The following is a 56,195-nucleotide window of genomic DNA, read 5'->3' on the forward strand; positions in this document are numbered from 1 at the left end:
TGCAGCGCGACCAGCCACCGGTGCCGCCGAAGGCGTCGGAGTCGCTCTCGGCGCGCGCCAGGCATCGCCGCGACGGCGCCTTCTCGGTGCGGATGGGCCTGTCGAGCGTGACCGGGATGGGGGAGGCGGCCGCTGCTCGCATCGTCGCCGCCCGCGAGGCCTCCCCGCTGCGCGACATCCACGACCTCGCGCGCCGCGCCGACCTCGACCGCGGCGAGCTCGAGGCGCTCGCGACCGCAGGCGCGCTCGACGGGCTCGGCGTCGGCCGCCGCGAGGGGCTGTGGCTCGCCGGCCCCGCATCGACCGAGCGCGAGGACCAGCTCGAGGGCTCGCAGGTGAGCCTGCAGCCACCGCTGCTGCCCATGCTGTCGGCCGAGGAGCAGGTGGCGCTCGACATCTGGTCGACCGGCGTCGCGCCCGACGACCACCCGGTGCGGTATGCGCGAGCGATGCTCGCGGAGCGCGGCGTGCTGCCGATCACGGCGCTCGCAACGGCCGAGCCGGGCCGCCGCGTGCAGGCGGCCGGCATCGTCACGCACCGGCAGCGGCCGAGCACGGCGCAGGGCGTGACGTTCATGAACCTCGAGGACGAGACGGGGATGCTCAACGTCATCTGCTCGAAGGGCCTGTGGGCGCACTCGCGGCAGGTCGCGCGGCACGCGCCGGCGCTCATCGTGCGCGGGATGCTGCAGCGCACCCCGGAGGGCGTGATCGCGCTGCTCGCCGACAAGCTCGACCGCTTCGAGGTGCCGACGAGCGGCTCGCGCGACTTCCGCTGAGACGAGTCGAGGGTCTGCGTCCGAGTGCAGGGCGACTCGGACGCAGACCCTCAACAGGCGCGGGGCTGGGTCAGCAGCCGGTGCGCCACGCGTTCGACGCGAGCGTCGGCAGGCCGCCGACGTTGTACACCGTCGTCGGCGCGAGCGCCGCGATCAGCTCCTCGACGTCGAGCGTCACGCACGTGCTCGCCGCCAGCAGCACCGGAGCGCTGTGCGCGCCCGCCACCATCGACGCGGAGAGCGCGTCGGGGTAGTTGGTGCCGGATGCGATCGCGATCGCCTGCTCGTCGGTCGGCGTGACGAGGCGCTCGACGAGCAGCGCGTTCGTCGCGTACCGGTCGGCGCCCGCGACGCGCGGCACGGTGAAGCCCTCGGCGCGGTAGGCGCGCACGGTGGCGTCCGTCACGGTCGCGCTCGAGCCGAGCACCACCGCCGTGCCGGCGCCGAGTGACTCGATCGCGTCGACCGTGTGCTCGCTCGCCGTGGCGCGCGGCGTCAGCAGCACCGGCAGGTCGCCGACGGCCGAGGCCACGCCGCTCGCCGACACCGCGTCGGCGAACTGCTCGCCGCTCGCGAGCAGCACCTCGGTCGCGTCGCCGAAGTACCGCTCGGCGATCAGCGCCGCCGTCTGGTACCGGTCGGACCCCGCGATGCGGGAGACCGCGGCGTTCGGGACGACCTCGGTGATCTGCGCGGCGGTCGCGCTCGAGACCGACGGCGTGCCGCCGACGATCGTGACCGTGCCCGGCTGCAGGCGCTCGAGCTCCGCGACCGTGACCGGCAGCAGGCCGTCGGTCGGCGTCAGCAGCAGGCTCGCGTCGGCGCGCGCCGCCGCGGGACCGGCGGCGAGCGCGTCGGCGAAGACCTGCCCGGAGGCGATGATCACGTCGGTGCCCGGCTCGAACAGCGCCTCGGACGTCTCGACGTTCGTGGCGTAGCGGTCGTCGCCCGCGTAGGTCTCGACGACGGTCTCGACCGGCGGGGCCGCCTCGAAGGCGAGGCCGATCACGACGGCGTCGTGGTCGCTCGCGCGGTAGGGGTCCGGAGCGAAGAGCGCGTCCTGCGCCGGTGCCTTGAACGCCATCGTGTAGTCGAAGATGCTCGGCTCGTCGGCGTTCGCGTGCCACTCGTCGGCGCCGACCACGGAGGGCAGGAGCGCGGCGTCGGCGAGGCCGTAGTCGAGGTAGCCGATCTGGCCGTCGAAGACGTAGGTGTACGCATCCTCGCCCTGGAACTCCTCGAGCAGGTCGGTGTAGCCGGCCGCCTCGAGCGTCGTGATCGGGTCCTCGTTGTCGTACGAGTTCAGGTCGCCGATGATGAGCGAGCCGTCGGTCTCGACGCCGGTCGGGTCCATCGCGAGCCAGTCGGAGAGCGCGTCAGCGGCGAGCGTGCGCACCGCGTTGCAGTTGCCCTGCTCCGGGGTGCCGGTGTCGCCCTCGCAGGCCGAGCCCTTCGACTTCAGGTGGTTCACCGCGACGGTGACGACGCGGTCGGTCGCGAGGTCGCGGAACGACTGCGCGAGCGCGGGCCGGTTGGCCGAGGTGTCGAAGCGCGGGTCGACCGAGGAATCCAGCACGGCGTGGTCGCCCTCGGGTGCGACGAGCGCCGGCTGGTAGATGAGGGCCGTGGTGATCTCGTCGGTGCCGAGCGTGCCGGTGTCGATGCCGGCCCAGTGCGCGCTGCCGTCGGCGTTGGGACCGGCGACCTCGTTGAGCGCGGCGACGAGGGTCTCGAGCGCGAGCCCGTCGTTGTTCTCGATCTCGAGCAGGCCGACGATCGCGGAGTCGAGCTCGTCGATCGCGGCGACGATCTTCGCCTCCTGCCGGTTGAACTCCTCCGGCGTCACAGCACCGCGGCTGTCGAGCGTCGTGAAGTAGTTGAGCACGTTGAACGACGCGACCTCGAGCGTCGCGCCCTCGATCTGCGGCGCGGCCTCGCGGGGGTTCTCCGACGCGAAGGTGCCCGCCTCGGTCGGCTGCAGGCGCCACAGGCCGAAGGCGTAGTCGAGCACGCCCGTGATGCCGGTGATCGTGTCGCCGCCGCGGAAGCGGTTCTCGAGGCTCAGCGGCTGCAGGTTGCCGGGGTGGATCGCGGGGTCGGCGTTCTGGGCGGAGCGGCCGTCGTCGATCGTGATGCGGTTCGCGGCGTTCGCAGCGCGCACGGCTGCGGCCTCGGCGGAGCCCGGGGCGGCGATCGCGGTGGGCTGGACCTGGCGCTCCGTGCCCACGACGACCTCGCCGAAGCGGCCGAAGTTGAAGTACTCGAGGATCGTGAGCTCCTGCGTGAGCGTGACGAGCATCGACTCGGTCGACTCGGCGGCGTCGAGCGGCAGCGTCACGGCGACGGGTGCCGGCAGCGTGCCCTCGCCGCAGTCGAGCAGCGTCGCGTCGGTCAGGCGGGTGAGGCCGGAGCTCTCCTCTGCGGTGCCGGAGACCTGCACGACGTCGCCCTCGGCGACGGCGGCGCCGGATGCGGCGACGTAGATGGCGTCGCTCGTCGCGGCGTCGCGGTCGCCGGCGTCCTGGAGCGTGAAGCCCGCGACGGCGGACGAGCCCTGGAAGGTGCGGGTGACGACGCCCTCGACGGTGACCGCCTGGCCGCCCATCGTGGTCGCGTCGCCCGAGCCCTGCACGGCGCCGATCGCGATCACGGCGTCCGAGCCGCAGGTCGCGTCGACCGGGGGCTCCTCGACCTCGGCCACGCGGTTCGGGGCTCCGGGGGTGTTCCATGCCTCACCGGGTGCCGGCGTGCCGGTGCGGCCGGTGATGCCCGCGCCGCTGAACGCGTTGCGCACCCAGTCGGTCGCGGCCTCCGTGTCGGTGCCGTCAGGGATGCGGCTCGCGCCGCCCGGATCGAACGCGGCGCCGTCGAACGCGACGCCGAGGCGCGTGCCCCACGTGAGGTCGTCGGCGCCGCCGTCGTGCACGCCCACGCCGTCGACGACCGTGAAGCCGACGCCCGCGTCGATCGTGCCGTCGAGGTCGGCGTCGACCACCTGGCCGACGGTCGCGGTGCCCTCGACGAGGAGGATCGACACCGAGCCGTTCTGGATGCCGTTCTCGGGGTAGCTGACGAGCCCGAAGCCCGCGCCGTCGAGCACCGGCGCCGGGTTCGCCTGCAGCACCTCGCCCGCCTGATCGTGCGGGTTGTCGCCCTTGACGATGAGCACGGAGTGCGTCGCGCTCAGGTCGGCGCCGGGTGTGCCCAGCACCTCCACGTACTCCGCACCACCGTCGGTGCTGCTGACATCGGCCGAGAACTCGTTGATGACCGGGTGCTCGGCCGCGTGCGCCGGGACGGCGACGAGGCCCGTGAGGGCGAGCGCGGCGACCGTCGAGGTGCCGAGCATGGTGCGTGCGCGCATGGATCCACTCCGTTGAGGTGCAGGGACACCGTCAACATAGCCAGCGCCGGTGACGCCGCGCCCGACTTTCGCGTGAACAACGGGTGACGCCCGCGCGCGCGGTCAGCGGAAGATGATCGTCCGCTGCCCGTCGAGCAGAACCCGGTCCTCGGCGAACCACTGCACGGCGCGCGAGAGCGTGCGCGACTCCTCGTCCTGGCCGATCGCGACGAGCTGCGCGGGGGTGTGGGCGTGGTCGACGCGCACGACCTCCTGCTCGATGATCGGGCCCTCGTCGAGGTCGGCGGTGACGAAGTGGGCGGTCGCACCGATGAGCTTCACGCCGCGGGCGTGCGCCTGCCGATAGGGGTTCGCGCCCTTGAAGCCGGGCAGGAAGGAGTGGTGGATGTTGATGAGCCTGCCCTCGAGCGCCGCGCACAGCTCGGGGGAGAGGATCTGCATGTAGCGGGCGAGCACGACGAGCTCGATGCCCTCCCGCTCGACGACCTCGAGGATGCGGCGCTCGAACGCCGCCTTCGACGCCGCGTCGACGACCGGAGCGTGCTCGAACGGCACGTCGTAGAACGCGGCGAGCGCGCCGAGGTCGGGGTGGTTCGCCATCACGAGCGGGATGTCGACCGACAGCTGCCCGGCCCGCTGGCGGAAGAGCATGTCGTTGAGGCAGTGGGCGGCCTTCGAGACCAGCACGAGCGTGCGCAGCGGGCGGCCGACGTCGTCGAGCTGCCACTGCATCCCGTAGCGCTCGACCACCGGCGCGAGCGACGCCTCGAAGTCGGCGCGCTCGGCCTCCGCCTCGACCTGCAGGCGCATGAAGAAGCGGTCCGTGTCGGCCGACGAGAACTGCTGCGACTCGGTGATGTTGCCGCCGCACGCCACGATCGCGCCGGAGATCGCGTGGACGATGCCGGGGCGGTCGTCGCAGACGAACGACAGGATCCAGTGGTTCGAGGTCACCTCGAGATCCTACGAGGTGCGGCGCCCTCGCCCGGGTCGTCAGCGCCGGGCGGCGGCCTCGTGCATCGCGAGGGTCGCGGCGATGATGTCGATCGCGTCGTCGACCGGCGTCGGCTCGTAGGAGGCCGCGCCGCGCCGCTCGGGGAACCGCACCGCGCGTGCGTCGGCGGCGCGCATCAAGGGCTCGCCGTCGGGCTGTCCCTCGTAGGCGCGGAGCGTCGCCGCCACTCGGCTGAGCCAGCGGTCGACCGCGTCGACGGCATAGCCCGACACGAAGGAGTTCCCGGTCGGGAACGTGAGCGCGAGCACGTCATCGGCGGTGAACACCCTGCCACCGTACCGGGCCGGGGTACAACGGCTGCTCGTCAGGCGCCCGTGGCAGCGCTCGAGGCGCCGCCGCCGCCGGGTGCCCGTAGGCTTGCCGGTCGTGAGCGAGCGGGCGACGGCGCAGGGGAGCACCCAGGACGCCTTCCCGACGGCGGCGCTGCTCGTGCTGGCGCTCGCGGTGTTCACGAACATCACCGTCGAGATGCTCCCGATGGGCCTGCTGCTGCCGATGAGCCGCGAGCTCGGCGTGGGGGAGGGCGCGATCGGCCTGCTCGTGACGATCTTCGCGTTCACGGTCGTCGCATCCTCGACCACGCTCATCCGCCTCACGCGTCGCGTGCCGCGGCACCTGCTCGTGATCACGGTCCTCGTCGTCTTCGCGGCGAGCTGCTTCGGCTCGGCGCTCGCGCCCGACTACGCCTGGTCGGTCGCCTTCCGCGTCATCGGCGGCATCGTGCACGGCATCTTCTGGACCGTCGTCGGCGCCTACGCCGCCTACCTCGTGCAGCCGCAGCAGCTCGCGCGCGCCGTCGCCATCACCTCGACGGGCGGCTCGTTCGCCTACGTGCTCGGCCTGCCGCTCGCGACGCTGCTCGGGCAGCTCATCGGATGGCGCTGGTCGTTCGCGCTCTTCGGCGTCGTGTGCCTCGTGGTCGCGGTCGCCGTCTGGCGGCTGCTGCCGGCGGTCGACCACCTGCGCGACACCGCCACCACCTCGACCGGCTCGGTCGCGGTGCCGATCCCGGAGCCGGGCAAGAGCGTGCGCGGCGTGGCCCTGTCGATCCTGTCGACGATGGTCGTGATGCTCGGCCACTACGCGCTCTACACCTACGTCTCGCCGTTCCTCGTCGATCACGCCGGCATCCCGGAGTCGTGGCTCTCGGGCGCGCTGCTCGCCTACGGCATCGTCGGGATCGTCGCCGTCGTCGCGATCGCGCTCTGGCTCGGACGGCGGCCCACCGCGTCGACGCTCGCGATGATGGCGACCGGCCTGCTGGCGATGCTCGTGCTCGGCCTCTCGCAGCAGGTGGTGCTGACCGTCGTGGCGGTAATGGTGTGGGCGTTCGCGCTCGGCGCGCTGCCGGCGCTGCTGCAGACGCGGCAGCTGCAGGCGGCCTCCGAGCGCATCCTGCAGCAGGCGTCGGCCTGGTACACGACCGGCTTCAACGTGGGCATCGGCGCGGGGGCGCTGCTCGGCGGCCTCGTGCTCGAGTCGCTCGGGGTCGCCGCGCTGCCGTGGCTGCTCTTCGCCGGGCTCGCGATCGCGCTCGTGCTCGTCGGCACCGACGCGCTGCTGCACCGGCGCGACCTCGCGCGCCGCTGATCGCGACCCGCCGACCGAGGCTCAGCGCAGCGCGAGCCGTGAGAGCCGGGTGCCCGGCGCCAGGAAGCGGTCGGCGGCCATGAAGCCGACGTCGGTCGCGGTCGAACCGTCGACCGCGAGCTCCGTCGCGACGGCGCCGATCGCCGACGCCATCTTGAAGCCGTGCCCCGAGAAGCCGACCGCCACGGCGACGCCCTCCATGCCGGGCACCGCGCCCAGCAGGCCGGTGTCGTCGGGCGTGTAGCCGTCCGCGCAGAGCGCCACCCTGACGGGCTCAGGGATGAGCCCGGGGAGGAACTCGCGCACCCAGGCCATGACCGGATTGAGGTACGAGGGGTCCCACGACGGCGGCTGCTCCATCGACTCGACCTCGTCCATGTAGACGCTGCCGGCGACCTTCACGGTCCAGCCGTCGGCGCTCGGGAACCCGTAGAAGCGCGCGCTGTCCGCGCGTCCGTCCTCCTCCGCCCGGCGGAGGAAGACGGGGAGGTCCTCGCGGCCGAACGACTGCGGCTCGACCGTGGGGAACCAGGTGAGCACCTGGGGCCGGACGGCGACGTGCACGCCGAGCTCCCTCCCGACCGCCCCGGCACCCGTGCCCTGCGCGATGATCACCCGACCGGCGACGATCTCCTCCTGATCGGTCCTGACGACGTACCGATCGCCGTGCGCCTCGACGGCGTGCGCCCTGCGCCCGCCCAGGAACCGCGCGCCGAGGCGCGTCGCCTCGGCGAGCGCGGCGACCACGGCCCGCTCCGACTTCAGGTAGCCGCCCTCCGGGTCGAACACCGCGACGTCCCCGTCGCGGACGACGTGCTCGGGGAAGCGCGCCCGCGCCTCGTCGCCGCGCAGCAGCTCGTGGGCGAGGCCCTGGTCGCGCGCGGCCGTCAGGTACCGCGCGAGCACGGGGTTCTGCTCGTCGTAGAACGTGACCGCACCGCCGGTGGTGCGCAGCAGCGACGTGCCGCTGCGCCGCTCGAGCTCGCGCCAGAGGTCCTGCGAGCGCTGCAGCAGCGGCGTGTAGTGGCCGCCCTCGGCGTAGACCTTGCGGAAGAGCCGCGACTCGCCCGCATAGGCCGAGAAGGGTCCGGGGATCGAGAAGCGGTCGACGCCGATGACGCGTAGCCCGCGCGACGCGGCCTGCCACGCGGCCATGCTCCCGACGGAGCCGACCCCCACGATCACGACGTCCGTCTCGAGTGCCGCCATGCTCCACCGCTTCCCGTTCGAGGTCGCGCTCCGAGCCGATCGTCGGATTGTCGACGATGCCATGCTACGTCGTCGGTCGCCTGGCTCGCCGAGCGCGTGCCGACCAGTTGGCGCGGAGTGGACGGGCTTGCGCCCGTCGCGCCGTGCGAGCCTGTCGTCGAAGAGGAGGTCCACGATGACCCAGGTGCACGACTTCGCACAGATCGACGTGTTCTCGACCACGCCGTACCTCGGCAATCCCGTCGCCGTCGTGCTCGACGCGGAGGGGATCGACGACGAGCGCATGCAGCGCATCGCGCGCTGGACGAACCTGTCCGAGACCACGTTCGTCTCCCCGGCCACGACGCCGGAGGCCGACTACCGCGTGCGGATCTTCACGCCCGGCGGCGAGCTGCCGTTCGCCGGCCATCCGACGCTCGGCTCCGCGCACGCGTGGCTCGAGCACGGGGGCACGCCGCGCTCGAGCGACGTCATCGTGCAGGAGTGCGAGGCCGGGCTCATCCCCATCCGGCGCGGTGCGGTGCTCTCGTTCGCCGCCCCGCCGCTGCGCCGCACCGGCGACATCGACGACGCGTACCTCGCGCAGATCGTGGCCGCGCTCGGCATCGAGCGCTCGCAGGTGCTCGCCCACCAGTGGGTCGACAACGGCCCCGGCTGGTGCGTGCTCCAGCTCGCGACCGCGCAGGAGGTGCTCGACCTCGAGCCGGACCTCTCGCAGATCCCGACGGCGATGGTCGGCGCGATCGGCGCCTACCCGGAGGGCTCGCCGCACGCGTACGAGATGCGCTCGTTCGCGCCCCGCATCGGCGTCCCCGAGGATCCGGTCTGCGGCAGCATGAACGCCTCGGTCGCCCAGTGGCTCGCCGCGACGGGCGCCGCGTCGGGCTCCTACGTCGTCTCGCAGGGGCAGCGCCTCGGCCGCGCGGGCGAGATCGTCATCGACGTCGATGCGGACGGCGTGGTGTGGGTCGGCGGGGCCACGACCACGTGCTTCCGCGGCACCGCCATCGGCTGAGCGGACCGCTGCGCCGACCCCATGCGGCGTCGGCCCGGGTCAGAGACCGGCCGGGACCGCTGCGGCGAGCGCCTCGCGGACGGCGGCGATCGCGGGACTGCTCTCGGAGGCGGTGCGCGCTGCCGTGAAGACCTCGCGGCGCGGTGCGCCGGGCAGATCGAGCGCGCGGAAGCCGACGTCAGCGCCGGCCCACGTCAGGTCGTTCATGATCCCGACCGCGTGGCCCGTCTCGATCAGCCGCATCTGCGCCTGCAGGTCGGCGGTCGCGAACCGCACGTCGGGCTCGAAGCCCGCGACCCGGCACTGCTGCTCGCCGAAGTGGCGGGAGGCCGCGCCCACCGGCTCCATCACCCACGCGAGGTGGGCGGCATCGGCGAGGCGCTCGACCGGGCTGCCGGGCGGCACCGCGAGCCGCAGCGCATCCGTCATGAGCAGCTGCCGGTCGAGACCCGGATGCTGCGGCGCCGCGTGGCCGGGGTACTGCTCGGCGACCACGAGGTCGAAGTCGCCGACGAAGGTGTCGTAGAGCGCGGTCTCGGGCTCGCGCTGCACCATCTCGACCCGCACCTCGGGCGCCGACTCGGCGAGGATCCGCAGCATCTGCGGCACGAGCCCGAGCGCGGCCGACTGGAAGACGGCGACGCGCACGGTGCCGACGGGGCGGCCGAGCGACGCGGCCACGGCGCGCTCCGCCGACTCGAGGGCGGCGAGGATGCCCTCAGCGTGCTGGGCGAGCAGCTCGCCCTGGGGCGTGAGCGCGAGCCGGCGGCCGTGCTTGCGGGTGAGCGGCACGCCGACCTCGCGCTCGAGCGCGGAGAGCTGCTGCGAGACGGCGCTCGGCGCGTAGGCGAGCGCGGCGGCCACCGCGGCGATCGTGCCTCGGAGCCGCAGCTCGCGCAGCAGTCGCAGGCGTCGGACGTCGAGCAACAGGGCCTCCAGACGCATCGTCGACGGTGACGGGAATCCGTCGCGAACCGTCACTGTACCTGAATGGTCGGCGGGTGCAGACTTGGCGCGGCGCGCGCCGGCGCGTCCGCAGTCCGATCGAGAGAGGGCAGCCGCATGGGCGCAGCCGCCACCGAGCACAGCATCGAGCAGAAGACCGAGCAGGGCACCGAGCCGCAGGACACCGCGCCGCAGGACGCCGCGCAGCAGGACACCGCAGCGCACGCCGAGCTCGAGAGCCTCCGGGCCCTCGCTCCGGCGATCGTCGCGCAGGTGCGCACGTGGCTCGAGCAGGCCGAGCAGATCCCCGCCGACGCGAGCGCCGAGCAGCTCGCCGGCGTGCTCCGCGACCCCGCGGGCCTCGAGTTCGCGGTGCGCTTCGTCGACGGCGTCGTGCGTCCGGAGGACGTGCACGTCGCCGCGCAGACCCTCCGCGAGATCGCCGGCAAGGCCCCCGCGTTCCTGCCCTGGCCGATGCGCCAGGCGCTCAAGCTGGGCGGCGGCGTCGCCCCGCTCGCGCCGCACATCGTCGTGCCGATCGCGCGGCGCGTGCTCCGCGAGATGGTCGGCCACCTCATCATCGACGCGACCGACGCCCGCCTCGGCGCGGCGATCGCGCGCATCCGCGGCACCGGCGCCCGACTCAACGTGAACCTGCTCGGCGAGGCCGTGCTCGGCGACCGCGAGGCGGAGCGCCGCATCGAGGGCACCCGCGCGCTCATCGAGCGCCCGGACGTCGACTACGTCTCGATCAAGGTGTCGGCGACGACCGCGCCGCACCAGCCGTGGGCGTTCGACGCCGCGGTCGAGCACGTCATCGAGCGCCTGCTGCCGCTCTACCGTCGCGCGGCCGCGACCGGCACCTTCATCAACCTCGACATGGAGGAGTACAAGGACCTCGAGACGACCATGGCGGTCTTCACGCGGATCCTCGAGGAGCCGGGGCTCGAGGGCTACGAGGGCGGCATCGTGCTGCAGGCCTACCTGCCCGACGCGCTGCCCGCGATGGAGCGGCTGCAGACCTGGGCGGCCGAGCGCGTCGCGAACGGCGGCGCGCCCGTGAAGGTGCGCCTCGTCAAGGGCGCGAACCTGCCGATGGAGCGGGTCGAGTCGTCGCTGCACGACTGGCCGCTCGCGACCTGGCACACGAAGCAGGACAGCGACACCCACTACAAGCGCGTGCTCGCCTGGGCGCTCACGCCCGAGCGCGTGCGCGCCGTGCGGCTCGGCGTCGCCGGCCACAACCTCTTCGACGTCGCCTTCGCGTGGCTGCTCGCGAAGCAGCGCGGCGTCGAGGCCGGCCTCGAGTTCGAGATGCTGCTCGGCATGGCGCAGGGCCAGGCCGAGGTCGTCCGCCGCGACGTCGGCGGCCTGCTGCTCTACACGCCCGTCGTGCACCCGGCCGAGTTCGACGTCGCGATCGCCTACCTGATCCGCCGCCTCGAGGAGGGCGCGAGCCGCGAGAACTTCATGTCGGCCGTGTTCGAGCTCGCCAAGGACGAGCACCTCTTCGAGCGCGAGCGCGACCGCTTCCTCGCCTCGCTCGAGGGGCTCGCCGCTGACGCGCCCGCCACCCACCGCATCCAGGACCGCACGGACGCCCCCACGCGGGTCGCCGAGCACGGCTTCCGCAACGCGCCCGACACCGACCCGTCGCTGCCCGCCAACCAGGCCTGGGCCGCGGGCATCCGCGAGCGGGCCCGCGACTCGCGCATCGGCATCGAACTCGTCGAGGCCGCCACGCTGCGCGACGCGGCAGCGCTCGAGTCGACCATCGAGACCGCCATCGCCGCGAACGCCGGCTGGCGCGCGCTCTCGGGCGACGAGCGCGCCGCGATCCTGCACCGGGCGGGCGCCGAGCTCGAGGCCCGCAGGGCCGAGCTCATGGAGGTCGCCGCGGCCGAGGCGGGCAAGACGCTCGACCAGTCCGACCCCGAGGTCTCCGAGGCGATCGACTTCGCGCACTACTACGCGGAGCGCGCCCGCGACCTCGACCGCGTCGACGGCGCCGTCGCGGTGCCGGCACGGCTCATCGCGGTGACCCCGCCGTGGAACTTCCCGATCGCGATCCCCGCGGGCTCGACGCTCGCGGCCCTCGCCTCCGGCGCATCCGTCATCGTCAAGCCGGCTCGCGCCACCGCGCGCACCGGTGCCGCGATGGTCGAGGCGCTCTGGGCGGCCGGCGTGCCGAAGGACGTGCTGCAGCTCGTGCAGCTCGGCGCTCGCGAGCTGGGCGACGCGCTCATCGGCGACCCGCGCGTCGAGCGCGTCATCCTCACGGGCGGGTTCGAGACCGCGCAGGGCTTCCGGCGCATCCGCCCCGACCTGCAGCTGCTCGCCGAGACGAGCGGCAAGAACGCCATCATCGTCACGCCCTCGGCCGACTACGACCTCGCGGCGAAGGACATCGTCGCGAGCGCGTTCGGCCACGCCGGCCAGAAGTGCTCGGCCGCGTCGCTCGCCATCCTCGTCGGGCAGGCGGGCCGCTCGAAGCGCCTGCACAACCAGCTCGTCGACGGCGTGCGCTCGCTCACGATCGGCATGCCGTGGGAGCCCACCGCGCAGATGGGCCCGATCATCGCGCCGGCCGAGGGCAAGCTGCTCGAGGGGCTGACCACCCTCGGCGAGGGCGAGTCGTGGGTCATCGAGCCGAAGCGGCTCGACGACGACGGCAAGCTCTGGAGCCCCGGCGTGCGCGCCGGCGTGCGCCGCGGCAGCGAGTACCATCGCACCGAGTACTTCGGCCCGATCCTCGGCATCATGCGCGTCGAGACGCTCGAGGAGGCGATCGCGGTCGTGAACGAGGTCGACTACGGCCTCACCTCGGGCATCCACTCGCTCGACGTCGACGAGATCGGCACCTGGCTCGACACGATCGAGGCGGGCAACCTCTACGTCAACCGCGGCATCACCGGCGCGATCGTGCAGCGGCAGCCGTTCGGCGGCTGGAAGCGCTCGGTCGTCGGCCCGACCACGAAGGCGGGCGGTCCGAGCTACCTCATGCCGCTCGTCGACTGGCGCACGGCCGAGGCGCGGCAGGTCGAGGCGATCGAGCTGCCCGCGGTGCAGGCGATCGTCGACGCGGTCGACACGCTCGCGCGGTCGGCGGATGCGTCCGTCACCGCGGACGAGGCTGCGGCGCTCCGGCGCGCGGCCGGCAGCGACCAGCACGTCTGGGCGACCGAGCTCGGCGTCGCGATCGACGTGCAGCTGCTCTCCGCCGAGCGCGACATCCTGCGCCACCTGCCGATGCCGGGCGTCGTCATCCGCCTCGCGGAGGGCGGCCGCGTCGCGCAGCTCGCGCGCACCGTCGCCGCGGCGCTGCGTGCCGGCGCCGAGGTGCGGGTGTCGACCGCGATCGAGCCCGCGCCGGCCGTGCGGGCGGCGCTCGCCTCCGCGAGCATCCCGGTGACGGTCGAGGACGACGCCGCCTTCGGGCGCTCGGCCGCGCGGCTCGAGCAGGGACGCATCCGCTACCTCGCCGCGGACGACGCGGTCGCGGGCGGCGTGCGCGCGCTCGCCGAGGCCGTCGACGGCCGCCCCGACCTCGCGATCATCGCCCACGCGGTGACGGAGGCCGGGCGGCTCGAGCTGCTGCCGTTCCTGCGGGAGCAGGCGGTCGCCATCACGGCGCACCGCTTCGGCACGCCGAACCACCTCACGGACGGCCTCATCTAGCGCCGAGGGGCCCCAGTCGCCGACGGGACCCCTTCCACCCTCCGGGACCCGGTCGACCGGGTCCCTCGAGGTGGGAGGGGTCCCCTTCTGCGCGTGCGGGTCAGAGCACGAGGTGCCGGCGGCCGTCGATCAGCTCGCGCGCCGCGTCGAGGTGCCCCGCGTGCGTGGCAGTCTCGAGGATCACGTGCAGGAGCACCGCCTGGAGGTCGGCGAACCGTCCCTCCGGCCAGTCGGGCTCGGGCCGAGCGGGCGGGGCGTCGAGCGGCAGCCGCGCGATGACCTCGCCGGAGCGCGCGATCGCGTCGCGGTACTGCTGCAGCACCGCCTCCGTCGCTTCGCCCGGCTCGACGCGCCAGTCTGCGGGCCTGCTCTCGTCGACGTCGGGCCGATCCTCCGGCCAGTAGTCCAGCGGCTCGCCCGCCATCACCTTGCGGAACCAGTAGCGCTCGCCGCCGAGCGTCAGGTGCCGCACGAGGCCGATCGGCGACCAGCCGGACGGCAGTGCCGGTGTGCGCAGCTGCGCACCCGACAGTCCCTCGACCGCGTCGAGGATGTGGCGCCGCTGCGCGTCGAGCGCCCCGAGCAGGAGCGAGCGGGTGCGGTCGTCGGCCATGCGCCGATCCAAGCACGCGCGCCGGGACCCGCTCCACCAGCGGGGACCCGGTCCACCGGGTCCCGAGGGGTGGACGGGGTCCCGCTGGTGCGGGTGATGCGCGCTCGAGCCAGGCCTCGGCTCAGCCGGCCGACCAGCCGCCGTCGTTGGGGATGATCGCTCCGCTGACGTTGCTCGCGGCGTCGGAGGCGAGGAACGCCGCGAGGTTCGCCTGCTCGATCGGCTGCGCGACGCGCATCGCCGACTGGTGCACGGGCGTGAGCGCGCCGATGCCCTCCTGGTCGATGTGCTGCTGGATGTCGGCGGTCATCACGTTCGTCTCGACGCCGCCCGGGCAGATCGCGTTCGCCCGGATGCCGCGCTTCGCGTACGTGTAGGCGGTGTTGCGGGTGAGGCCGATGAGACCGTGCTTCGAGGCGGTGTAGGCCGCGCCCGCCGCTGCGCCGCGGATGCCCGCCTCGCTCGCGATGTTCACGATCGAGCCGGACCCCTGCGGCAGCATGACCCGCAGCGCCGCGCGCGTGAGGTAGAAGGGCGCCGAGAGGTTGACCCGCAGCACCCGGTCCCACAGTGCGTCGTCGACGGTGGCGGCGCCGGCGAAGTGGTCCATGATGCCGGCGTTGTTCACGAGCACGTCGAGCCGCCCGTAGCGCTCGACCGCCGCCGCGACGATCGCGTCGGCGACCGCGGCGTCGCCGATGTCCCCGAGGTGCGCGGATGCGGTGCCGCCGTCGCCCTCGATCGCTGCGACGGTCTCGTGCGCGGTCTCGGCGATGTCGCTCACCACGACCTGCGCTCCGAGGCTCGCGAAGAGGGTCGCGGTGGCGCGGCCGATGCCGCTGCCGCCGCCGGTGATGACGGCCACCTTGCCGGTGAGGTCGATCAGGCTCATGGTGCTCCTTCGCACGGGGGATGGTGGCCTCAGCGTCCCGCGCCGCGTTCCGCTCCACAAGCCGCCGCGCATGAGCATTCCCCGAGGATCGGCGGGCCGCTCGACCGCGCCCACCGGCACGTGCCCGTTGGCTACGATGGAGGCGCCGCGACTGGCGCACAGGTGGAGCACCACCGGGAAGCGGCGAACATTCGGCCGCGCGCCTGGGCCACGCAGCATGCGTGCAAGAAGCCGGGCGTCCCGTGCGCCGCAGAGCCCGAAGGAGCCATCGTGTCCGACCGCCTCCCCTCGTCCTTCAACAGCCCGCTGCTCGAGGTCGATCCCGAGATCGCCGCCGTGCTGCAGCAGGAGCTCGACCGCCAGCGCGACTACCTCGAGATGATCGCGAGCGAGAACTTCGTGCCCGTGGCCGTGCTCGAGGCCGCCGGCAGCGTGCTGACGAACAAGTACGCCGAGGGCTACCCTGGCCGCCGCTACTACGGCGGCTGCGAGGCCGTCGACATCGCCGAGTCGCTCGCGATCGAGCGCGCGAAGTCGCTCTTCGGCGCCGCGTTCGCCAACGTGCAGCCCCACTCGGGCGCGACGGCGAACGCCGCCGTGCTGCACGCGATCGCCCGTCCCGGCGACACGATCCTCGGCCTCTCGCTCGACCACGGCGGCCACCTCACGCACGGCATGAAGATCAACTTCTCCGGCCGGCTCTACGACATCGTCGCCTACGGCGTCGACCCCGAGACGAGCCGCGTCGACATGGAGGAGGTGCGCCGCCTCGCCGTCGAGCACAAGCCGAAGGTCATCATCGCCGGCTGGTCGGCCTACCCGCGCCAGCTCGACTTCGCCGCGTTCCGCGCGATCGCCGACGAGGTCGGCGCGCTGCTCTGGGTCGACATGGCGCACTTCGCCGGACTCGTCGCGGCCGGGCTGCACCCGAACCCCGTCGAGCACGCGCACGTGGTCTCGTCGACCGTGCACAAGACCATCGGCGGCCCCCGCTCGGGCTTCATCCTCACGAACGACGCCGACATCGCGAAGAAGATCAACTCGGCCGTCTTCCCGGGGCAGCAGGGCGGCCCGCTCATGCACGTCATCGCCGCGAAGGCCACGGCGTTCAAGCTCGCCGCGAGCGAGGAGTTCAAGGAGCGCCAGGAGCGCACGATCCGCGGCGCGCAGATCCTCGCCGAGCGGCTCATGCAGCAGGACGTGGCGGATGCCGGCATCTCGGTGCGCTCGAACGGCACCGACGTGCACCTCGTGCTCGTCGACCTCCGCGACGCCGCGATCGACGGCAAGCAGGCCGAGGACCTCCTGCACGAGATCCAGATCACGGTCAACCGCAACGCGGTGCCGAACGACCCGCGCCCGCCGATGGTGACGAGCGGCCTCCGCATCGGCACGCCGGCGCTCGCGACCCGCGGCTTCGGCGACGATGAGTTCACCGAGGTGGCCGACGTCATCGCGCTCGCGCTGCAGCCGGGTGCCGACCTGCCCGCGCTCCGCACGCGCGTGCAGGCGCTCGCGCAGGCGCTGCCGCTCTACCCCGGCGTGGGCCCGAGCGGCCAGCCCGAGGTGGTGCACGAGCTCGGATCGAGCGTCGAGCGATGACCGCGCAGATCCTCGACGGCAACCGCACGGCAGCCGCGATCAAGGAGGAGCTCCGCGACCGCGTCACGGGGCTGCAGGCGAAGGGCCTCACGCCCGGGCTCGGCACCCTCCTGGTGGGCGACGACCCGGCGAGCCAGTCCTACGTCAAGGGCAAGCACCGCGACTGCGCCGACGTCGGCATCACGTCGATCCGCGTCGACCTGCCGCACGGGGCGTCGACCGCCGACGTGCGCGCCGCCATCCGCGACCTCAACGAGGCGCGCGAGGTGACGGGCTACATCGTGCAGCTGCCGCTGCCGCCCGGGCACGACGAGCACGCGATGCTCGAGCTCATGGACCCGGCGAAGGACGCCGACGGCCTGCACCCCGTCAACCTCGGCAGGCTCGTGCTCGGCGTCGACGGCCCGATCGACTCGCCGCTGCCCTGCACGCCTGCGGGCATCGTGCGGATGCTGCGGCACCACGACATCGAGATCGCCGGCGCGACCGTCGCGGTCGTCGGCCGCGGGCTCACCGTGGGTCGGCCGCTCGGGCTGCTGCTGACCCGCAAGGGCATCGACGCGACCGTCACGCTCTGCCACTCGCGCACGCCCGACCTCGCCGCGCAGGTGCGCGAGGCCGACATCGTCGTCGCGGCGGTCGGTGTGCCGGGGCTCATCAAGGCGGACTGGGTGAAGCCGGGCGCCGCGGTGCTCGACGTGGGCATCACGCGCGGGCTCTCGGCCGAGACAGGCCGCGTGAAGCTGCTCGGCGACGTCGACCCCGGTGTGCGCGAGGTCGCCGGATGGGTGTCGCCGGTCCCCGGCGGCGTCGGCCCGATGACGCGCGTCATGCTGCTCGACAACGTCGTGCAGATGGCGGAGAAGGCCGTGCGCTCCCGCTGACCGCGCGTCAGGCGGCGTAGGCGTCGCGCAGCGCGGGGTAGTAGTCGTCCCAGTCGGGCATCGGCTGCCCCGCGAGCGCGGCGACCAGCCGGTCGAGGTACCACTCCCAGCCGGCGCCGATGTCGGGCAGCGCCGAGAGCGCGACGTCGTGGTGCGTGAAGCGGATGGTGGCGCCGGAGCCGGCGTCGTGCCCGCCGTCGAGCACCTCGACCTCGAGGCTCCAGGAGCCGTGCTCGTCGGTGGTGAGCACCGCGAGGTGCTCGGGCGCGTGGCAGTCGAGGATCTCGACCGCGGTCGTCGCGTCGCCCTCCTCGGCGGTCATGCTCATGACGACCTCGCCCGAGTCGGGGTCGCCCGCGTACGTGCCGAACCACATCCCGAGCTCGCGCGACTCCGTCAGGAACGGCCAGACCGCGATCGCGTCGGCCGCGACCCTGCGCTCGAGCGTGAGCTCTGCCGACTCACCGTGCTCGGTGACCGTGCCTGTGCGTGCGATCGCCATCTCGCTCCCTCCGCTGCGGCCGAGCCTACGCATCCGTCCCGCCACAGCGCCAGGGCCGCCGAGCCCCAAGGCCGCCGATGCGCGCCGCGGAGCCGAGCCTCAGTGCGTGTGGATCGCGTCGGCGTAGAGGCGGATGCGCTTGCTGTAGACGTCGGCGTTGCGCGCGATGCCGCGGCGCTCGTCCTCGGTCGTCTCGCGGCGCACCTTGCCAGGCACGCCCGCGACGAGCGAGTGCTCCGGGATGACAGTGCCCTCGGTGACGAGCGCACCGGCGGCGATGATCGAGCCGGTGCCGATCACCGCGCCGTTCATGACGGTCGCGTGCATGCCGATGAGCACGTCGTCCTCGACGGTGCAGCCGTGCACGACCGCGTTGTGGCCTATCGAGACGCGGGCGCCGATGCGCAGCGGCGAGCCGTGGTCGACGTGGAGCGAGCAGGAGTCCTGCACGTTGCTGTCGTCGCCGATCGTGATCGGCTCCTCCTCGGCGCGCAGGCTCGCCCCCGGCCAGATGCCCACCCGCTCGCCGAGCGAGACGGCCCCTGCGATGACGGCCCCGGGCATGACGAGCGCCGACTTCGGCAGGTGCGGGGCGTGGCCCGGCAGCGGGATGATCGTGGCGCGCTCGTGGACCGTCATGGCGCCAGGGTAGCCCCGGCGTATCCTCGCGGCATGAGGATCGAGGCGCTGGAGCCGCACCAGGTGTTCGTCTTCGGATCGAACGCGTCCGGGCACCACGGCGCGGGCGCCGCGCGCATGGCGCACGAGCGCTTCGGCGCCGTCTGGGGCGAGGGGCACGGGCTGCACGGCCAGTCCTACGCGATCGACACGATGAGCGGCCTGCCGACGATCGAGCGCGAGGTGCAGGCGTTCCTCGCCTTCGCGGCCGAGCATCCAGAGCTCGAGCTGCTCGTGACGGAGATCGGCTGCGGCATCGCCGGCTACACGCCCGAGCAGATCGCGCCGCTCTTCCGCGGGGCGCCCGAGAACGTCGTGCTGCCCGAGCGGTTCCTGGCGGTGCTCGAGCGCGCCTGACCGCACCGCGGGGGCCGCTGTACCCCATCGCTTCTTCGAAGACCTGATGCGCTTCTCGGAGAAGTGGGGTACTAAATGGAGTGCGGTTCCCACCCGGCCGCCTGACCCCAGGAGGCACCGTGTCGACGACGACCGCAGCTCCAGACGCCACGCTCCCCGGCGATCCGCCGGGCGATCGCGGCAGGCGACGCAAGCGCGCACCCAGGACGCCGATGACGAAGAGCCAGCGGCGCGAGGCGCTCACGGGCTACCTCTTCATCTCGCCGTGGATCGTCGGCTTCCTCGTCTTCACGCTCGGCGCGATGGTCTACAGCCTCGTGATCTCGTTCAGCCGCTACCAGCTGGCGACCGACACGGCGCGACCCGTCGGGCTCGCGAACTACGAGGCGCTCTTCGAGGACCCCAAGATCGGCATCGCGCTCGCGAACACGCTCTACTACGCGGTGCTCGCGGTGCCGCTCGAGATCGTGCTGGCGCTCGGCCTCGCGCTGCTGCTCAACAGCGCGCGCCGCGGTGCGGGCATCTTCCGCACCATCTTCTACCTGCCCAAGATGACGCCCGCGGTGGCCACGGCATCCGTCTTCCTGCTGCTGCTGAACGGCAGCCAGGGCGCCATCAACCGCGGGCTCGCAGCCATCGGCATCCAGGGCCCGCAGTGGCTGCTCGACCCGGCCTGGGTCAAGCCGTCGATCGTGCTCATGACGCTGTGGGGCGTCGCCGGCACGATGGTGATCTTCCTCGCCGCGCTGCAGAACGTGCCGAAGGACCTCTACGAGGCCGCATCGCTCGACGGCGCGGGCGCGGGGCGGCGCTTCTGGAACGTCACCGTGCCGATGATCTCGCCGGCGATCTTCTTCAACGTGCTGGTGCTCACGATCGCGGCGTTCCAGATCTTCGACCAGGCCTTCCTGCTCTTCCATCGGCAGACGGGGGCCGGGACCTCGGATGCATCGCTGTTCTACGCGATCTACCTGTTCGACCAGGCGTTCCGGCAGTTCAACTTCGGGTTCGCCGCCGCCATGGCGTGGCTCCTGTTCGTCATCATCCTGGTCATCTCGCTCATCCAGATGCGCGTGGGCAACCGGTTCGTCTACTACGAGAGCGAGGACGCGCGATGAGCTCGCCCATCCAGCCCGGCCGGATCCAGGAGGCCTACGTCCTGACGCCCGAGCAGGCGGAGGAGGTCGAGCGCACCGACGGCGCGACGCCGCCGCCGCCAGCGGGGAAGTCGCGCCCGCGGCGACGCCGCGAGCGCGGTCCGGCGCTCAGCCCGCTGGGCCGCGTGCTCGAGGTGGTGCGCTGGGTGCTGCTGCTCATCTGCAGCGCGCTCTTCCTCTACCCGTTCGCGTGGCTGCTCGCCGCGAGCTTCAAGCCGCGCGGCGAGGTGTTCGACAACCGGCTCATCCCGCAGACGTGGGTGCCCGAGAACTACGTGCAGATCTTCCAGGAGCTGCCGCTGCTCAGCTGGCTCGGCAACAGCCTGCTGGTCGCGATCCTCGCGGCGGGGCTCGTGACGGTGTCGAGCTCGCTCGTCGCCTTCGGCTTCGCCTACTACCGCTTCCCGGGCCGCAAGGTGCTGTTCGGCGTGGTGCTCGCGACCATGATGCTGCCGGGCGCTGTGACGCTCGTGCCGTCGTTCCTCATCTGGAACCAGCTGGGGCTCGTGGGCACGAACGTGCCGCTCTGGGGCGCGAACCTGTTCGGCTCCGCGTTCTACATCTTCCTGCAGCGCCAGTTCTTCCTCGGCCTGCCGAAGGAGCTGTTCGAGGCGGCGCGGATCGACGGGCTGAACGCGTGGGGCCAGTTCTGGCGCATCGCCTTCCCGCTCTCGGTGCCGTCGTTCGTGATCGTCTTCCTCTTCGAGTTCCAGGCCAGCTGGAACAACCTGCAGGGCGCGCTCATCTACCTCAACGTCGGCTCGGCCGAGGGCTACACCGTGCCGCTCGGCATCGCGAGCGCGATGACGAAGTACGACCCGTCCACCGGCGGCCACGGCGACTACCAGTACGTCATGGTGGCCGCGCTCATCGTCACGCTGCCGATGCTCATCCTCTTCGCCTTCGGGCAGCGCTCGTTCATCGAGGGCCTCGCGACCTCTGGCCGCAAGGGCTGACGGCCGGTACGGAGCCCACGCAGTGAGGGCGGGAGCGGCATCGCCGCTCCCGCCCTCATCCGTCTGCCGGTCGGCTACTCGGTGGACACCTGGTCGTAGGCGCGCTGCGCGGCCTCCTGGGCCGCGGCGAGCGCGTCCTCCGCCGAGCTGTCGCCGAGCAGGATCGACTGCATCGCGTTCTGCAGCTCCGTCTGGATCTGCTGGCCGGCGGGGGAGCCGCCGAGCGACGTGCCCTCCGCGGCGACGTCGTAGTACGCGTCGATCGCGCCCTGGAAGCCGGGGAAGCCCTCGGCCGACGCGAAGTTCTCGCGGATCGCCGTGTCGCTCTCGGGCGAGCCGGTGAAGAGGCCGGCGTTGATGCCGAGCCGCTCAGGCTCCTCCTCGGTCGTCGTCGCACGCGCCTCGGCTGCGGCCTGCCAGGCCTCGGGCGAGGTGAGCTGGAGCGCCCATGCGCACGCCGCCGACGGGTTGGCGGCGCCGGCCGGGATGACGAACGACGAGCCGCCGGCAGCGGTGAAGTCCTCGCCCTCCTGGTCGCGCAGCGGCACCGCGCCGATCTCGACCTGCTCGGCGTAGGGCGTCAGCACGTTGACGTACCACTGGTCGAACACGGCCGCGCCGACCTGGTCGGTCACGTACGGGTTCTCGTCGCCGAAGATGTCGAACGAGTCGACGAGGCTCGAGACCTCGGCGAAGCCGCCCTGCGCGTCGTACAGCTGCTGCAGGAACTCCGCGGCCTCCACGTTCTCGGCGCGGTCGAGGGTCGGGGCACCCGACTCGTCGACGATGCCGCCGCCGAACGACAGCATCCACATCGCGGCCTTCGAGACGCCCTGCGGGTCGAAGCCGACGCGCGAGATCGAGCCGCCCTCGGTGGCCGTCATGGCCTCGGCGGCGTCGATGAGGCCCACCGGGTCGCTCGGGTCGAGGTCCTCGGCAGAGACGCCCGCCTCCTCCATGACACGGGCGTTCGTGAGGATGAGCGGCGGCTGGTAGAACTGCGGCACCGCCCAGACCTGGTCCTCCCACGTCACGTCCTGCACCACCTGCGGGTACCAGCGCTGCTGCGGGTCGACGCCGTTCGCCGCGAAGCACGCGTCGAGCGGCATGAGCAGTCCCTGCGCCGCGTAGGTCGCCACGAACTGGCGGTCGATCTGCACCACGTCGGGCATCGAGCCCGACGCCGCGAGCGTCGTGAACTTCTGCGCGTCGAAGGCGGTCTGGTCGAGCGTGATCTCGACGCCCTCGAGCTGCGCCGCGGCGTGGTCGAGGCGGGCCTGGCCCACGTCGTCGGTGTTCTCGAAGCCCCAGCCGCTCAGCGCGCCGGTCGGGTCCGCTTCGAAGTCGGCTTCGGCGTTGCCTGCAGCGCCTCCGCATCCGGTCAGCAGCAGCGCTGCTGCGATGGCGCCTGCTGCGCCAGCACGTGCTCTCACGTCGGTCTCCTCATGTCGGATGGCCGCCCGCAGCCTGCGTCGGCCTAGGGCTGACGGTACATCGAACCTGTACCCCGACCTAGAAGCGCTTCTCCAGGTTCGACGGAACCGATCGGCGGCGCTCTAGGTTTGGAGGCGGGCCGACGGGCCCGGCCCCCGTAGCCCAACCGGCAGAGGCAGCGGACTTAAACTCCGCCCAGTCTGGGTTCGAACCCCAGCGGGGGCACCGCCCGCGCGCTCGCTAGGCTCGCGGCATGCGGCCGCCAACAGGACAGCAGTTCACGATCTCGCGCACGGTCGACGGCTCAGAGCTGCGCGCCACGATCACCGAGGTCGCGGCGACGCTGCGCGAGCTCACGATCGACGGCATCGACCTCGTCGAGCCGTTCCCCGAGCACGCGCGCCCCGCGAAGGGCCAGGGCATCGTGCTCGCGCCGTGGGGCGGCCGCGTCGCGGGCGGCGACTGGCAGCTCGACGGCGCGACGCAGCGGCTGCCGATCACCGAGCGCGACAAGGGCAACGCGAGCCACGGGCTGCTGCGCTTCGCGCCCTACCGAGTGCTCGAGCACGCGGCGTCGCGCCTCGTGCTGCAGGCCACGATCCACCCGCAGGGCGGCTGGCCCTTCCTCGTCGACACGTCGGTCACCTACGAGCTCACCGACGACGGGCTGCTCGTCACGCAGGAGGCGACCAACGTCGGCACCGAGCGCGCGCCGTGGGCGTGCGGCGCGCATCCCTACCTCGCGGTCGGCGACACCGCGCCCGAGCGCCTGACCCTCACCGTGCCGGCCGCACGCGTGTTCAACGCCGTCGACCTCATCCCGACCGAGGAGACGCTCGTCGACGCGATGGATGCGTCGGCGCCCGACCTGCGCGCCGGCCGCCGCCTCACCGAGCTCGACGTCGACCACAACTACGCCGGGCTCGAGCTCGTGGGCGGCGTGGCGACCTCGTCGCTGCTCGACGACACCGGCCGCGGCGCGGAGCTGTGGCAGGACGACGCCTTCCCGTACGTCGTCGTCTTCACGCCGCGCGACTTCCCCGCCGCGAGCGGGCCGAAGCAGGCGGCGGCGGTCGAGCCGATGAGCGCCCCCGCGAACGCACTGAACTCCGGCCAGGGCCTCGTGTGGCTCGAGCCGGGGGAGTCGTGGCGCGGCCACTGGGGCATCTCGCCCATCGGCTTCTAGCGCCGGTGCGCCGCGGCCCCTCCTGGCCCGGTGCGGCCGCCCGCCGGTTTGGCTCGACGGCACCGCCGGCGCGAGACTGGGGGACGCCCGTCGCGCTGCGGCGGCGCATCGCACGACGGAGGCACAGATGGGCACGCAGCGACCCGACGAGGCGCCCGCCGGCTACGCGCCGGGCGTGCCCGGCACGATCGAGGTGCCGGACGTCGCGCTCACGACGGTGCTGCACGACGCGATCCGCACGCATCCCGACCGCCCGGCGCTCGACTTCTACGGCGCGACGACGACGTACGCGCAGCTCGGCGGCGACGTGCGCGCCGCCGCTGCGGCGCTCGCGGCGGCGGGCGTGGGCGTCGGTGACCGGGTCGCGCTCGTCATGCCCTCGTGCCCGCAAGCGGTCATCGCGTTCTACGCCGTGCTCGAGCTCGGCGGCGTCGTGGTCGAGCAGAACCCGCTGTCCACCGCCGACGAGCTGCAGCGCACGTTCGCGGACCACGGGGCTCGCGTCGCGGTCGTGTGGGACAAGTCGGCGGACACGCTCGCCGGACTCTCGCTCCCGCACGACCTGACGGTGCTCACGGTCGACCTCAGCCGCGCGCTGCCGCTCGGCAAGCGGCTCGCGCTGCGCCTGCCCATCCGCAAGGCGCGCGAGACGCGCGCGGCGATGACCGAGCGTCCGTCGATCGGACGCTCGTGGGACGACGCCGTGCGCGCGCGCCGGCGGCCGGATGCGGCGTGGACGCCGCACGTCGCCGCCCCGACCGACGTGGCGCTGCTGCAGTACACGGGCGGCACCACGGGCTCCCCGAAGGCGGCGATGCTCACGCACCGCAACCTCGTGGCGAACGTCGCGCAGAGCCGCGCGTGGGTACCGGAGCTGCACGACGGGCGAGAGGTCTTCTACGGCATCCTCCCGCTGTTCCACGCCTACGGCATGCTGCTGTGCCTGCTCATGTCGGTGCGGCTCGGCGCGTGCCTCGTGCTGTTCCCGCGCTTCGACGTCGACCAGGTGCTCGAGGCGATGGAGCGCCGCCCCGCGACCTTCCTGCCTGGCGTGCCGCCCATCTATGCGCGGCTCGCAGAGGCAGCCCAGGAGCGCGGCGTCGACCTGTCGTCGATCCGGTTCGCGATCTCGGGCGCGATGCCGCTGCCGCCCGAGCTCGTCGAGCGCTGGGAGCAGCTCACGGGCGGCGCGCTCGTCGAGGGCTACGGCATGACCGAGACATCGCCGATCGCGCTCGGCAACCCGCTCGCCGACACGCGCAGGCCGGGCTCCGTCGGCCTGCCCTTCCCCTCGACCGAGATCCGGGTCGTCGACCCCGACGACCCCACGGTCGACCGGCAGCCGGGTGAGCCGGGGGAGCTGCTCATCCGCGGACCGCAGGTCTTCCCCGGTTACTGGCGGCAGCCCGAGGAGACAGGACGCGTGCTGCTCGAGGGCGGCTGGCTCCGCACCGGTGACGTCGTCGAGCAGAGCGACGACGGCTTCATCACGATCGTGGACCGCATCAAGGACCTCATCATCACCGCTGGCTTCAACGTCTACCCGTCGGAGGTCGAGGAGGTGCTGCGATCGCACCCCCTCGTCGCCGACGCGGCCGTCGTCGGGCTGCCGGGCGCCGCGGGCAGCGAGGACGTGATGGCCGCCGTCGTGCCCGTCGAAGGCGAGTCGCCGACCGAGGATGCGCTGCGCACGTTCGTGCGCGAGCGCCTGACGGGCTACAAGGCGCCCCGCCGCATCCGCATCGTCGACGCGCTGCCGCGCTCTGCGGTCGGCAAGGTGCTGCGCCGCGAGGTGCGGGAGATGCTCAGCTCGACCTGACCGCGCCGCGGAACGGCTGCATGTCGCCGGCCCACCACAGCCCTCTGCGAGTCCGCGGCCGAGGTCCCGTGCATCCGCCGTTGACGCGGCGGCGATCGTGCCGTACGTTCGCAAGGCTGTGCATCCCGCACGGCAGGCACGTCGAGAGGTGGCGATCGTGAGCGCGCAGCGCGAACGAGCAGAGGTCCGGGTCTACCCCGCAGACCTCCACCAGCCATGCTCTCCGGCCCCGGCCGCGTAGCCCTCCAGCTCCGCGCGTCCCGAGACCGACAGGGTCCGGGACGCCCCTTCCACGGCGAGGGGGACTGCCCGCACCCTGTGGCAGCCCCACCGCGCTCTCCAGCGCACCCACAGAAGGAAAGGCACCATGGAGACCCTCTCCAAGCGGCTGCTGTCGTGGGCGAGCATCCTCGAGGACTCCACCCTCGAGCAGGCTCGCACCGCGTCCGGCATGCCGTTCATCCACCCGCACCTCGCGCTCATGCCCGACGCGCACCTCGGTCGCGGCGCGACCGTCGGCTCGGTCATCCCGACGCTCGGCGCGATCATGCCCGCCGCGGTCGGCGTCGACATCGGCTGCGGCATGATCGCCGTGCGCACCCAGCTGCACCGCGACGACCTCGTCGGTCGTGAGCTGTTCGAGCTGCGCGAGCAGATCGAGCGCAGCATCCCGCTGTCGGCGGGGCGCGACAACCGCACGGTGCGGCCGACGGCCGAGCCGCGCGTCGCCGAGCTCGAGCGGCTCGCGGAGCGCAGCGGCTTCGACCCCGAGAGCTACGCGAAGCACTGGCGGCTGCAGCTCGGGTCGCTGGGCAGCGGCAACCACTTCATCGAGGTCTCGGTCGACGAGACGGATGCGGTGTGGATGTTCCTGCACTCCGGTTCGCGCGGCGTGGGCAACAAGATCGCGCAGCGGCACATCGCGATCGCCCAGCGGCTCGCGAAGCAGTGGTGGATCGAGCTGCCCGACCCCGACCTCGCGTACCTCGTGGAGGGCACGCGCGAGTTCGACCGGTACATCGCCGAGCTGCGGTGGGCGCAGCGCTTCGCGCTGCTCAACCGCGAGGAGATGATGGACCGGGTCGCCGACCAGCTGGGCCGCTTCGTCGGCACCGGCATCGACGAGCTCGAGCGCATCAACTGCCACCACAACTTCACGGAGTCGGAGACGCACTTCGGGAAGCGGGTGTGGGTGTCGCGCAAGGGCGCGATCCAGGCGGACGAGGGTCGTCCCGGGCTCATCCCCGGGTCGATGGGCACCGCGTCGTACGTCGTCGAGGGGCTCGGCAACCCGCTCGCGCTCAACTCGGCGCCGCACGGCGCGGGGCGGAGGCTGTCGCGGAACGCCGCTCGGCGCACGTTCTCGCGCGACGAGCTGCGGGAGGCGATGGTCGGGATCGAGTACCGCGACACCGACGCGTTCATCGACGAGATCCCGCAGGCGTACAAGCCGATCGACGAGGTGATGGCCGACGCCGGCGACCTCGTGCGGATCCGGCACACGCTGCGCCAGCTCGTGAACGTGAAGGGCGACTAGCGCCGAGCTGGTGACTGCCCGGTCGCCGAGAGGTGGGCGGGCGGCCGAGAGGTGGGCCTGCGGGCCCACCTCTCGGTGTCTGCCCCACCGGTCGTTCGCAGCCCCACCCGTGAGCGGCAACCGACCCCTGCGCCGCCGATCAGGCGGGCCAGGCGAGCAGCTCGGCCGTCAGCTGGTCGAGGTACTCGGGTGGCCCGACCTCGGCGAACCACAGCCACAGCTCGGCCGCGTGGATGGCCAGCCACGGCAGCAGGGCATCCGGATCGGCGCCGTACCCGGTCGCGATCGCCTCGAACGAGCGCGGATCCTTCCGCGCGGCACCCCACGCGGCGCGGGCCACCTCGCGCAGCGGATCGCCGAGGTGCGCCTTCTCCCAGTCGAGCACCGCGGTGATGCGGCCGTCCGCGGCGAGCAGGTTGCCGTCGCCCCAGTCGCCGTGGCAGAACACCGGCGGTGCGGCCGCAGGCACGACGAGCGGCAGCGGTGGACCACCCGCGTCGCGGTAGCGGCGGATGATCGCCGTGTCGTCGGGAGCCGCGGGCAGGCCACGCGGCGGCTCGAACTCGTGCAGCCTGCGGAGCAGCGTCGCCGATGCCCGCAGCCCGTCGATCCGCACGTCCGGTGTGACGTCGTCGAGCCGCTCACCGGGCATGCGCGTCATGAGGATCGAGCCGGGCTGCACGTCGACGAGCTCTGGGACCGGGATGCCGCTGCCCGCGACCGCCCTCAGGGCGAGCGCCTCCGCGTCGTGGCGCAGCGGATCGCGCAGCCGCTTCTCGACGAGCGCCCGCCCGTCGCGCTCGACCGCACGCACGTGTCCGACCGCTCCCTGACGCATCCGCCCATTATCGCAACGTTGCGCGGTGCATTTCGCCGGATAGGCAGGCGCGGCGCGACCGACGGCGAATGCGATCACATCGCCACCCTTCGATCGCCAGCCCGCGCGCCCTCCGGTCGGAAGGATGACGCGTTGAAGTCTCCTAGGCTGAGCGCATGAGTGACTTGATGCCTAACTTGGCGGCACTTGTCGAGGCGTTGTCCTCGAACCCGCGGGCTGACGATGCGTTAGCACTCGCGAAGTGCGCCGAGCAAGCCGCAAACGAGGCAGAGCTCGACGAAAGAATCACTGCCCTAGTGGACGGCTGGCTAGGCGAGTGAGCAACGCAACTGAAGTTGCTCTCGTCTGGATCGAGGCGCGCGGCTTTCGAGCGTTCGGCACTGAGGTTCGTCGTCTAGACCTGTCGGGACCACTCGTAGTGATCCACGCTGGCAACAGTCAGGGCAAGACCAGTCTGGCGGAAGCCGTGGAATTCCTGCTTACAGGACGGTCAAGCCGGCGTGATCTATTCGGTGGAGCCAAGGCCGAGTACAACGCCAGCCTGCGCAACGCCCACCTAGGAGATGACGAGGAAGTTTGGGTGGCTGCAGGCATTCGAGACTCCATGGGCGTCGTCCATGAGGTGCGGCGCGCTCTCCAGACGGACTTCGTGGGCGCGTCTGATTGCTCTTCTCTCCTCACGATCGACGGCATAGCCCACGACGAGATCCCGGATTACGGCTTGTCGCTCGGTGATGGCGTGATGGGTGCTCCTGTACTGCTGCAGCACACGCTTCGCTACGTGCTCTCGACCGAACCTAAACAGCGCGCAGCGTACTTCAAGGCACTCTTAACGCTTAGCGACCTAGATCTTCTTCGCCAGCGAATAGCTGCCCAGCGTCCGCGATTCGACCAGGCACCCGATGGGCCGGCCGTCGCCGCTGTGCGAAGGCTTCGGCATCCCTCCATGACAGAAGCAGCAAGTGCGCTGTTAGCCGTCGACCCGGAGAGCCCCACGGCGCAGTCGAACGTCGAAGGCGCACTTCTCTCGGCAGGCAAGGGCCTGGTGCCGAACGCGCCGACCGTGGATGCCATGCGGGACTCGCTGGCTACACTGATCTCCGAGCGATCGGACCGGCTCTTTCCCCTGCCCGCGTTCGTTCCGACGCCGGCGTCCCCGGCCCGGCCTGATGGCCCGGATTTCACGCCCTACACGGAGGCGTTGAGCGAGGTGGATCAGGCCGTCGCGACTCTGCTGCCAGCCATCTCAGCACTGCTGAACGCGCCTGGTTACGGTCAACTTGAGCATGCGGTTGACTGTCCTGTCTGCGGCCAGCCGGAATCGTTGACGCCTGATCGGATCGAGATCCTTCGGGCGCATTTGCGCGCCGGAGAGCAACTCGACCGCGTCACGACGGACTTGCGGCAGGCGATTAGTGCTACACGCACGGCATGGACAAGTTGGTTGCGTGCGGTCGAGGCAAGTCTGCCCGATGCAGCGGGGTGGGACGAGAGCGCGTACGGAGAGGCAGCCGTCAAACTCGTTGCCCTTTTCGGAGAGGAGCGGTCCGAACTGCGTCTAGCGCGCGATCACATGGCCGAGCTTAAGCAGGCGCAACGTGATATTGCCGACCGTGTCGATGAAGTCGAGGCGTCGCTAGCCGAGATCAACAGTGCGGTCGAGCGTCGTATCGATCTCGACATAGATCTCTCCGACCAAGTGGCTCGAGTGACGAGTGCGGTGATCGCCTTCGACAGGGTTCGCGAGCGGGACGAATCGGTCGAGGCCCTGCGTAATCTGGTCGGACCAGAACTCGAGGATCTGAAATCGACGGACGGCACTGCAGAGCTACTTGCGGTCGTTGATCGCGCGCCGGAGCTTTTGGATGAGCTGCGGGAGGCTGCCGCGCGAAGGTCAGTGGTCAAGCGGCTGAGCGCCGTCGATCGAGCGCTCAAGACGGCGGCGAGCGAGGTGCTGGATGCGCGCTTCGGGCACATGAGCGAGGCCATCGGAAAGTGGTGGTCGACGATCCGTCCGGACGAGCTTGTCGGATTCGCAGGAGTCAAGCGTCGCGCGGCCGGAGCAATATTCGTGAACCTAGTCGCCGCTTTGCAGCCGCAGGCACAAGCTGACCCCGTAGAGCGCGACGCGTTGGGCGTCTATAGCGACTCGCAACTCAACGCGCTCGGCCTCTCTACGTTTCTAGCCCGCGCCGATTTAACCGGTTGCCGGACTGTCGTACTTGATGACCCAATACCCGGCAGCGATGGGGATCACCGGCTGACATTCGTCCAGAACACGTTAGGTGCTCTCCTCGAAAAGGGGCGTCAGGTGATCTTGACCACCTATGATCCGAAACTCGCTGACTGGGCGGCGGCGTCTCACATGGGCTTCGAGCCGCTGACATTCGAGCTGAGCCTGCTCGACGCGACCTTGGGCACCGAGCCGACTCAAACATCGGACGCGTTCAGTCGCTTCATGCTGCATGCTGAGGACAGTCTGAACGCGCCGACTGCTGCTGGCAGGCGAGCTGCGTGCAACGCATATCGCTCCGCGGCGGAACGACTCGCCAAGCAGATCATTGCCACGAACCGTTCGGCCGCCGGAACGGCAACGACGGTCGGCGATGTGGGGCGCGAAGCGTCGCAGTTGGGCGACCTTGTGCCGCTCGTCCGTGGTTTCGCGCTGAGCAACGACGAGGCTGGCAAGTGGACCGTCATGCCACGAGTGTTGAATCCCGGCAGTCACGACGACGACGTGCCATCCACCATTGACCTGAAGCAAATACGCGGAAACCTGCGGGAGATCGCCAAGAATCATCGGAGGCAGTGGCCCGACGGCCTCGAACGCTGACAAGAGCTGACTGATTGGATACCAGTCAGGCGAGCGCGATCCGGCTCCCGCCACGCGTTAACGGGGCCGATTCACGCCAGCGGTTTCCGGTTAGCGACCGGCCGGATGCGGTGGGCCCGGTGGGGCTCGAACCCACGACCAGCGGATTAAAAGTCCGACGCTCTACCGACTGAGCTACAGGCCCGCTGCTCCAGGGTAGCCGCGGCGGCGGGCGTGCCCCGGCCGGCACCGCCCGGCTGTGGTCCCGCACCCGGGGGTCAACCCTCCGGATGATTCGGGCGATCCTCCCTACCGTGCGCAGCGGTGAGCGGACAGAGTGGTCCCCGGATCCGCCGTCCCCGCATCCGCCGCCTGCCAGGAAGCCGCATGTCTGCTCAGACCCCCGCCCGCACGCCCGCGCCTGCCGACGCCCCGGGCGCGCCCGCGGCCGGTCACGTCGACCACCAGCGCATCCTGACGACCACCGCGCCCGCGACGGGGCTGTCCGCCGCCGAGGTCGCGGCGCGCGTCGCGGACGGCCGCGTGAACCGGCTCGCCAACGCGTCGAGCCGCAGCCTGCTGTCGATCCTGCGCGTCAACCTCTTCACGCTCTTCAACCTCGTGATCGCGGTCTGCACGGCCGTGCTCATCGTGCTCGGGCGCTGGCAGGACGCGCTCTTCTCGTTCGCGGCGATCTCGAACGTCGTCATCGGCGTCGTGCAGGAGCACAGCGCCAAGCGCAAGCTCGACGGGCTCGCGCTGCTGCACGTGCAGCGCTCGACGGTCGTGCGCGACGGCGAGCGACGCGACGTCGCGATGGGCGAGCTCGTGCAGGACGACATCCTGCTGCTGCGCCGAGGCGACCAGGTGCCCGCCGACGGGGTGATCGTGGCGACCGAGGGCGTCGACCTCGACGAGTCGCTGCTGACGGGGGAGTCGGAGCCGCAGCTCAAGCACGTCGGCGACGGCGTGCTCTCGGGCTCCGCGGTCTCGGCCGGCTCCGCCTCGGTGCAGCTCACGAGCGTCGGCAGCGACTCCTTCGCCGCCCGCCTCACTGCAGAGGCGCGCCGCTTCTCGCTCGTGCACTCCGAGCTGCGGGTCGCGCTCAACCGCGTCGTCACCTGGATCTCGATCGCGCTCGTGCCGCTCATCGCGATCGTGCTCAACGGCCAGATGCAGGCGCGCGGCGGATGGGCGGCGGCGATCGCGAGCGGCGAGTGGCAGGACGCGGTCGTGCTCTCGACCGCCGCGATCTCCGCCTCCGTGCCGCAGGGGCTCATCCTCATGACCTCGATCGCCTTCGCGGTCGCCGCGGTCAAGCTCGCGCGGAGCCAGGTGCTCGTGCAGGAGCTCGCCGCGGTCGAGGGGCTCGCGCGCGTCGACGTCATCTGCCTCGACAAGACGGGCACGCTCACCGAGGGCGACCTCGAGCTGCTCGACGTCACGCCGGTCGACGACGACGGAACCCCGCAGGCGGCGGTGGGGGCGGATGCGCTGCGCGCGGTCGACGTGCAGCCCGGCACGCCCGCGTGGCTGCCCGCGCTCGCCTGGTTCGGCCACGACGAGGACGCGAACCCCACCGCGCAGGCCATCCGGCCGGCGCTCGACCCGCCTGGGCTGGCGCCGAGCGCCGTCATCGGCTTCTCGTCGGCGCGGCGGATGAGCGCGGTCGCCTTCCTGGAGGGCGTCGCGCGCGGCACCTGGGTGCTGGGCGCGCCCGAGTCGGTGCTCGGCGACGGCGACGGCGGCAGCGCGGTCGCGCAGCGCGCGCTCGAGATCGCGGCCGCCGGGCGTCGCGCGCTCGTGCTCGCGCACGCCCCGCATCCGATCGATCAGGAGCAGTGCGAGCGGCTCGAGCTGCCGCCGCTGCGGCCGGTGGCGGTGGTCGCGTTCGGCGAGCACGTGCGCGACGACGCCGCCGCGACGCTCGACTACTTCCGCGCGCAGGGCGTCGAGGTGCGCGTCATGTCGGGCGACCACCCGCGCACGGTCGGCGCCGTCGCGCGCCAGGTCGGCATCCCGCTCGTCGGCGACGCCTACGACGCGCGGCACCTGCCGACGGACCGGCACGAGCTCGAGGCCGTGCTCGCCGAGCACCACGTGCTGGGCCGGGTCTCGCCCGGCCAGAAGCGGGGGATCGTCGAGGCGCTGCAGGCGATGGGCCGCACGGTCGCGATGACGGGCGACGGCGTCAACGACGCGCTCGCGCTGAAGACCGCCGACCTCGGCATCGCGATGGGGGAGGGCGCGGCCGCGACGAAGGCCGTCGCCAGGCTCGTGCTGCTCGACGGGCGCTTCTCGCACCTGCCGCAAGTGGTCGCCGAGGGGCGGCAGGTGATCGCCAACATCGAGCGCGTCTCGCGCATCTTCCTGACGAAGACGACCTACGCGTTCACGCTCGCGCTGCTCTTCGGGGCGTTCCTCGTGCAGTACCCGTTCCTGCCCCGCCAGCTCTCGGCGACCGACGGGCTCACGATCGGCATCCCCGCCTTCGTGCTCGCGCTCATCCCCGCCGCGACCCGCTACGTGCCGGGCTTCCTCGGCCGCAGCCTGCGCTTCACCATCCCGGCCGGCGTCACGGTGGCGCTCGCGGTGCTCGCGATCACCCTCATCGGGCGCGGCGCGGAGGTCGACGAGCGCCAGGTGCAGACCGCCGCGGTCATCACGCTCACCGTCTGCGGGCTCTGGGTGCTCGGCATCGCGTGCCGCCCCTTCACGCTCCTGCGCGCGGGCATCGTCGCGCTCATGGTCGTCGCGCTCGTCGTCGCGGTGCTCGTGCCGATCGTGCGCGACTTCTTCCAGTTCCAGCTGCCCGAGGCGCCGCTGCTGCTGGCGTCGATCGGCATCGGCCTGGTCGGCAGCGCGCTCATCGAGGTGTGGCACCGCCTGGCGCCCAAGCTGCCGCCGGCGCTCGTCGCCGACGCCTGAGGCGCGCGCCCGCATCGCCGGACGTCGGCGACACGCGCAGGGCGGGAGCCGAGGGATGCGTGCGTCGCCGCGGCGCGGAACCTACGCTGGTGCCAGACCGTCACGAGGAGCCTCCATGACCCCCGCATCCCGCCGTTCCGCCACCGCCCTGCTCGTCGGCGCCGCCGTCGTCACCCTCACCGCGGGCTGCGTCATCACCGCGCCCGCCCCGCCTGCGCCCGTCGAGACCACCGCGACGACCACCGCGCCGGAGCCCGCGCCCACCGAGAGCGCCGAGCCCGCCGAGCCCAGCGAGACCGCTGCCGCGTCCGAGGGTCCGTACGAGATCACCGCCGAGGGCCAGGACGGCTCGGTGTGGAGCTTCGAGGTCACCGACAGCCGCGTCGTGGAGACCGACTCGGGCGGCCAGCCGGCCGAGCCGGGCTTCCAGCTCGTCGAGGTGCTCGTCGACGCCGAGCTCCTCGAGGGCGATCCCGACTTCTACCACGCCTTCCACATCTACATCGTGGACGACGCGACCGGCGACGAGTACGGGCTCAGCACGGCGAGCTCGTTCTACGCCGAGGGCGACCTCTTCACGACCGGGCAGGAGCCGTCGATCACCGGCGGCGTCGGGATCTTCCACGTGCCGGCGAGCCTCGGCATCGACCACGTGCGCGTGACGACCGACCAGGGCGGGGTCTGGGACTTCTCCCGCTGAGGCGGCCCCGTCATCCCGGCTGCAGCGAGCATCCGGGATGATGGTGGGGATGGCTGAGCACTTCAAGCGCCCCACCCGCTTCTCGAACGACTGGTTCTCCCGCATCGAGGGCGACGTCGACCCTGCCGTGCGCCTGCAGCTCGCGAGCGAGACCGCGCAGGCGCTGCTCGCGCGCGTCCGCTCCGGTGCCGATCCGGACGTCGTCGAGCGCATCCTGCGCGTCGCGAAGGACGACGGCATCGACACGGTTGCCGAGCTCTGGTCGCACGCGCGACCCCACTCGCTGCCGGGCGCGCTGTGGCGCGTCAACCTGCTGCACGCGCTCGTCACGCAGCGCGCCGACGAGGCGGCGCTGCTGTACCAGCAGGGGGCGGATGCGCTGCCGACGGCCGCCCCGGTGGTCGCGGGCGTGCCGGCCCCGGCGACGCCCGACGAGCTCCGCTCGCTCTCGGAGACGATCCTGCGCGGCGTCTTCTCGGGGGACTTCGCGCTCGCGCTCGAGCGCGCGGCCGCGTTCGCGACGGTGACCGCCGCTGGCGCGGTCGAGGCGGCGCACGTCGACGAGCCGGTGCATCCGGAGCGCGCCGGCGAGCGCACCCGGCTGGCGGCGTCGCTCACCGACATCGCCGGCGACCTGCGCGTGTGCGCGCGCATGTGGCGATCGGAGAGCCTGGTCTGAGCGTGTGCTGAGGCGGGTCGTCACCGCTCCGCCGTAGGCTCGCCTCGTCGGCCGCGCACCCGGTCGGCACCGACAAGGAGACCGACATGGCACGCCGCCCCCTCGCCGCTGCACTCATCCTGGGCGCGAGCGCCCTCGCCCTCACCGGCTGCATCCCGATGCCGCCCGCGATCCCCGCGGCGCCCACGGGCTCGCCCATCGAGCCGGCCGACCCCGTCGACACCACCGAGGCGACCGAGCCGGCCGAGCCGAGCGAGACCGGCTCCTCGGAGGAGCCGTCGGAGCCCGCCGACGGCGCCTACGACTTCACGGTCGACGACGGTGCCGGCGACATCTGGTCGTTCAGCGTCACGTCGCTCGAGGAGAACCCGCCGATGCAGTCGGGCGAGCCGGAGCCCGGCACCTACTTCGTCGGCATCCTGTTCGACGCCGAGCACCTCGAGGGATCGTTCGGCTTCAGCAGCTCGTTCGACATCTTCGTCGTGGGCAGCGACGGGGTCGAGTACGACTGGCGCGACACGATCGCGGTCACCGCGGAGAACGACGTGTTCTACGCCGACGAGGCCGGCTTCACGCAGGCCCGCGCGGTCGTGCAGCTCCCGGAGGGCGTCGACCCCGCGCAGGTCATCCTGCGCTCGGCCTACGGCTACCCGGAGGTCCCGGAGACGGTCATCGACGTGCAGTGACCGGTGCAGTGACCGCCGCGTCACAGCATCCAGGGCGCCCGGGGAGACCCGGGCGCCCTGTCGCGTTCATGGGCGACGCGCCCGGCGGCGGGGATCGTTCGCGCTGAGCGCAGAGGGCTGCATGCGGCGCGCTCGGTCGCTACCCTGGATGAGCCGGGCCGCGTAACCCCGGGCTCCAATATTCGCCGCTGCGAGCGGCCTTCCGCCGAGAGGCGTTTCGCGGCCCGGCCTTCGCATGTCCGGAGCCGTCGCCATGTGCGCAGCTGTCGCGATGCCCGGAGCCGCTGCCGTCGCCGTCGCCTTGAGCCGCTCATGCGCCCCCGTTCACCGGCTGTTCACCTGCGCGGGGCCTGGCCGCCACCCTGCCTGCCTACCGTGATCAGCGGTGCGCAAGCGTGCGCCAGACCCAGGGCGCTGCAGTCCCTGCACCGAACCACATTCCGAAAGGGAACACCGTGAAGTTCACGAAGCTCGGCCGCGCTGCGGTCGTCGCAGCAGCTGGCGCGATCCTGCTCAGCTCCTGCGCCGCCAACGAGCCGGCGCCGAACGCGCCTGCCGATGGCTCCGACGCCCCCGCCGAGTCGACGCTCTCGGGCGACCTCGCCGGTGCCGGCGCGTCGTCGATGGGCGCAGCGCAGGAGGCATGGATCGCCGGCTTCCAGGGCGCGAACGAGGACGTCAACGTCACGTACGACCCCGCCGGCTCCGGCGCGGGCCGCGAGCAGTTCATCGCGGGCGGCGTCTCGTTCGCCGGCTCGGACGCCTACCTGGACGACGAGGAGCTCGCGGGCGAGTTCGCCGCGTGCGTGCCCGACACGCTCCCGGTCGACCTGCCGGTGTACATCTCGCCGATCGCCGTCATCTTCAACGTCGAGGGCGTCGACTCGCTCAACATGGACGCGTCGACCATCGCGAAGATCTTCTCGGGCCAGATCACGAACTGGAACGACGAGGCGATCGCCTCGCAGAACGAGGGCGTCACGCTGCCCGACGCGACCATCACGGCCGTGCACCGCTCGGACGACTCGGGCACCACCGAGAACTTCACGCAGTACCTCACGGCGACCGCCGAGTCCGACTGGACCGAGGGTGAGTTCGAGACGTGGCCCGCCTCCTACGGCGGCGAGGGCGCGCAGGGCACCTCGGGCGTCGTCGACGCCGTCACCAACGGCACCAACACGATCGGCTACGCCGACGCATCGCGTGCCGGCGAGCTCGGCACGGTCGCGCTGCAGGTCGGCGAGGAGTACGTGCCGTTCACGGCCGACGCCGCTGCCGCCGCGGTCGACGTGTCGCCGCGCGTCGAGGGCCGTCACGAGGGTGACATCGCGGTCGAGCTCGACCGCACGTCGACCGAGGCCGGCGTCTACCCGCTCGTGCTCATCTCCTACGCGATCGCCTGCACCGACTACGCGGACGACGCCGAGGCCGAGCTCGTCAAGGGCTACCTGAGCTACATCGCCTCGGCGGAGGGCCAGACGGCCGGCCAGGAGAACGCCGGCAACGCGCCGATCTCCGACGAGCTCCGCGAGGAGATCCTCGCGGTCGTCGACACGATCCAGTAGGACAGACTGATCTCGGCAGCGCTCGCGCTGCACCCGTCCGGCCGGGGCACTCCATCGCCCCGGCCGGACGCTCTGCCCGGCCCCTTCCCGAATCCACTGGGAGCCCCATGACCACCGCAGCACCGGCCGCCACTCGCGCCGCAGCTCCGAAGCGACCCGCCGACATCATCTTCAAGTCGATCTCGACGACCGCGGGCGTGCTCATCCTCGTCGCGCTCGCCGGCGTCGCGATCTTCCTCGTCGCGCAGGCCGTGCCCGCGATCATCGGCCCGCTGCCGAACGACGACAGCTTCTTCGCCTGGGTCTGGCCGCTCACCTTCGGCACCCTGTGGTCGGCGTTCCTCGCCATGCTCATGGCCGTGCCGCTCGCCATCGCGATCGCGCTGTTCATCACGCACTTCGCGCCCCGCCGCCTCGCGCAGGGCCTCGGCTACCTCATCGACCTGCTGGCGGCCATCCCCTCGGTCATCTACGGCCTGTGGGGCATCACGGTGCTCGCGCCCTTCATGCAGCCGGCGTACACCTGGCTGGCCGAGAACCTCGCGTGGATCCCGCTCTTCACGCCGCCCGCCTCCGGCACCGGTCGCACGATCTTCACCGCCGCCATCGTGCTCGCGGTGATGGTGCTGCCGATCATCACCGCGCTCTGCCGCGAGATCTTCCTGCAGACGCCGCGCCTCAACGAGGAGGCGGCGCTCGCGCTCGGCGCGACGCGCTGGGAGATGATCACGATGGCGGTGCTGCCCCACGGCCGCTCCGGCATCATCGCCTCCTCGATCCTCGGCCTCGGCCGCGCGCTCGGCGAGACGATGGCGATCGCGATGGTGCTCGCCTCGGCCGGCGCCGTGACCTTCGTGGTGGTCGGCTCGCAGAACCCCTCGACGATCGCGGCGAACATCGCCCTGCGGTTCCCCGAGGCGCACGGCATCACCGTCAACATGCTGATCGGGTCCGGCCTCGTGCTGTTCGCGATCACGCTCGTCGTCAACGGCGTCTCGCGGTGGATCATCGCGAAGACGACCGTGGACGGAGGCAGGTAGACCATGACCACCACGATCACCGCCCCTCGCCGCGAGGCGAACAACCCGCTGACCGCCGGGCAGCTGCCGAAGTGGGGCCCGTGGGCGCTGCTCGGCGTCGCGCTCGTCGTCGGCGCGGCCGTCTCGGCGCTCGTCGCCGGCGCGAGCGGCACCGGCTTCAGCCTGGTGTCGACCGTCGTCATCGGCTTCGTGCTCTACCTGGTCGCGATCACCGTCGTGAGCCAGCTCATCGAGGGCGGGCGCAAGGCCACCGACCGGCTCGTCACGGGCATCGTGCTCGGCGCGTTCCTGCTCGCGCTCGTGCCGCTGATCTCGCTCATCTCCACCGTGCTCGTCAACGGCCTCGCGCGCTTCGACATCCAGTTCTTCACCTACACGATGCGCAACGTCGTCGGCGAGGGCGGCGGCGTGCTGCACGCGATCGTCGGTACCGTGCTCGTCACGCTGCTGGCCGCCGTCATCTCGGTGCCGGTCGGCATCTTCACCGCCATCTACCTCGTCGAGTACGGCCGCGGCCGCCTCTCGCAGGCCATCACGTTCTTCGTCGACGTCATGACCGGCATCCCCTCGATCGTCGCGGGCCTGTTCGCCTACGCCCTCTTCGCGCTCTTCGCAGGGGAGGGCGTGCGCAGCGGCTTCGGCGGCGCCGTCGCGCTCAGCCTGCTGATGATCCCGACCGTCGTGCGATCGACGGAGGAGATGCTCAAGCTCGTCCCGAACGACCTGCGCGAGGCGTCGCTCGCGCTCGGCGTGCCGAAGTGGCTGACGATCGCGAAGGTCGTCCTGCCGACGGCGCTCGCCGGCATCGTCACCGGCGTCACGCTCGCCATCGCCCGCGTCATCGGCGAGACCGCGCCGCTGCTCATCATCGCCGGCTTCACCACGAACATGAACTACAACGTGTTCGACGGCCGCATGATGACGCTGCCGGTGTTCGCGTTCAACCAGTACGTCAGCCCAGGCGTGCAGGAGCAGGCCTACTTCGACCGTGCGTGGACGGCCGCGCTCGTGCTCATCCTCATCGTCATGCTGCTCAACATCGGCGCGCGCCTCATCGCGCACTTCTTCGCGCCGAAGTCCGGAAGGTAAGGAACATGTCCAAGCGCATCGAGATCAACGACCTCGACGTCTACTACGGCGACTTCAAGGCCGTGGAGGGGGTGTCGGTCGAGATCGAGCCCCGCAGCGTCACCGCCTTCATCGGCCCGTCGGGCTGCGGCAAGTCGACCGTGCTCCGCACGCTCAACCGCATGCACGAGGTCATCTCGGGCGCGTGGGTCGACGGCGAGGTGCTGCTCGACGGCGCCAACCTGTACGGCGCGGGCGTCGACCCGGTGAACGTGCGCCGCCAGATCGGCATGGTGTTCCAGCGCCCGAACCCGTTCCCGACGATGACGATCCGCGAGAACGTGCTGGCCGGCGTGATGCTCAACAACCGGCGGATGTCGAAGGGCGACCAGGACGAGCTCGTCGAGCGCTCGCTGCGCGGCGCGAACCTGTGGAACGAGGTCAAGGATCGCCTCGGGCTGCCGGGCTCCGGCCTCTCGGGCGGTCAGCAGCAGCGCCTCTGCATCGCGCGCGCGATCGCCGTCAGCCCCGACGTGCTGCTGATGGACGAGCCCTGCTCGGCCCTCGACCCGATCTCGACGCTCGCGATCGAGGACCTCATCGAGGAGCTGAAGCAGGAGTACACGATCGTGATCGTGACCCACAACATGCAGCAGGCGAGCCGCGTGAGCGACAAGACCGCCTTCTTCAACATCGCCGGCACCGGCAAGCCGGGCAAGCTCATCGAGTTCGGCGAGACGACGAAGATCTTCTCGAACCCCACCGTGCAGGCCACCGAGGACTACGTCTCCGGCCGCTTCGGCTGATCCGCGATCCTCAACGTCGCCTGTCGTCCCGCATCCCCGATATGGCGCTGATGGACCACCGGCGACGTTGAAATGCCGGACCGCGGGGCGGGCGTAGCGTGGTGGCGATGATCACCCTGCAGGAGTTCCTCGCACATGTGCGCAGCGGCGCCCTGATCGAGGCGGGCTCGCCCGAGCACGCCTTCATGCACGGCGCCGCCCAGGATGCTCTGCGCGTCACCGCCCAGCTGAACGGCGGCTACCGCACGCCCGACGAGGTGCGAGCCCTGCTGTCCGAGCTGACCGGCACCGAGGTCGACCCGTCGGTGACGGTCTTCCCGCCCTTCTCGAGCGAGTTCGGCAAGAACCTGCACCTCGGCAAGGACGTCTTCATCAACATGGGCTGCCGCTTCCAGGACACGGGCGGCATCACGATCGGCGACGGCTCGCTCATCGGCCACGGCAGCACGCTGACGACGCTCAACCACGGCGTCGACCCCGCGCACCGCGGCGACATGCAGCCGGCGCCGGTCGTGCTGGGCCGCAGCGTGTGGCTCGGCGCCTCCGTGACCGTCGTGCCGGGCGTGACGATCGGCGACGGCGCGATCGTGGGCGCCGGCGCGGTCGTGACGAAGGATGTGCCCGCGAACGGCATCGTCGCCGGCGTGCCGGCCCGGCTCATCCGCATGACGGGCTTCGAGGCCGCGGCAGGCTGACACGCTCGGCTGGCGCGGCCGGCTGACGCGCTCGGCCGCGAGTGTCGGGACGTCGTCGCCGTGTCGCGACGCTCGCGCAGCAGCGCGACACTCCGCACCTCGATCGCCCGTCTCGCGCTCCCGGGTCAGGGCTCGGCGGGGGCGTGCGTCTCGAGCGCGACGAGCGCGGGCGTGTCGCCGGCGCTGACGTGCAGCACCGTGAACTCCGCCGTGTGGAGCATCGACGCTCGGTGCGTGCGCTCCGACTCCAGCCCGTTCGCCGCGTGCACGACGGCGGTGACGATCTCGGGGATGATCGGCGCGTGCGAGCAGAGCACGGTGCCGCGGCGCTTGCGCACCGCCTTCGCGATCCGGGCCTCGAGCGCGGCGCGCGGGTCGACGCTCGACTCCTGGCTGATCTCGGCAGTGGCGCGCGGCGCGATCCCGGTGAGCGTGGCGAGCGGCGCGACCGTCTGCCGGCAGCGCACGGCGCTCGACGTGACGATGCGCCGCGGGCCGAAGGCCGCGACGCCCGGCGCGACGGCGCGCGACTGCCGCTGGCCGCGGTCGGTGAGCGGGCGCGAGGCGTCGTCGCCCTCCCAGTTGAACGGGTTCGCCGCCTTCGCGTGGCGCAGCGCGATGATCGGGAACGTGTGCGCGTGCCCGGCCGCGAGCCGCTCCTCGAAGCGCTCGATGACGTCCACGTCGTGCTCGTAGGTGCAGCGCGCCTTCGCCGCATCGAGCGGCAGCCACAGCAGCTCGAGGATCTCGTCGTTCGGCTCGAAGGGCGCGCGCTCCGCCTCCTCCTCGTCGACGAACGCCTGCCAGTAGTACACGACCTTGTCGCGGCCGTCCGGCAGTCGGTACTCGGTCGTGCCGAGCGGCGCCCCGAGCGCGATGCGCACGCCCGTCTCCTCCTCGATCTCCCGCGCGGCGCACTGCGGCAGGGTCTCGCCCGGGTCGAGCTTGCCCTTCGGCAGCGAGTGGTCGCGGTGCTGGGTGCGCTCGACGAGCAGCACGCGCACCTCGCCCGCCGTCTCGCGCCACACGAGCGCGCCGGCGGCGAGCACCGGCAGCTGGGTCGTCATCGGCCCGAGCGCTTGCGCCGCTGGATCTGCATCATCCGGTCGCGGTGCAGGTCGTCGAGCGCCGTGCCGTCCTCGCGGTAGAACCTGCGCGTCCAGGTGCCGTCGGCCTCCGCCCACCACGACGCGGTCTCGGGCGACATCGCCTTGTCGAAGTGCTGCTGGATGTCGCGCTTGTGCTCGCTCGAGGTGAGCTGGATGAGCGTCTCGACGCGGCGGTCGAGGTTGCGGTGCATCATGTCGGCCGAGCCGATGAACACCTCCTCGTCGCCGTCGTTCCAGAACGCGAACACGCGCGAGTGCTCCAGGTAGCGGCCGACGATCGACCGGATCGTGATGCGCTCGCTCAGCCCGGGCACGCCCGGCTTGATCGAGCAGATGCCGCGCACCCAGATCTCGACGTCGACGCCGGCGCGGCTCGCGCGGTAGAGCGCGTCGATGAGCTGCTCGTCCACGATCGAGTTGACCTTGAGCCGGATGCGCGCGGGGCGGCCGTCGCGCGCCGCCCGCGTCTCGCGCTCGATGCGCTGCAGCAACCCCTTGCGCAGGTGGCGCGGGGCGACGAGCAGGCGCTGGAACGACTTCTCCTTCGCGTAGCCGGAGAGCTCGTTGAACAGCCGGGTGATGTCGCGGCCGACCTGGTCGTTGTCGGTGAAGAGGCCGAAGTCCTCGTAGATGCGGCTCGTCTTCGGGTTGTAGTTGCCCGTGCCGATGTGGCAGTAGTTGCGCAGCCGGCCGTTCTCGCGCCGCACGATCATCATGAGCTTGCAGTGCGTCTTGAGGCCGACGATGCCGTAGACCACGTGCACGCCCGCGCGCTCGAGCTGCCGCGCCCAGCGGATGTTCGCCTGCTCGTCGAAGCGCGCCTTCACCTCGACGAGCGCGAGCACCTGCTTGCCGGCGGCAGCGGCGCGGATGAGCGCCGCGACCACGGGGGAGTCGCCGGAGGTGCGGTAGAGCGTCTGCTTGATCGCGAGCACGTCGGGGTCGTCGGCAGCCTGCTCGAGGAGCGCCTGCACGCTCGTCGCGAACGACTCGTACGGGTGGTGGACGAGCACGTCCTTGCGGGTGATGGCCTGGAAGAAGTCGGCCCGCTCATCCTGGTCGGTCGGCAGGAAGGCGGCCGCGGTCACCGGCACGCGCTTCGTGTAGTGGAGGTCGGGCCGGTCGAGCCCCGCGAGCTGGAAGAGCCCGCTCAGGTCGAGCAGGCCCGGCAGCTTGTAGACCTCGCGCTCGGTGATGCCGAGCTCGTCGACGAGCAGCGCGTACGTGTCGTCGTCGATGTCCTCCGACACCTCGAGGCGGATCGGCGGGCCGAACTTGCGGCGCGAGAGCTCGTGCTCGAGCGCCTTGATGAGGTTCTCGGTGTCGTCCTCGTCGATCGTCACGTCCTCGTTGCGCGTCACGCGGAAGGCGTGGTGCTCGACGATCTCCATCCCCGAGAACACCTCGTCGAGGTTGTTCGCGATGAGCTCCTCGAGCGTGAGGAAGCGCTGGGACTGGCCGGAGCGGGGCAGCTCGACGAAGCGCGGCAGCACCGCGGGCACCTTGAGGCGCGCGAACTGGTCCTCGGGCTCGCCCGGCACGCGCACCCGCACGGCCAGGTTGAGCGAGAGGCCGGAGATGTAGGGGAAGGGATGCGCGGGGTCGACCGCGAGCGGCATGAGCACCGGGAAGATCTCGGCCTCGAAGCGCGCCGACATCGCCTCCTGCTCCTCGGGCGTGAGCTGGTGCCAGGCGACGACGCTGATGCCGGCGGCGTCGAGCTCGGGCTCGAACGAGCCGCGGGCAGCGCGCGCGTGGCGCAGCTGCAGCTCGTGGGCGCGCTGCACGATCTGCGCGAGCAGCTCGGCGGGCGCGATGCCCACGTTCGTCGGCACGGCGAGGCCGGTCGCGATGCGCCGCTTGAGGCCGGCGACGCGCACCATGAAGAACTCGTCCATGTTCGACGCGAAGATCGCCAGGAAGTTGGCGCGCTCGAGCAGCGGCGTGCGCGGGTCCTCGGCCATCTCGAGCACGCGCTCGTTGAAGGCGAGCCACGAGAGCTCCCGGTCGAGGAAGCGGTCGGCCGGGAGGCCGTCGTCGGTCTCGCCGCCCTGCAGCTCCGCGGACCAGTCGAGCTCGGCGTCGTAGTCGTCGAAGTCGGCGGCGTTCGCGTCGTGGAAGCTCTGCTCCTCCTCGAGCGTGCGCGCGGTGCGGGAGCGGTCGAGCTGTGCCTCGTCGCCGGAGAGGCCGGTGTCTGTCGCGATGCCGTCGGTCATGCGCCAATCATGTCAACCATCGGTGAACGGCGCGTGCCTCCATCGCACGTCGATCGCCCAGCGATCGAAGCCCGCGCGCTCGTACAGCGCGAGCGCGGGGGCGTTGTCGCCCTCGACGTAGAGGTGCGCGGTCATCGCGCCGAGCGCGCGCATCCGCACGAAGGCGGCCGCGAGCATCCGCTGGCCGAGCCCCGCGCCCTGCCGAGTGGGCGAGACGCCCAGCACGTACAGCTCGGCGACGTCGCCGTCGGGCTTCACCCAGGCGAAGGCGTCGAGGGCGCCGGGCGTCGAGGGGTCGGCGCCGTCGGCGACCACGAGGTTCGCGTCGTCGTGCCACGGCTCGGCCATGCGGGCGGCGAGGTCGTCGGCCGACATGCGGCCCTGCTCGGGGTGGTCGGCGAAGGCAGCGGCGTTGAGGGCGAGCAGGGCGGATGCGTCGGCCGGCTCGAACGCGCGCACGCCGTCGGGCAGCCGGTCGTCGGCGCCATCGGCAGCCGGCACCGGCGCGCGCAGCTGCAGCAGCGTGCGCACGCGCGCCATGCCGAGCGACGCGGCGATCGCCTGCGCCGCGGGCAGGTCGCCGTGCGACCAGGCTTCGAAGGCGCCGAGCTCGGCCGCGACCCGGCGCGCGAGGTCACCGCCGCGGCCCTGACCGCGCGCGTCCGGCGCGACCGCGAGCTCGACCTCCCGGTCCCGGTCGCTGATGACGGCGAGCGCCTCCGCGTCGCCGATCGTGCGGCGCTCGCCGCGCTCGAGCTCGACGAGCGCCTGGTCGTTGAAGGGCGGCACGCCGTCGTGCGCGGCGCAGGCTGCGGCGAGCGCGCGCGCCAGCTCGATCGCGCTCACTCGTCGGCCAGCTCGAAGCGGTAGCCGACGCCGCGCACCGTGCCGATGACGCCCTCGAGGTCGCCGAGCTTGGCGCGCAGGCGGCGCACGTGCACGTCGACCGTGCGGGTGCCGCCGAAGTAGTCGTAGCCCCAGACCTCGCTCAGCAGCTGCTCGCGCGTGAAGACGCGCGCGGGGTGCGACGCCAGGAAGCGCAGCAGCTCGAACTCCTTGTAGGTGAGGTCGATGGGGCGGCCGTCGATCTTCGCCTGGTAGCTCGCCTCGTCGATCGAGAGGCCGCTCGCCACGATCGGGCCGCTCGTCTTCGCGCCGGTGATCGCGAGGCGGATGCGCGCCTCGAGCTCGGCGGGACCGGCGGAGTCGAGCACGATGTCGGTGACGCCCCACTCGGCGGTCACCGCGGCGAAGCCGCCCTCGGCGAGCACGAGCAGCAGCGGCGCCGCGTCGCGCTCGAGCAGCCGGCACAGCTGCTTCGCGGCGGCGAGCTCTGCGGCGCCGTCGACCACCACGACGTCCGCGTCGGGGGCGTGCGCCACCGCCTCCGCCGTGCCGGGCAGCATGGTCACGCGGTGCTCGAGGAGCTCGAGACCCGGCAGCACACCCCGGTCGCGGCGGGTGAAGATCACGACGTGCGCCATCCAGCCCCCTGCCTGCGCTCGATCCTACGGGTCGCGGCAGCGGGTCCCGAATCGGCGCGGATGCGGCGCGGGCCTTGCCGTCCAGCCGAGGTGGGGGATGATGGGCGCGTGTCGTGGCGATGGGCGAGCGTGTGGCCGGTGTGGGCGGTGGCCGTCGTCGGCGCCGTGCTCGTCGGCGTGCTGCAGCCGACCGATGGCATCGTCTGGATGCCGATCGTGCTCGGCGCCTGCACGCTCACCGCGTTCGCGATCCAGCTCGGCGGCCCGACGGTGCCGGGCATCGTCGGCCGGCTCGCGGAGGCCGTGCTCGGCTCGGTGATCATCCTCGCCGTGGCGAGCGCGATCCTCGTGCCGCTGACCCACCTCTGACCACCCGTCCCCTTCGGGCGAGGTCGGCTAGGATCGAGCCATGGCAGAAATCCCCATCGTCGCGCTCGAGATCTTCTACCTCGGCCTGCTCGGCCTGGCGATGCTCGCGATCTTCGGCATCTCCTTCGTCGTGATCCGCAACCTCTTCAGGGGCCAGCGCTAGCCGATGCTCGACCTCGATCCCACGCTCCCGGCTGAGCTGGGGCCGCTGCAGTGGCTCATCGGCACCTGGGAGGGGACCGGCGTCCTGTCGTTCCCCGTCGGCGACCGCACCGTCGAGCACGAGTTCGCCCAGCGCGTCTCGTTCGCGCACCACGGCCACCCCTACCTCGCCTACGAGGCGTACGCGTGGATGCTCGACGACGAGCTGACGCCGCTCGCCGCCGAGAGCGGCTTCTGGCGCCTCGCCCGGCCCTCGGCCGACTCGGACGCCGGCCCCGGCATGCTCCCGCCCGAGGGTGAGCCCGCCTATCCCGACGCCTCCGCGGTCGAGTCGCTCCGCCGCCCCGACGGCGCCTTCGACCTGCAGGCGCTCATCTCGCACCCGACGGGCGTCGCCGAGCTGTACCTCGGCACGATCGCCGGGCCGCGCATCGACCTCGCGACCGACGCCGTGCTGCGCGGCGCGGGCGCGAAGGAGCACACCGCATCCACCCGCATGCTCGGGCTCGTCGACCAGCACCTGCTCTGGGCGTGGGACCTCGCGGCGCTCGGGCAGGGGCTCGAGAGCCACGCGTCCGCGCGCCTGACGCGCGTCGTGCCGGGCGAGGCGAACGAGCAGTGACGGCTGCCGCGGCGCTCGCGAGCCGGATCCCCGGAGCGGTGCTCGGCCCCGACGGGCTGCCGCTGCACGTCGGCAACCCGGTCGCCGAGCAGCGCCGGCTGCGGCGCGACGCGCTCGTGCTGCTGCCGCGCGACGTGCTGCGGCTCACCGGGCCCGACCGGCTGCCGTGGCTCGACTCCATCACCTCGCAGGCGATCGACCGCCTGCCCGCCGGCGCCTCGGCCGAGACGCTCGTGCTCTCGCCCGAGGGCCGCATCGAGCACGCGCTGCGGCTGCGCGAGACGGGCGACGCGCTCTGGATCGTCGTCGACGCCGGTGCCGGTGACGCGCTCGAGGCCTGGCTGACGCGGATGCGCTTCTTCAAGGAGGTGGGCATCGAGCGACCGGAGGCGGTCGTCGTCGGCGCCGCGGGGGAGCCCGCGGGCGAGCTCGCCTGGCTCGACGGCTGGCCAGAGGTCGCGCCCGGCGGCGTGCGCTACGGCGAGCCGACGGGGGAGCCCTGGCGCTGGTCGGAGGCGATCCTGACGCCGGCCGAGGCGGATGCGCTCGACCCGGCGCGCTTCGTCGGCACGCTCGCGGCGGACGCGCTCCGCATCGCCGCCGGGCGTCCCGCGCTCGCCGAGGTCGACGAGCGCACGATCCCCCACGAGCTCGACTGGCTGACCACCGCCGTCCACCTCTCGAAGGGCTGCTACCGCGGCCAGGAGACGGTCGCGAAGGTGCACAACCTCGGCGCCCCGCCGCGCCGCGTCGTGCTGCTGCACCTCGACGGGAGCCAGAACGCGCCCGTCGCACCGGGCGACGTCGTGCTGCGCGGCGACGCAGAGATCGGGGCCGTGACCTCCTCGGCGATGCACGACGAGCTCGGCCCGATCGCGCTCGCGGTCGTGAAGCGCGGCACCCCGACCGACGAGGACCTCGCGGTGCGCAGCGCCGAGGGCATCGCGGTCGCGGCCGGCCAGCAGGTGCTCGTGCCGCCGACGGCCGGCCACGCGCACCGCCCGCCGCGCCTCCCGCGCCTCGGCGCGGTGCAGCGCCCGTCTGCGTAGCCGAGCGCCGATCGGGGGCCGTAGGTGCGGGGCGTCGCGATCGCTCGGCGGTAGCGGTTCGCGACCGAGGCAGGGCCGGGACGACAGGGGCTCGCGCTGCTCGGCCGTTCGCTCGGTGTCGGGCTGTGGCGCGAGTGTCGCGACACTCCGGCACAGAGTCGACACTCCGCTGCGGGGGTGCGCACGGGTGTCGGGAGCGGGTCAGGGGAGCGGGGCGACGGCGTCCCACGCGACCGTGAGCTCGCCGAGGCGCCAGCGCGACGGCCCGCCGGCGACCGGCCAGCCCGCGTCGCGCATCCGCCGCACCGTCGACCGCCACCGCTGCCCGGCCCCGAAGTCGGCGAGCGGCGCATCGCTCGCCCACGCCCGGTCGAGCTCCACGAGCAGCGCGTGCACGCGCTCGCCCGGCACGTTGCGGTGGATGAGCGCCTTCGGCAGCCGCTCGGCGACGACCGACGGCGCGGGCATCGCGTCGGTGCCGAGCTCGTCGACCTTGAGGGCGATCGTGAGCGACCTCGGCCCCGTCGCATCGAGGGCGACCCACGCGCAGACGCGGCCGAGCTCGTTCGAGGTGCCCTCGACGAGCAGGCCGCCCGGCGCGAGCCGCGCCCGCATGGTCGCCCAGTGCCCCGCGACCTCGTGCTCGTCGTACTGCCGCAGCACGTTCATCGCGCGGATGACCTGGGGTGCCCGCGGCGCGGGCACCTCGAAGCCGCCGAGCGCGAACGAGACCCGGGCGTCCGGCGCGATCGCGCGGCCGTAGCGCGTCGGCCCGGCCTCGCGGGCGAGCGCGAGCTCGGCGGTCGCGAGGGCGACGCGCGCCGGGTCGATCTCGAGGCCCAGCACCTCGACACCCGGGTTGCCGCGCGCGAGGCGCTCGTGCAGCTCGAGGCTCGTCGTGGCGCTCGCGCCGTAGCCGAGGTCGACGACGAGCGCGCCGGGCACGCGCGCCGCGGGCTGCGCGGCGATCCAGCGGTCGACGCGGCGCAGTCGGTTGACGCCCGTCGTCCCGCGCGTGATGCGCCCCGTCGGCTTGGCCACGCATCCATTCTCATAGGTTCTGCACCCTTCCGCGACGCGCGTGAGCGATATATCGTTGCGTATCGTCGAGACGCGACGGTGCGAGGAGGACATCATGCACGGTTCATTCGCAGGCGGAGGCTACGCCGGCCCACGGGGCTTCGGCGACGGCCGGCCCGGCGCTGGCGTGTGGGAGGCGATGGAGCAGCTGCGCACCGCGTTCGAGCGGCGCGGCGGCACCCGGATGGGTCGCGGTGACGTGCGCGCGGCCGTGCTCGCGCTGCTCGCCGAGCGCCCCATGCACGGCTACCAGATCATCCAGGAGATCGAGGAGCGCAGCGGCGGCGCGTGGAAGCCGAGCCCCGGCTCGGTGTACCCGACGCTGCAGCTGCTCGCCGACGAAGGGCTCATCAGCGCCGAGGAGGCGAACGGTCGCAAGACCTACGCGCTCACCGAGGGCGGCAGGGCCGAGGCGGATGCCGCCGACCGGCAGGCGCCCTGGGTCGCGACGAGCGAGCGGGAGAGCGGGTTCTCGGCGCTGCCGAAGGCCGGCATGGAGCTCGCGCAGGCGGCCGCGCAGGTGGGCCGCACGGGCACGCCCGAGCAGGTGCAGCAGGCGGTGGCCGCGCTCGACGAGGCGCGCCGTAGGCTCTACTCCATCCTCGCTCAGGACTGAACCCGGGTGCCGACCCCACGTCGGGCGCTAGGAGGGACGATGCCCGACGCCGGGAGCACGCGCGCCCGCTACCGCCGCATCCTGCGCTTCGCCGCCCGGCATCTCGCGATCATGTGGTGGTTCGAGCTGTTCCTGCCGAGGATCGGGCTCGTCCGCCTGGCGGCGCGCGGCCGGAGCCGCCGGATGACGCGCTTCGCCCGCCGCTTCCACGCGCTCGCGGTCGAGCTCGGCGGCCTGATGATCAAGGTCGGGCAGTTCCTGTCGTCGAGGCTCGACGTGCTGCCGCCCGAGATCACCCGCGAGCTCGAGGGGCTGCAGGACGAGGCACCTGCCGTGCCGTTCGCGCAGGTGCGAGCGCTCGCCGAGCAGGAGCTCGGCATGCCGCTCGACCGCGCCTTCGCGTGGATCGACGAGACGCCCATCGCCGCCGCGTCGCTCGGCCAGGCCCACCGCGCCCGCCTGTCGGCGCTCGACACCGCCGACACCGGCATCACCGACGCGGTGGTGAAGGTGCAGCGGCCCGGCATCGAGGCGATCGTCGACGTCGACCTCGCGGCGCTGCGGCGCGTGGGCGGCTGGCTGCGGCGCGTGCGGATCGTCGCCGACCGCGTCGACGCGCCGGCGCTCGTCGAGGAGTTCGCCATCACGAGCCTGCTCGAGGTCGACTACCTGCACGAGGCCTCGAACGCCGAGCGCTTCACCGCCGCGTTCGCGGGCGACGCCCGCGTGCGCACGCCCGAGATCGTCTGGGAGCGCACGAGCCGCCGCGTTCTGACCCTCTCCGACGTCTCGGCGATCAAGATCAACGACGTCGACGGCCTCCGCGCCGCGGGCATCGACCCGTCCGAGGTCGCCTCGACCTTCGCCGCCGTCATGTTCGACCAGCTGTTCTCGCTCGGCTTCTTCCACGCCGACCCGCATCCGGGCAACCTGTTCGTCACGCCGGTCAGCGCAGGCAGTGGCGATGCACCCGGCCCGGACTGGCAACTCACGTTCGTCGACTTCGGGATGATGGGCGAGGTGCCGAGCGGCACCCGGCGCGGGCTCCGGCGGATGCTCATCGCGGCCGCCGCGCGCGACGGCAAGGGCCTCGTCGAGGCCATCCAGGAGCTCGGCGCGCTGCTGCCCACGGCCGACACCGCGGAGCTCGAGCGCGCGATGAGCCACGCGTTCGCCCGCTTCGGCGGCATGGGGTTCGCCGAGCTGCGAGACGTCGACCCGCGCGAGTTCCGCGACTTCGCCGTGGAGTTCGGCGAGCTCATGCGCTCGCTGCCGTTCCAGCTGCCCGAGGACTTCCTGCTCATCATCCGCGCGATGTCGCTCACGTCGGGCGTCGCCAGCAACCTCGACCCCGCGTTCAACCTCTGGGACTCGGTCGAGCCCTACGCCGGCCGGCTCGTGCGCGACGAGCGCGGCAGCGCCGTGCGCGACATCGCGCAGGAGGTGCTCGCGACCGCCGGTGTCGTGGCTCGGCTGCCCAGGCGGGTGGATGCGCTCATCACGCGCGCCGAGGAGGGTCGCCTCGCGATCAGCACGCCGCGCCTCGACCGCCGGGTCGCGCGGCTCGAGCGCGCGGTCGGACGGCTCGCCACGGCGATGCTCTTCGCCGGGCTGCTGCTCGCGGGTGCACTGCTGCGACCGGACGACCCGGAGGTCGGCACGGTGCTCATGGTGGCCTCGGCGGTGCCGCTCGTGCTCGTCGTGGTCGGCCCGATCCTCGGACGTCGCGGCCCGGACTGACGGCCCGGCGGCGTGCGCGCGCCGCGGCCGCCCGCACGCGACGGCGCATGCATCCCAACTAGGCTTGCGGCATGACCGAGCGCACCCTCATCCTGCTCCGCCACGGCCAGTCGACCTGGAACGAGAAGAACCTGTTCACCGGCTGGGTCGACGTCCGCCTCACCGCCAAGGGCGCCGAGGAGGCGAAGCGCGGCGGCGAGCTGCTGCGCGAGCGCGACCTGCTGCCCGACGTGCTCTACACGTCGCTGCTCACGCGCGCCATCCAGACCGCGAACATCGCCCTCGACGCGGCCGACCGCGCGTGGATCCCGGTGACGCGCTCGTGGCGGCTCAACGAGCGCCACTATGGCGACCTGCAGGGCAAGGACAAGGCCGAGACGCTCGAGCAGTACGGCGAGGAGCAGTTCATGCTCTGGCGCCGCTCGTTCGACACCCCGCCGCCGGCGATCGCCGACGACAACGAGTTCTCGCAGGCGGGCGACCTCCGCTACGCCGGCATCGACGGCGACGTGCCCGCGACCGAGTGCCTCAAGGACGTCATCGACCGCTTCCTGCCCTACTGGGAGTCGACGATCACGAAGGACCTCGAGGCCGGCCGCACCGTGCTCGTCACGGCGCACGGCAACTCGCTGCGCGCGCTCGTGAAGCACCTCGACGGCATCTCCGACGACGACATCGCGGCCCTCAACATCCCGACCGGCATCCCGCTCGTCTACCGCCTGGGCGACGACAACATGCCGCTCGGCCCGGGGGAGTACCTCGACCCCGAGGCGGCAGCGGCCGGCGCGGCCGCCGTCGCGAGCCAGGGCAGCAAGCACTAGTCCGTGCACGACGAAGGGCCCCGCGCCATGCGGGGCCCTTCGTCGTCGGTGGCGACGTCGGCGCTCGCGCGCCGCGGGATCACTCGGGAGCGGGCTGCGCGCGCACCGGCTCGGGCGCCATGTCGGCGCGCGCGTCGTCGTCGCCGGTCCAGTCGCCGGTGGCGAGGTACTTGACCTTCTTGGCGATGCCGACCGCGTGGTCGGCGAAGCGCTCGTGGTAGCGGCTCGCGAGCGTCGCGTCGACGGTCGTGTGCGCCGCACCCTCCCACGTCGTGCCGAGCACGTGCGCGAAGACGTCGCGGTGCAGCTTGTCGACGTGCGAGTCGGCCGTCTCGAGGCGGTCGGCGAGCGTGAGGTCCTGCGACTCGAGGAGGTCGCGCAGCATCTTCGCGATCTCGATGTCGCTCGCGCCCATCTCGGCGAACGTCGGCTGCAGCGACTCCGGCACCACCTGCATCGGGAAGCGATAGCGCGCGAGCAGCGCGATGTGGCGCGCGAGGTCGCCCATGCGCTCGAGCGACGCCGAGATGCGCAGCGCCGAGACGACGATGCGCAGGTCGCGGGCGACCGGCGACTGGCGGGCGATGATGTCGATCGCGAGCTCGTCGAGCGACGCGGCCTTGTCGTCGATGATCGGGTCGGTCGCGATCACCTGCTCCGCGAGCTGCACGTTGGAGTCGCCGAAGGCGCGCACCGCGGCCTCGATCGAGACGACGACGTGGTTGGCGATGTCGACGAGGCGCTCCTGCACCTCGCTCAGCTCCTGCTGGAATACGTCGCGCATGGCTCCTGCTCTCGTTTGTGCGCCGCGCCGTCGCTGCGTCGAGCACGGCACGGACCTGTCGCCCAGTGTTCTGGCCCCAGGTTACCGGCGGGTGTCCAGTGTCTGAACCCTCGGCGGCGACCGGCCCCCGGCGGCGAACGGCAGGTGGCCGCCGACTACGCTGACAGGGTGGATGCGTCCTGGTACGTGCTCATCGCGCTCCTGCTGGGATTCGCGATCGGAGCGGTCTCCGTGCACCTCCTCGGCATCGCCGCGCATCGCGGTCGCCAGGTGATGGCGATCGCGAGCGAGCCCGTCCCGGACGGCATCGCCGCGATGGTCCACGTGCTCGAGTCCGCGGGCGTCGTGCTCGACGGCTCGAACCAGGTGATCCTCTCGTCGCCCGGCGCGCTCGCGCTCGACCTCGTCGAGGGCAGGGCGCTGCGCTCGCACGACATCCTCGCCGCCGTGCGCCGCGTCTGGCGCTCGGGCGAGCAGGAGGTGCTCGAGCTCGTCCACCGCCGCGGCCGCATCGGCGCCGGCATGGACGTGCACCTGCGCGTGCGCGTCGCGCCGCTGGGCAACCGCTTCATGCTCGTGCTCGCAGCCGACCGCACCGAGGAGCTGCGGCTCGCCGGCGTGCGCCGCGACTTCGTCGCCAACGTCAGCCACGAGCTCAAGACGCCGATCGGCGCGGTGAGCGTGCTCGCCGAGGCGATCGAGGCGGCGGCGGAGGATCCCGACCGGGTGCGCTCGTTCGCGCAGCGCATGCAGCTCGAGGCCGACCGCCTCGCGCGCATGACGAAGGCGCTCATCGACCTCTCGCGCATCCAGTCCGACGACCCGCTCGACCACGCCGAGCGGGTGCCGATCGGCCGGGTCGTCGAAACCGCGGTGGACCGCAACCGCGTGCTCGCCGACTCCAAGCGGATGCGCGTCATCCCGCGCGTGCTCGACGAGGCCGACGTGCTGGGCTCCGAGGACCTCATCACCATGGCGGTGCAGAACCTCGTCGCGAACGCGCTGCAGTACTCGCCGGAGGCGACCCACGTGGGCGTCGGCGTGCGCGTGACCGACGGCGTCGTCGAGATCTCCGTCACCGACAAGGGCGTCGGCATCGGCCATGAGGACCTGGAGCGCGTCTTCGAGCGCTTCTACCGGGTCGACCCGGCGCGCAGCCGCGTGACCGGCGGCACGGGCCTCGGCCTCAGCATCGTGAAGCACGTCGCCGGCAGCCACGGCGGCGAGGTCACGGTCTGGTCGCGCCCGGGTCAGGGCTCCACCTTCACGCTCCGCCTGCCCGTCGCAGGCGCCACCGCCACCGCCCCGAAGGAGATCGCATGACGCGCATCCTGATCGTCGAGGACGAGACCGCGCTCGCCGAGCCCCTCGCCTACCTGCTCGAGCTCGAAGGCTACGAGACCGCGCACGCCGCCGACGGCGACGCAGCCGTGCGGATGTACGAGACGGAGGGCGCCGACCTCATCCTGCTCGACCTCATGCTGCCGGGGCGCAGCGGCACCGAGGTGTGCCGGCACATCCGCCAGACGTCTCAGGTGCCGATCATCATGCTGACCGCCAAGGACAGCGAGGTCGACACGATCGTCGGGCTCGAGCTGGGCGCCGACGACTACGTCACGAAGCCCTACTCGACTCGCGAGCTCGTCGCGCGCATCCGCGCGGTGCTGCGCCGCCGCGCCGTCGAGGACGAGGAGGAGGACGACGCGGTCGTCGAGATCGGCCGGGTGCGGCTCGACGCCGACAGCCACACCGTGACCGTCGAGGGGCGGGAGACGGCGATGCCGCTGCGCGAGTTCGAGCTGCTCGAGTACCTCATGCGCAACGCCGGCAGGGTGCTGACGCGGGGCCAGCTCATCGATCGCGTCTGGGGGAGCGACTACTTCGGCGACACGAAGACGCTCGACGTGCACATCAAGCGGCTGCGGGCGAAGATCGAGGAGGACCCGTCGAACCCGATGTGCGTCGTCACGCTGCGGGGCCTGGGGTACCGCTTCGAGCGCTGACCCGGCGCTCAGGCGCTGCGGGTCAGTCGGCGGCGGGCTCGACCGGGGCGAGCGTCTCGTAGCCGACGAACTCGGTCGAGATCATCTGCACCTCGACGCCGGTCGGCTCTGCGCCGTCGGCCTGGAACGAGACGTTGCGGTGACCGCCGTAGGCGATGTCGTCGGCAGCGAAGACGAGCTGCTGCTCCGGGAAGCCGTAGGTGGTGACGCCGGTGGCCACGCGCACCTCCTGCACCTCGTCGCCGACGCGCACCTCGAGGAAGGTCGCCTCGCCCGGGTTCGTGAAGGTCACCGACAGGTTGAGCGCGTCGCCCTCGGGCTCGCCGATGAGCATCGCGTTGTGGAACTCGACGGTGCCGGTCTGGCCCGAGATGCCGTCGGATGCGTCGTACTGGATCTGCGTCGCCTGCGGCGTCAGGATGTTGCATCCGGTCGCGGCGAAGGCGACGACGACTGCTGCGGCTGCTGCGGCGACGGTGCGAGGCTGCACGAGGACCCTTTCGACGATGGCCGGGGGCGCTGGAGGGTGCGCTCGCGGTCGCAAGCGAGTCTAGCGCGGCGCGGCGCGGGGCGAGGGCTCGACGGCGCTGCGCCGCGACCCCGGCGCCGTGCCGATCCTGGCCTCGTGACCCGGTCCGGGCCGCGGCGGGGCGTGATCCAACCACGCCTGCCCCGGCGCCCGCGAGCGACACGCTGTGATAAAATCAAGGTTCTGGCTATGACGAGGAGCATTCGATGAACTTTGAGGTCGGAGAGACGGTCGTCTACCCCCACCACGGTGCCGCGACGATCACCGAGGTCAAGGTCCGCAAGATCAAGGGCGTCGAGACCACCTACCTCAAGCTCAACGTCGCGCAGGGCGGACTCACGATCGAGGTCCCCGCGCAGAACGTCGACATGGTGGGCGTTCGCGACGTCATCGGCGAGGAGGGCCTCGACCGCGTGTTCGAGGTGCTGCGCGCGGACTTCACCGAGGAGCCCACGAACTGGGCACGTCGCTACAAGGCGAACGTCGAGAAGCTGGCGTCGGGCGACGTCATCAAGGTGAGCGAGGTCGTGCGCGACCTCTCCCGCCGCGACCAGGACCGCGGCCTCTCGGCCGGCGAGAAGC

At 72.2% G+C, this 56,195-nt stretch carries 50 protein-coding genes, 2 tRNA genes and 1 riboswitch (2 of these 53 cut by a window edge); of the genes, 33 read left to right on the plus strand and 19 right to left on the minus strand.

All coding sequences use genetic code 11. The annotated features are described in order from the left end of the window. Positions 1–779: the 3' end of an error-prone DNA polymerase gene (locus tag ACVWW9_RS07940; RefSeq protein ID WP_456515043.1), read on the plus strand. 2,623 nt of this gene lie to the left of the window's left edge; only the last 779 of its 3,402 coding nucleotides appear in the window; its start codon lies beyond the left edge, outside the window; the stop codon is at positions 777–779. A gap of 70 nt (positions 780–849) precedes the next feature. On the opposite strand, the gene ACVWW9_RS07945 is transcribed toward ACVWW9_RS07940, so the two are convergent. The 3 genes from ACVWW9_RS07945 to ACVWW9_RS07955 all read right to left on the minus strand — a co-directional run bounded on the left by ACVWW9_RS07945 (position 850) and on the right by ACVWW9_RS07955 (position 5,424). Continuing rightward, entirely contained in the window at positions 850–4,143 is a 3,294-nt protein-coding gene (locus tag ACVWW9_RS07945) for an ExeM/NucH family extracellular endonuclease (protein ID WP_456515044.1), read from the minus strand. Positions 4,144–4,245: 102 nt separating this feature from the next. Next, complete coding sequence (gene purU / locus ACVWW9_RS07950) at positions 4,246–5,097, minus strand: formyltetrahydrofolate deformylase (protein ID WP_456515045.1); 852 nt, start codon at positions 5,095–5,097, stop codon at positions 4,246–4,248. A 39-nt stretch (positions 5,098–5,136) separates the two neighbouring features. Continuing rightward, on the minus strand, positions 5,137–5,424 hold the full coding sequence (locus ACVWW9_RS07955) for a DivIVA domain-containing protein (RefSeq protein WP_456515046.1): 288 nt from the start codon (positions 5,422–5,424) through the stop codon (positions 5,137–5,139). Between the two features lie 100 nt (positions 5,425–5,524). Here ACVWW9_RS07955 and ACVWW9_RS07960 point away from each other — a divergent pair, with 100 nt between their 5' ends. Next, positions 5,525–6,748, plus strand: coding sequence for an MFS transporter (locus ACVWW9_RS07960; RefSeq protein ID WP_456515047.1), 1,224 nt, complete (start codon positions 5,525–5,527; stop codon positions 6,746–6,748). A 21-nt stretch (positions 6,749–6,769) separates the two neighbouring features. Here ACVWW9_RS07960 and solA read toward each other — a convergent pair whose 3' ends face one another. Next, positions 6,770–7,957 (minus strand): N-methyl-L-tryptophan oxidase, encoded by a 1,188-nt coding sequence (gene solA / locus ACVWW9_RS07965; RefSeq protein WP_456515048.1) that lies wholly within the window; start codon positions 7,955–7,957, stop codon positions 6,770–6,772. A gap of 175 nt (positions 7,958–8,132) precedes the next feature. On the opposite strand from solA, the gene ACVWW9_RS07970 reads away from it, so the two are divergent. Then, positions 8,133–8,972 carry a PhzF family phenazine biosynthesis protein gene (locus tag ACVWW9_RS07970; protein WP_456515049.1) on the plus strand — a complete coding sequence of 280 codons (840 nt, stop codon included), beginning with the start codon at positions 8,133–8,135 and terminating at the stop codon, positions 8,970–8,972. A gap of 39 nt (positions 8,973–9,011) precedes the next feature. Here the strand turns inward: ACVWW9_RS07970 and ACVWW9_RS07975 are convergent, their stop codons facing one another. Beyond that, on the minus strand, positions 9,012–9,899 hold the full coding sequence (locus ACVWW9_RS07975) for a LysR substrate-binding domain-containing protein (protein WP_456515050.1): 888 nt from the start codon (positions 9,897–9,899) through the stop codon (positions 9,012–9,014). Between the two features lie 135 nt (positions 9,900–10,034). Between ACVWW9_RS07975 and ACVWW9_RS07980 the strand changes: the two genes are divergently transcribed. After that, entirely contained in the window at positions 10,035–13,595 is a 3,561-nt protein-coding gene (locus tag ACVWW9_RS07980) for a bifunctional proline dehydrogenase/L-glutamate gamma-semialdehyde dehydrogenase (protein ID WP_456515051.1), read from the plus strand. Positions 13,596–13,695: 100 nt separating this feature from the next. Here ACVWW9_RS07980 and ACVWW9_RS07985 read toward each other — a convergent pair whose 3' ends face one another. Beyond that, entirely contained in the window at positions 13,696–14,208 is a 513-nt protein-coding gene (locus tag ACVWW9_RS07985) for a DinB family protein (RefSeq protein ID WP_456515052.1), read from the minus strand. A gap of 121 nt (positions 14,209–14,329) precedes the next feature. Beyond that, a complete protein-coding gene (locus ACVWW9_RS07990; RefSeq protein WP_456515053.1) occupies positions 14,330–15,100 on the minus strand; it encodes an SDR family NAD(P)-dependent oxidoreductase in 771 nt (256 codons plus the stop codon). A 137-nt stretch (positions 15,101–15,237) separates the two neighbouring features. Continuing rightward, a riboswitch (ZMP/ZTP riboswitch) is annotated at positions 15,238–15,316 on the plus strand. Between the two features lie 54 nt (positions 15,317–15,370). On the opposite strand from ACVWW9_RS07990, the gene glyA reads away from it, so the two are divergent. Next, on the plus strand, positions 15,371–16,702 hold the full coding sequence (glyA, locus tag ACVWW9_RS07995) for a serine hydroxymethyltransferase (RefSeq protein WP_456515054.1): 1,332 nt from the start codon (positions 15,371–15,373) through the stop codon (positions 16,700–16,702). After that, entirely contained in the window at positions 16,699–17,586 is an 888-nt protein-coding gene (locus ACVWW9_RS08000; RefSeq protein WP_123697158.1) for a bifunctional methylenetetrahydrofolate dehydrogenase/methenyltetrahydrofolate cyclohydrolase, read from the plus strand. Before glyA ends, ACVWW9_RS08000 begins: the two co-directional genes overlap by 4 nt. Positions 17,587–17,593: 7 nt before the next feature. Here the strand turns inward: ACVWW9_RS08000 and ACVWW9_RS08005 are convergent, their stop codons facing one another. Then, positions 17,594–18,088: an SRPBCC domain-containing protein gene (locus ACVWW9_RS08005; RefSeq protein WP_456515055.1), complete on the minus strand. Its 495-nt coding sequence runs from the start codon at positions 18,086–18,088 to the stop codon at positions 17,594–17,596. A 99-nt stretch (positions 18,089–18,187) separates the two neighbouring features. After that, positions 18,188–18,727, minus strand: coding sequence for a gamma carbonic anhydrase family protein (locus ACVWW9_RS08010; RefSeq protein WP_456515056.1), 540 nt, complete (start codon positions 18,725–18,727; stop codon positions 18,188–18,190). A 33-nt stretch (positions 18,728–18,760) separates the two neighbouring features. On the opposite strand from ACVWW9_RS08010, the gene ACVWW9_RS08015 reads away from it, so the two are divergent. The 3 genes from ACVWW9_RS08015 to ACVWW9_RS08025 all read left to right on the plus strand — a co-directional run bounded on the left by ACVWW9_RS08015 (position 18,761) and on the right by ACVWW9_RS08025 (position 21,236). After that, the gene (locus ACVWW9_RS08015; RefSeq protein ID WP_456515057.1) at positions 18,761–19,123 is read left to right on the plus strand and encodes an A1S_2505 family phage non-structural protein; all 363 of its coding nucleotides are present in this window, start codon (positions 18,761–18,763) and stop codon (positions 19,121–19,123) included. A gap of 212 nt (positions 19,124–19,335) precedes the next feature. After that, the gene (locus ACVWW9_RS08020; RefSeq protein ID WP_245990064.1) at positions 19,336–20,241 is read left to right on the plus strand and encodes a carbohydrate ABC transporter permease; all 906 of its coding nucleotides are present in this window, start codon (positions 19,336–19,338) and stop codon (positions 20,239–20,241) included. Next, positions 20,238–21,236, plus strand: coding sequence for a carbohydrate ABC transporter permease (locus ACVWW9_RS08025; RefSeq protein WP_354256201.1), 999 nt, complete (start codon positions 20,238–20,240; stop codon positions 21,234–21,236). The genes ACVWW9_RS08020 and ACVWW9_RS08025 overlap by 4 nt, the downstream gene beginning before the upstream one ends. Before the next feature lie 74 nt (positions 21,237–21,310). On the opposite strand, the gene ACVWW9_RS08030 is transcribed toward ACVWW9_RS08025, so the two are convergent. Continuing rightward, on the minus strand, positions 21,311–22,669 hold the full coding sequence (locus ACVWW9_RS08030; RefSeq protein ID WP_456515058.1) for an ABC transporter substrate-binding protein: 1,359 nt from the start codon (positions 22,667–22,669) through the stop codon (positions 21,311–21,313). A 152-nt stretch (positions 22,670–22,821) separates the two neighbouring features. Here ACVWW9_RS08030 and ACVWW9_RS08035 point away from each other — a divergent pair. From ACVWW9_RS08035 to ACVWW9_RS08050, 4 genes are all read left to right on the plus strand, one after another. Continuing rightward, a tRNA-Leu gene (locus ACVWW9_RS08035) sits at positions 22,822–22,895 on the plus strand. A 28-nt stretch (positions 22,896–22,923) separates the two neighbouring features. Then, positions 22,924–23,856, plus strand: coding sequence for an aldose 1-epimerase family protein (locus ACVWW9_RS08040; protein ID WP_456515059.1), 933 nt, complete (start codon positions 22,924–22,926; stop codon positions 23,854–23,856). 127 nt (positions 23,857–23,983) lie between these two features. Continuing rightward, the gene (locus tag ACVWW9_RS08045) at positions 23,984–25,675 is read left to right on the plus strand and encodes a long-chain-fatty-acid--CoA ligase (RefSeq protein WP_456515060.1); all 1,692 of its coding nucleotides are present in this window, start codon (positions 23,984–23,986) and stop codon (positions 25,673–25,675) included. Positions 25,676–26,042: 367 nt separating this feature from the next. Beyond that, on the plus strand, positions 26,043–27,212 hold the full coding sequence (locus ACVWW9_RS08050; protein WP_456515061.1) for an RtcB family protein: 1,170 nt from the start codon (positions 26,043–26,045) through the stop codon (positions 27,210–27,212). Between the two features lie 139 nt (positions 27,213–27,351). Here the strand turns inward: ACVWW9_RS08050 and ACVWW9_RS08055 are convergent, their stop codons facing one another. After that, positions 27,352–28,050, minus strand: a complete 699-nt coding sequence (locus tag ACVWW9_RS08055) for a phosphotransferase family protein (RefSeq protein WP_456515062.1) — start codon at positions 28,048–28,050, stop codon at positions 27,352–27,354. 316 nt (positions 28,051–28,366) lie between these two features. Here ACVWW9_RS08055 and ACVWW9_RS08060 point away from each other — a divergent pair, with 316 nt between their 5' ends. After that, entirely contained in the window at positions 28,367–30,883 is a 2,517-nt protein-coding gene (locus ACVWW9_RS08060; protein ID WP_456515063.1) for an AAA family ATPase, read from the plus strand. A 111-nt stretch (positions 30,884–30,994) separates the two neighbouring features. Here ACVWW9_RS08060 and ACVWW9_RS08065 read toward each other — a convergent pair. Beyond that, positions 30,995–31,067, minus strand: a tRNA-Lys gene (locus ACVWW9_RS08065). Between the two features lie 182 nt (positions 31,068–31,249). Between ACVWW9_RS08065 and ACVWW9_RS08070 the strand changes: the two genes are divergently transcribed. The 9 genes from ACVWW9_RS08070 (at position 31,250) to ACVWW9_RS08110 (ending at position 41,029) form a co-directional block, all read left to right on the plus strand. Then, complete coding sequence (locus ACVWW9_RS08070) at positions 31,250–33,790, plus strand: HAD-IC family P-type ATPase (protein ID WP_456515064.1); 2,541 nt, start codon at positions 31,250–31,252, stop codon at positions 33,788–33,790. Positions 33,791–33,905: 115 nt separating this feature from the next. After that, the gene (locus tag ACVWW9_RS08075; RefSeq protein WP_456515065.1) at positions 33,906–34,490 is read left to right on the plus strand and encodes a hypothetical protein; all 585 of its coding nucleotides are present in this window, start codon (positions 33,906–33,908) and stop codon (positions 34,488–34,490) included. A 49-nt stretch (positions 34,491–34,539) separates the two neighbouring features. Then, positions 34,540–35,169 (plus strand): DNA-directed RNA polymerase subunit beta, encoded by a 630-nt coding sequence (locus tag ACVWW9_RS08080; RefSeq protein WP_456515066.1) that lies wholly within the window; start codon positions 34,540–34,542, stop codon positions 35,167–35,169. An 86-nt stretch (positions 35,170–35,255) separates the two neighbouring features. Beyond that, positions 35,256–35,855: a hypothetical protein gene (locus tag ACVWW9_RS08085; RefSeq protein ID WP_456515067.1), complete on the plus strand. Its 600-nt coding sequence runs from the start codon at positions 35,256–35,258 to the stop codon at positions 35,853–35,855. A 455-nt stretch (positions 35,856–36,310) separates the two neighbouring features. After that, positions 36,311–37,420 carry a phosphate ABC transporter substrate-binding protein PstS gene (locus tag ACVWW9_RS08090; protein ID WP_456515068.1) on the plus strand — a complete coding sequence of 370 codons (1,110 nt, stop codon included), beginning with the start codon at positions 36,311–36,313 and terminating at the stop codon, positions 37,418–37,420. A gap of 107 nt (positions 37,421–37,527) precedes the next feature. After that, positions 37,528–38,460: a phosphate ABC transporter permease subunit PstC gene (pstC, locus tag ACVWW9_RS08095; RefSeq protein WP_354256168.1), complete on the plus strand. Its 933-nt coding sequence runs from the start codon at positions 37,528–37,530 to the stop codon at positions 38,458–38,460. A 3-nt stretch (positions 38,461–38,463) separates the two neighbouring features. Next, a complete protein-coding gene (pstA, locus tag ACVWW9_RS08100) occupies positions 38,464–39,549 on the plus strand; it encodes a phosphate ABC transporter permease PstA (RefSeq protein ID WP_456515069.1) in 1,086 nt (361 codons plus the stop codon). A gap of 5 nt (positions 39,550–39,554) precedes the next feature. Further along, a complete protein-coding gene (pstB, locus tag ACVWW9_RS08105) occupies positions 39,555–40,334 on the plus strand; it encodes a phosphate ABC transporter ATP-binding protein PstB (RefSeq protein WP_354256163.1) in 780 nt (259 codons plus the stop codon). A gap of 107 nt (positions 40,335–40,441) precedes the next feature. Continuing rightward, positions 40,442–41,029, plus strand: a complete 588-nt coding sequence (locus tag ACVWW9_RS08110) for a DapH/DapD/GlmU-related protein (protein ID WP_456515070.1) — start codon at positions 40,442–40,444, stop codon at positions 41,027–41,029. 125 nt (positions 41,030–41,154) lie between these two features. On the opposite strand, the gene ACVWW9_RS08115 is transcribed toward ACVWW9_RS08110, so the two are convergent. Genes ACVWW9_RS08115 through ACVWW9_RS08130 form a run of 4 tightly spaced genes read right to left on the minus strand, consistent with a single transcriptional unit; the run spans position 41,155 to position 45,838 of the window. Continuing rightward, entirely contained in the window at positions 41,155–42,096 is a 942-nt protein-coding gene (locus ACVWW9_RS08115; protein WP_456515071.1) for an NUDIX hydrolase, read from the minus strand. After that, positions 42,093–44,354 carry an RNA degradosome polyphosphate kinase gene (locus ACVWW9_RS08120; RefSeq protein WP_354256156.1) on the minus strand — a complete coding sequence of 754 codons (2,262 nt, stop codon included), beginning with the start codon at positions 44,352–44,354 and terminating at the stop codon, positions 42,093–42,095. Before ACVWW9_RS08120 ends, ACVWW9_RS08115 begins: the two co-directional genes overlap by 4 nt. A gap of 12 nt (positions 44,355–44,366) precedes the next feature. Beyond that, positions 44,367–45,200 carry a mycothiol synthase gene (gene mshD / locus ACVWW9_RS08125; protein ID WP_456515072.1) on the minus strand — a complete coding sequence of 278 codons (834 nt, stop codon included), beginning with the start codon at positions 45,198–45,200 and terminating at the stop codon, positions 44,367–44,369. Then, entirely contained in the window at positions 45,197–45,838 is a 642-nt protein-coding gene (locus ACVWW9_RS08130; RefSeq protein WP_123697183.1) for a response regulator transcription factor, read from the minus strand. The genes mshD and ACVWW9_RS08130 overlap by 4 nt, the downstream gene beginning before the upstream one ends. A 108-nt stretch (positions 45,839–45,946) precedes the next feature. Here ACVWW9_RS08130 and ACVWW9_RS08135 point away from each other — a divergent pair, with 108 nt between their 5' ends. From ACVWW9_RS08135 to ygfZ, 4 genes are read left to right on the plus strand one after another with little or no spacing between them, the layout of a single operon-like run. Continuing rightward, complete coding sequence (locus ACVWW9_RS08135) at positions 45,947–46,207, plus strand: hypothetical protein (RefSeq protein ID WP_354256150.1); 261 nt, start codon at positions 45,947–45,949, stop codon at positions 46,205–46,207. Positions 46,208–46,247: 40 nt separating this feature from the next. Further along, complete coding sequence (locus tag ACVWW9_RS08140; RefSeq protein ID WP_281273315.1) at positions 46,248–46,370, plus strand: hypothetical protein; 123 nt, start codon at positions 46,248–46,250, stop codon at positions 46,368–46,370. Between the two features lie 3 nt (positions 46,371–46,373). After that, the gene (locus ACVWW9_RS08145) at positions 46,374–46,991 is read left to right on the plus strand and encodes an FABP family protein (RefSeq protein WP_354256147.1); all 618 of its coding nucleotides are present in this window, start codon (positions 46,374–46,376) and stop codon (positions 46,989–46,991) included. Further along, positions 46,988–48,040 carry a CAF17-like 4Fe-4S cluster assembly/insertion protein YgfZ gene (gene ygfZ / locus ACVWW9_RS08150; RefSeq protein ID WP_456515073.1) on the plus strand — a complete coding sequence of 351 codons (1,053 nt, stop codon included), beginning with the start codon at positions 46,988–46,990 and terminating at the stop codon, positions 48,038–48,040. Before ACVWW9_RS08145 ends, ygfZ begins: the two co-directional genes overlap by 4 nt. Positions 48,041–48,241: 201 nt before the next feature. On the opposite strand, the gene ACVWW9_RS08155 is transcribed toward ygfZ, so the two are convergent. Beyond that, complete coding sequence (locus tag ACVWW9_RS08155) at positions 48,242–49,081, minus strand: class I SAM-dependent methyltransferase (protein ID WP_456515074.1); 840 nt, start codon at positions 49,079–49,081, stop codon at positions 48,242–48,244. A 94-nt stretch (positions 49,082–49,175) separates the two neighbouring features. Here ACVWW9_RS08155 and ACVWW9_RS08160 point away from each other — a divergent pair, with 94 nt between their 5' ends. The 3 genes from ACVWW9_RS08160 (at position 49,176) to ACVWW9_RS08170 (ending at position 52,297) form a co-directional block, all read left to right on the plus strand. Then, entirely contained in the window at positions 49,176–49,736 is a 561-nt protein-coding gene (locus ACVWW9_RS08160; protein ID WP_456515075.1) for a PadR family transcriptional regulator, read from the plus strand. Between the two features lie 39 nt (positions 49,737–49,775). After that, the gene (locus ACVWW9_RS08165; protein ID WP_456515076.1) at positions 49,776–51,476 is read left to right on the plus strand and encodes an ABC1 kinase family protein; all 1,701 of its coding nucleotides are present in this window, start codon (positions 49,776–49,778) and stop codon (positions 51,474–51,476) included. A 71-nt stretch (positions 51,477–51,547) separates the two neighbouring features. Continuing rightward, on the plus strand, positions 51,548–52,297 hold the full coding sequence (locus tag ACVWW9_RS08170) for a phosphoglyceromutase (RefSeq protein ID WP_123697190.1): 750 nt from the start codon (positions 51,548–51,550) through the stop codon (positions 52,295–52,297). 79 nt (positions 52,298–52,376) lie between these two features. Here the strand turns inward: ACVWW9_RS08170 and phoU are convergent, their stop codons facing one another. Beyond that, positions 52,377–53,081, minus strand: a complete 705-nt coding sequence (gene phoU, locus ACVWW9_RS08175) for a phosphate signaling complex protein PhoU (protein WP_123697191.1) — start codon at positions 53,079–53,081, stop codon at positions 52,377–52,379. 168 nt (positions 53,082–53,249) lie between these two features. Here phoU and ACVWW9_RS08180 point away from each other — a divergent pair, with 168 nt between their 5' ends. Together ACVWW9_RS08180 and ACVWW9_RS08185 are read left to right on the plus strand one after the other, a co-directional pair. Continuing rightward, a complete protein-coding gene (locus ACVWW9_RS08180; protein WP_456515077.1) occupies positions 53,250–54,404 on the plus strand; it encodes a sensor histidine kinase in 1,155 nt (384 codons plus the stop codon). Next, on the plus strand, positions 54,401–55,084 hold the full coding sequence (locus tag ACVWW9_RS08185; protein ID WP_456515078.1) for a response regulator: 684 nt from the start codon (positions 54,401–54,403) through the stop codon (positions 55,082–55,084). Before ACVWW9_RS08180 ends, ACVWW9_RS08185 begins: the two co-directional genes overlap by 4 nt. Before the next feature lie 22 nt (positions 55,085–55,106). Here ACVWW9_RS08185 and ACVWW9_RS08190 read toward each other — a convergent pair whose 3' ends face one another. After that, on the minus strand, positions 55,107–55,574 hold the full coding sequence (locus ACVWW9_RS08190) for a hypothetical protein (RefSeq protein WP_456515079.1): 468 nt from the start codon (positions 55,572–55,574) through the stop codon (positions 55,107–55,109). A 245-nt stretch (positions 55,575–55,819) separates the two neighbouring features. Here ACVWW9_RS08190 and ACVWW9_RS08195 point away from each other — a divergent pair, with 245 nt between their 5' ends. Next, on the plus strand, positions 55,820–56,195 hold the 5' portion of the coding sequence (locus tag ACVWW9_RS08195) for a CarD family transcriptional regulator (RefSeq protein ID WP_123697195.1). The gene runs 113 nt beyond the window's last position; the window shows 376 of its 489 coding nt (coding positions 1–376); it begins with the start codon at positions 55,820–55,822; the stop codon falls past the right edge of the window.

The sequence above is a fragment of the Agrococcus sp. UYP33 genome (assembly GCF_054060915.1).

Bases quoted from the DNA above. Each gene is read 5' to 3' on its own strand.
- ACVWW9_RS08185 (WP_456515078.1), top strand. From the start codon at position 54,401: ATGACGCGCATCCTGATCGTCGAGGACGAGACCGCGCTCGCCGAGCCC.
- ACVWW9_RS08050 (WP_456515061.1), top strand. From the start codon at position 26,043: ATGGAGACCCTCTCCAAGCGGCTGCTGTCGTGGGCGAGCATCCTCGAG.
- ACVWW9_RS08140 (WP_281273315.1), top strand. From the start codon at position 46,248: ATGGCAGAAATCCCCATCGTCGCGCTCGAGATCTTCTACCTCGGCCTG.
- ACVWW9_RS08010 (WP_456515056.1), bottom strand. From the start codon at position 18,727: ATGACGGTCCACGAGCGCGCCACGATCATCCCGCTGCCGGGCCACGCC.
- ACVWW9_RS08165 (WP_456515076.1), top strand. From the start codon at position 49,776: ATGCCCGACGCCGGGAGCACGCGCGCCCGCTACCGCCGCATCCTGCGC.
- ACVWW9_RS07985 (WP_456515052.1), bottom strand. From the start codon at position 14,208: ATGGCCGACGACCGCACCCGCTCGCTCCTGCTCGGGGCGCTCGACGCG.
- solA (WP_456515048.1), bottom strand. From the start codon at position 7,957: ATGGCGGCACTCGAGACGGACGTCGTGATCGTGGGGGTCGGCTCCGTC.
- ACVWW9_RS08130 (WP_123697183.1), bottom strand. From the start codon at position 45,838: ATGGCGCACGTCGTGATCTTCACCCGCCGCGACCGGGGTGTGCTGCCG.
- ACVWW9_RS07980 (WP_456515051.1), top strand. From the start codon at position 10,035: ATGGGCGCAGCCGCCACCGAGCACAGCATCGAGCAGAAGACCGAGCAG.
- phoU (WP_123697191.1), bottom strand. From the start codon at position 53,081: ATGCGCGACGTATTCCAGCAGGAGCTGAGCGAGGTGCAGGAGCGCCTC.
- ACVWW9_RS08160 (WP_456515075.1), top strand. From the start codon at position 49,176: ATGCACGGTTCATTCGCAGGCGGAGGCTACGCCGGCCCACGGGGCTTC.
- ACVWW9_RS08110 (WP_456515070.1), top strand. From the start codon at position 40,442: ATGATCACCCTGCAGGAGTTCCTCGCACATGTGCGCAGCGGCGCCCTG.
- ACVWW9_RS08055 (WP_456515062.1), bottom strand. From the start codon at position 28,050: ATGCGTCAGGGAGCGGTCGGACACGTGCGTGCGGTCGAGCGCGACGGG.
- ACVWW9_RS08085 (WP_456515067.1), top strand. From the start codon at position 35,256: ATGGCACGCCGCCCCCTCGCCGCTGCACTCATCCTGGGCGCGAGCGCC.
- ACVWW9_RS07970 (WP_456515049.1), top strand. From the start codon at position 8,133: ATGACCCAGGTGCACGACTTCGCACAGATCGACGTGTTCTCGACCACG.
- ACVWW9_RS07990 (WP_456515053.1), bottom strand. From the start codon at position 15,100: ATGAGCCTGATCGACCTCACCGGCAAGGTGGCCGTCATCACCGGCGGC.
- ACVWW9_RS08040 (WP_456515059.1), top strand. From the start codon at position 22,924: ATGCGGCCGCCAACAGGACAGCAGTTCACGATCTCGCGCACGGTCGAC.
- ACVWW9_RS08170 (WP_123697190.1), top strand. From the start codon at position 51,548: ATGACCGAGCGCACCCTCATCCTGCTCCGCCACGGCCAGTCGACCTGG.
- ACVWW9_RS08075 (WP_456515065.1), top strand. From the start codon at position 33,906: ATGACCCCCGCATCCCGCCGTTCCGCCACCGCCCTGCTCGTCGGCGCC.
- pstC (WP_354256168.1), top strand. From the start codon at position 37,528: ATGACCACCGCAGCACCGGCCGCCACTCGCGCCGCAGCTCCGAAGCGA.
- ACVWW9_RS08080 (WP_456515066.1), top strand. From the start codon at position 34,540: ATGGCTGAGCACTTCAAGCGCCCCACCCGCTTCTCGAACGACTGGTTC.
- pstB (WP_354256163.1), top strand. From the start codon at position 39,555: ATGTCCAAGCGCATCGAGATCAACGACCTCGACGTCTACTACGGCGAC.
- ACVWW9_RS08115 (WP_456515071.1), bottom strand. From the start codon at position 42,096: ATGACGACCCAGCTGCCGGTGCTCGCCGCCGGCGCGCTCGTGTGGCGC.
- ACVWW9_RS08020 (WP_245990064.1), top strand. From the start codon at position 19,336: ATGACGAAGAGCCAGCGGCGCGAGGCGCTCACGGGCTACCTCTTCATC.
- ACVWW9_RS08145 (WP_354256147.1), top strand. From the start codon at position 46,374: ATGCTCGACCTCGATCCCACGCTCCCGGCTGAGCTGGGGCCGCTGCAG.
- ACVWW9_RS08015 (WP_456515057.1), top strand. From the start codon at position 18,761: ATGAGGATCGAGGCGCTGGAGCCGCACCAGGTGTTCGTCTTCGGATCG.
- ACVWW9_RS08120 (WP_354256156.1), bottom strand. From the start codon at position 44,354: ATGACCGACGGCATCGCGACAGACACCGGCCTCTCCGGCGACGAGGCA.
- ACVWW9_RS08045 (WP_456515060.1), top strand. From the start codon at position 23,984: ATGGGCACGCAGCGACCCGACGAGGCGCCCGCCGGCTACGCGCCGGGC.
- ACVWW9_RS07945 (WP_456515044.1), bottom strand. From the start codon at position 4,143: ATGCGCGCACGCACCATGCTCGGCACCTCGACGGTCGCCGCGCTCGCC.
- ACVWW9_RS08005 (WP_456515055.1), bottom strand. From the start codon at position 18,088: ATGGCGATCGCACGCACAGGCACGGTCACCGAGCACGGTGAGTCGGCA.
- ACVWW9_RS08070 (WP_456515064.1), top strand. From the start codon at position 31,250: ATGTCTGCTCAGACCCCCGCCCGCACGCCCGCGCCTGCCGACGCCCCG.
- ACVWW9_RS08000 (WP_123697158.1), top strand. From the start codon at position 16,699: ATGACCGCGCAGATCCTCGACGGCAACCGCACGGCAGCCGCGATCAAG.
- pstA (WP_456515069.1), top strand. From the start codon at position 38,464: ATGACCACCACGATCACCGCCCCTCGCCGCGAGGCGAACAACCCGCTG.
- ACVWW9_RS08025 (WP_354256201.1), top strand. From the start codon at position 20,238: ATGAGCTCGCCCATCCAGCCCGGCCGGATCCAGGAGGCCTACGTCCTG.